Annotated in this window: 28 protein-coding genes and 2 pseudogenes (1 of these 30 only partly in view); 20 read left to right on the plus strand and 10 right to left on the minus strand. The window is 70.2% G+C overall.

The window, feature by feature from the left end; genetic code table 11:
* From H343_RS0114510 to H343_RS30660, 6 genes are all read left to right on the plus strand, one after another.
* Positions 1–245 carry the end of a ScbR family autoregulator-binding transcription factor gene (locus H343_RS0114510; RefSeq protein ID WP_028431748.1) on the plus strand. It extends 373 nt beyond the left edge of the window, so the window shows 245 of its 618 coding nt (coding positions 374–618); its start codon lies beyond the left edge, outside the window; its stop codon occupies positions 243–245.
* Positions 242–1,168, plus strand: coding sequence for an NAD-dependent epimerase/dehydratase family protein (locus H343_RS30645; protein WP_037903681.1), 927 nt, complete (start codon positions 242–244; stop codon positions 1,166–1,168). Before H343_RS0114510 ends, H343_RS30645 begins: the two co-directional genes overlap by 4 nt.
* A gap of 163 nt (positions 1,169–1,331) precedes the next feature.
* A complete protein-coding gene (locus H343_RS30650; RefSeq protein WP_051265219.1) occupies positions 1,332–1,991 on the plus strand; it encodes a TetR/AcrR family transcriptional regulator in 660 nt (219 codons plus the stop codon).
* Between the two features lie 345 nt (positions 1,992–2,336).
* Positions 2,337–3,161, plus strand: a complete 825-nt coding sequence (locus H343_RS30655) for an MmyB family transcriptional regulator (protein ID WP_051265220.1) — start codon at positions 2,337–2,339, stop codon at positions 3,159–3,161.
* A 90-nt stretch (positions 3,162–3,251) separates the two neighbouring features.
* Positions 3,252–4,316, plus strand: coding sequence for a beta-ketoacyl-[acyl-carrier-protein] synthase family protein (locus H343_RS0114530; protein ID WP_028431749.1), 1,065 nt, complete (start codon positions 3,252–3,254; stop codon positions 4,314–4,316).
* A gap of 117 nt (positions 4,317–4,433) precedes the next feature.
* On the plus strand, positions 4,434–4,895 hold the full coding sequence (locus H343_RS30660; protein WP_037903683.1) for a DoxX family protein: 462 nt from the start codon (positions 4,434–4,436) through the stop codon (positions 4,893–4,895).
* A gap of 8 nt (positions 4,896–4,903) precedes the next feature.
* On the opposite strand, the gene H343_RS0114540 is transcribed toward H343_RS30660, so the two are convergent.
* Positions 4,904–5,260 carry an ArsC/Spx/MgsR family protein gene (locus H343_RS0114540; protein WP_028431750.1) on the minus strand — a complete coding sequence of 119 codons (357 nt, stop codon included), beginning with the start codon at positions 5,258–5,260 and terminating at the stop codon, positions 4,904–4,906.
* A 127-nt stretch (positions 5,261–5,387) separates the two neighbouring features.
* Positions 5,388–6,446: a LacI family DNA-binding transcriptional regulator gene (locus H343_RS0114545; protein WP_028431751.1), complete on the minus strand. Its 1,059-nt coding sequence runs from the start codon at positions 6,444–6,446 to the stop codon at positions 5,388–5,390.
* Between the two features lie 112 nt (positions 6,447–6,558).
* On the opposite strand from H343_RS0114545, the gene H343_RS0114550 reads away from it, so the two are divergent.
* From H343_RS0114550 to H343_RS30670, 4 genes are read left to right on the plus strand one after another with little or no spacing between them, the layout of a single operon-like run.
* Entirely contained in the window at positions 6,559–9,408 is a 2,850-nt protein-coding gene (locus tag H343_RS0114550) for a glycoside hydrolase family 38 N-terminal domain-containing protein (RefSeq protein WP_158679563.1), read from the plus strand.
* Positions 9,409–9,411: 3 nt separating this feature from the next.
* Positions 9,412–10,719, plus strand: coding sequence for an extracellular solute-binding protein (locus H343_RS0114555; protein WP_028431753.1), 1,308 nt, complete (start codon positions 9,412–9,414; stop codon positions 10,717–10,719).
* Positions 10,720–10,742: 23 nt separating this feature from the next.
* Positions 10,743–11,705 carry a carbohydrate ABC transporter permease gene (locus tag H343_RS30665; protein ID WP_078505623.1) on the plus strand — a complete coding sequence of 321 codons (963 nt, stop codon included), beginning with the start codon at positions 10,743–10,745 and terminating at the stop codon, positions 11,703–11,705.
* Positions 11,702–12,580, plus strand: coding sequence for a carbohydrate ABC transporter permease (locus H343_RS30670; protein WP_051265225.1), 879 nt, complete (start codon positions 11,702–11,704; stop codon positions 12,578–12,580). The genes H343_RS30665 and H343_RS30670 overlap by 4 nt, the downstream gene beginning before the upstream one ends.
* A gap of 79 nt (positions 12,581–12,659) precedes the next feature.
* On the opposite strand, the gene H343_RS33595 is transcribed toward H343_RS30670, so the two are convergent.
* The 3 genes from H343_RS33595 to H343_RS0114580 form a co-directional block, all read right to left on the minus strand.
* The gene (locus H343_RS33595) at positions 12,660–13,505 is read right to left on the minus strand and encodes a helix-turn-helix domain-containing protein (protein WP_078505625.1); all 846 of its coding nucleotides are present in this window, start codon (positions 13,503–13,505) and stop codon (positions 12,660–12,662) included.
* A 623-nt stretch (positions 13,506–14,128) separates the two neighbouring features.
* Positions 14,129–14,806 carry a 4'-phosphopantetheinyl transferase superfamily protein gene (locus H343_RS0114575; RefSeq protein ID WP_028431754.1) on the minus strand — a complete coding sequence of 226 codons (678 nt, stop codon included), beginning with the start codon at positions 14,804–14,806 and terminating at the stop codon, positions 14,129–14,131.
* Positions 14,803–15,648, minus strand: coding sequence for a metallophosphoesterase family protein (locus H343_RS0114580; protein WP_028431755.1), 846 nt, complete (start codon positions 15,646–15,648; stop codon positions 14,803–14,805). The genes H343_RS0114575 and H343_RS0114580 overlap by 4 nt, the downstream gene beginning before the upstream one ends.
* 684 nt (positions 15,649–16,332) lie before the next feature.
* On the opposite strand from H343_RS0114580, the gene H343_RS30680 reads away from it, so the two are divergent.
* Genes H343_RS30680 through H343_RS0114595 form a run of 3 tightly spaced genes read left to right on the plus strand, consistent with a single transcriptional unit; the run spans position 16,333 to position 24,871 of the window.
* Complete coding sequence (locus H343_RS30680; protein WP_051265229.1) at positions 16,333–19,227, plus strand: LuxR family transcriptional regulator; 2,895 nt, start codon at positions 16,333–16,335, stop codon at positions 19,225–19,227.
* A 24-nt stretch (positions 19,228–19,251) separates the two neighbouring features.
* Positions 19,252–22,080 (plus strand): helix-turn-helix transcriptional regulator, encoded by a 2,829-nt coding sequence (locus H343_RS0114590; RefSeq protein WP_051265231.1) that lies wholly within the window; start codon positions 19,252–19,254, stop codon positions 22,078–22,080.
* Positions 22,070–24,871 carry a helix-turn-helix transcriptional regulator gene (locus H343_RS0114595; RefSeq protein ID WP_028431757.1) on the plus strand — a complete coding sequence of 934 codons (2,802 nt, stop codon included), beginning with the start codon at positions 22,070–22,072 and terminating at the stop codon, positions 24,869–24,871. The genes H343_RS0114590 and H343_RS0114595 overlap by 11 nt, the downstream gene beginning before the upstream one ends.
* Positions 24,872–25,141: 270 nt before the next feature.
* On the opposite strand, the gene H343_RS30685 is transcribed toward H343_RS0114595, so the two are convergent.
* Positions 25,142–25,711 carry a VOC family protein gene (locus H343_RS30685; protein ID WP_158679564.1) on the minus strand — a complete coding sequence of 190 codons (570 nt, stop codon included), beginning with the start codon at positions 25,709–25,711 and terminating at the stop codon, positions 25,142–25,144.
* An 80-nt stretch (positions 25,712–25,791) separates the two neighbouring features.
* Between H343_RS30685 and H343_RS0114605 the strand changes: the two genes are divergently transcribed.
* Positions 25,792–26,397: an ABATE domain-containing protein gene (locus tag H343_RS0114605; protein ID WP_028431758.1), complete on the plus strand. Its 606-nt coding sequence runs from the start codon at positions 25,792–25,794 to the stop codon at positions 26,395–26,397.
* A gap of 92 nt (positions 26,398–26,489) precedes the next feature.
* On the opposite strand, the gene H343_RS0114610 is transcribed toward H343_RS0114605, so the two are convergent.
* The 3 genes from H343_RS0114610 to H343_RS0114615 all read right to left on the minus strand — a co-directional run bounded on the left by H343_RS0114610 (position 26,490) and on the right by H343_RS0114615 (position 28,230).
* Positions 26,490–27,176 (minus strand): alpha/beta fold hydrolase, encoded by a 687-nt coding sequence (locus H343_RS0114610; protein ID WP_028431759.1) that lies wholly within the window; start codon positions 27,174–27,176, stop codon positions 26,490–26,492.
* A 258-nt stretch (positions 27,177–27,434) separates the two neighbouring features.
* Positions 27,435–27,512 (minus strand): 50S ribosomal protein bL37, encoded by a 78-nt coding sequence (locus H343_RS35915; RefSeq protein ID WP_484600488.1) that lies wholly within the window; start codon positions 27,510–27,512, stop codon positions 27,435–27,437.
* 160 nt (positions 27,513–27,672) lie between these two features.
* Positions 27,673–28,230 carry an AAA family ATPase gene (locus H343_RS0114615; protein WP_028431760.1) on the minus strand — a complete coding sequence of 186 codons (558 nt, stop codon included), beginning with the start codon at positions 28,228–28,230 and terminating at the stop codon, positions 27,673–27,675.
* 1,325 nt (positions 28,231–29,555) lie between these two features.
* On the opposite strand from H343_RS0114615, the gene H343_RS33600 reads away from it, so the two are divergent.
* From H343_RS33600 to H343_RS0114650, 6 genes and pseudogenes are all read left to right on the plus strand, one after another.
* Positions 29,556–30,104, plus strand: a complete 549-nt coding sequence (locus H343_RS33600) for an MFS transporter (protein WP_158679565.1) — start codon at positions 29,556–29,558, stop codon at positions 30,102–30,104.
* Between the two features lie 549 nt (positions 30,105–30,653).
* Positions 30,654–33,584, plus strand: coding sequence for a BTAD domain-containing putative transcriptional regulator (locus H343_RS0114625; RefSeq protein ID WP_028431762.1), 2,931 nt, complete (start codon positions 30,654–30,656; stop codon positions 33,582–33,584).
* 340 nt (positions 33,585–33,924) lie between these two features.
* Positions 33,925–34,908, plus strand: coding sequence for a helix-turn-helix domain-containing protein (locus tag H343_RS0114630; protein WP_028431763.1), 984 nt, complete (start codon positions 33,925–33,927; stop codon positions 34,906–34,908).
* A 166-nt stretch (positions 34,909–35,074) separates the two neighbouring features.
* Positions 35,075–35,707, plus strand: a complete 633-nt coding sequence (locus H343_RS0114635; protein ID WP_028431764.1) for a peptidoglycan DD-metalloendopeptidase family protein — start codon at positions 35,075–35,077, stop codon at positions 35,705–35,707.
* Between the two features lie 218 nt (positions 35,708–35,925).
* Positions 35,926–36,543, plus strand: a pseudogene (locus H343_RS30695) (N-acetylmuramoyl-L-alanine amidase).
* Positions 36,544–36,756: 213 nt separating this feature from the next.
* Positions 36,757–37,916 (plus strand): annotated as a pseudogene (locus H343_RS0114650) (IS3 family transposase).
* Between the two features lie 437 nt (positions 37,917–38,353).
* Here H343_RS0114650 and H343_RS0114655 read toward each other — a convergent pair.
* Positions 38,354–40,738 carry a DEAD/DEAH box helicase gene (locus H343_RS0114655; RefSeq protein ID WP_037903814.1) on the minus strand — a complete coding sequence of 795 codons (2,385 nt, stop codon included), beginning with the start codon at positions 40,736–40,738 and terminating at the stop codon, positions 38,354–38,356.
* Positions 40,739–41,310: the final 572 nt, after the last annotated feature.

Here is a 41,310-nt window from a genome sequence, read left to right on the forward strand (position 1 = left end):
GCCAGCTCTCGGCCGCGGCCTCACGGGGCGAGCTGCGCACCGGAGTGGACGTCGAGCGGCTCGCGATGCTCCTGGTGGGGTGCTACACCGGCGTGCAGCACTTCTCCAAGCTCTCCAGCCGGCGGGCCGACCTGCCGGAGAGGATCGCGGACCTGTGGCATTTCATGCTGTTGGGGATCGCCCCGCCGCAGGTCGTGGCGGAGATGGCCGTCAATCCCGGGAATCCCGTACAGGTTCCCGTATGACACTGCGGGTGGTGCTGACGGGTGCGAGCGGCTTCATCGGCTCCGCGGTCCTGCGCCGCCTCACCGGGCAGGACGTCACGGTGCGCGCGCTCACCCGGCGGGATCACCCGCTGCCGCCCGGCGTGGAGCAACTCCGTGCCGACCTCGCCCGGCCGGAGTCGCTGGCCGGCGTCTGCTCACGGGCGGACGTCCTCGTCCACGCCGCCTCCCATGTCGGTCCCGACGAGCAACAGAACGTCCAGATCAACGACTTGGGCACCGCCGCGCTGATGGAGGAGGCCGCGCGAGCCGGTGTGCGGCGGGTCCTGCAGCTGTCCACCACGGCCGTCTACGGGCGCGGCCCACACCGGGGAGAGTCCGTGGGGGAGCTGGAGCCGGCCCCCGGGTCCGCCACCAGCCGCACCCGGCTGGTGGGTGAGAAGCACGCACTTGACCGCGGAGCCCTGGTGCTGCGAGCGGGACTCGTCACCGGTGCCGGGGACCGATGGGTCGTGCCGGCCCTCGCCGAACTCGCCCGGCGCGCACCGGGATACTGGCGGGGAGGCCGGGCCAGGCTGTCCCTGATCGCGGTCGAGGACCTCGCACGGGCAGTGACCCGCGCCGCCCTGGCACCCACGGACGTGCGCGGGGTCCAGCACGCCGTGCACCCCGAGCCGGTGCGCCTCCGTGACCTGCTGGACTCACTGGCGTCCCTGGGTCTTGTGCCGCCGCTCAGCGGCGAGTTGACGTGGCAGCAGTGCCTGTCCAGGATGAGCGAACACCCCGGCCGGATCGGCGAACGGCAGCTCAGGCTGCTTGCGTTCGATCACTTCTACTGCGGCCGGAGCCTCTGGAGGCTGTGCGAACTCGACCCCGGGCCAGGCCCGTTGGCCAGGCTCGCCGATGCGGCCGAGTGGTATCGCGGCCGTCCGGAGCGCATGTGACCGGCAGTCCGGACACCGGGCACCTTCTTCTGACTCTGTCGTCCCTTCCGGCGCAAAAAAACAGAACACTTTGTATGTTTGTGGTTGCGGCAGCGCCCCGTAGCTGCTGCGCCTGACGGCCCGTCGCCCCCGCGGGCCGGTACGCACGAAGGGAACAAGCGGCATGAGACAAGAGCGCGCGGAACTCACCCGGTACGCACTGACGATGGCGGCCGCGAGATCGTTCGACCGCTCCGGCTACCAGCGCACCACGCTCTTCGAAGTGAGCCGTGCCGCCACGATGAGCAAGGGCGCCCTCTCCTTCCACTTCGGCAGCAAGGAGGAGTTGGCCGACACCGTGCGGCGGGAGGCGTGCACCCGTACCTACGAGGCGGCCGAAGCGCTCCGGGACAAGGACCAGCCCGCGCTGCAGACCCTCATCGACCTGACCCACCTCGTGGCCCACCAGCTCGCGCACGACCACATGGCCAGGGCCGCGGTGAAGCTCGCCCGCGAGTTGGAGACGCCGCCGGACCCGGAGGTCAACCCGCTCGCGTGCTGGCGCCAGGTCTTCACCGACGTGGCACGGGAAGCCGAGAAGGACGGCGCGCTGACGGGCGGGACCACCGCGGAGGCCGTGGCGGAGCTGGCGTTCTGCCTGGCCTCGGCAGCGCACCCGGAACAGACCGGCCAGGACTCCGACATCCACCAACGTCTGGCCGGACACTGGCAGTTGCTGCTCGACGGGCTGCTGCCCGGCCGGCCGGCGCACCTGTGGAGCGCCGGCACCGAGACCGAGTGGCTGCACGTCGCGGGCCGCGAGCCGGTGGCAGTGGGCGACTGAAGGCGCCGGCAACTGAACGCGCCGGCGTCATCCGGATGTCCGTCCCGTCCCATGCGGTGGTGGGCCATGCTCGCGGCACGGTGCCGCGCCCGCGCAGCCGTGCGGCCCCCCAAGCCCCCGAGGGGCGGAGCCGGGGCCCGTCCCGCAGTGCGCGCGGACGCCCCCTGACTCCCGTTCGCGCCGCACCTGACGTCTCGCGCCACGCTGTCCCCCGACGGCAGCGTGGTGCACACCCGATCATGGCCGTGGAGCTCTCACCTTTCCAGGCACGACTTTTTGAGTGTAAGAACGGGGTGTCCAATAAAACGCGCCCCCGTTTCGCAGCGGCTTGAGGAGAGCCACCGCATGCCCCGGCAACACGAACCGCAGCCGCGCCAGCGCCGGCGCGACCTTCAGAACTTCCTGCGTGAGGCCCGCGCGCGGGTCGACCCCGGCGATCACGGCCTCCAGCGCCCCAGCGACCGCCGCGGCAGGCAGGTCCCGGGCCTGACCCAGCCGCAGATGGACTGGCTCCTGCGCAGCCGGACCGGTACGTACGGCAGCTTCGAGCGCGGCGCCAAGACGAACCCGTCGACCGACTACCTCGACCGTCTCGCGCGGTATCTGAGGCTCAGCCCGCAGGAGTGGGAGTCGCTGTGGCGGCACGTCTACGGCCACAACCCGCCCTATCCGCTGGACCCGCTGGCCGGGCTGGAAGTGGCGGGGGTGTGGCGGCGCGCCGTCCACGAGATGTCCACGATGGCCTACATCAGCGACCTGTCGTGGAACCTGCTGGAGTACAACCCCGCGTTCGCGTCGATGTTCCCCGGCGGGCTGCCCCCGCACAACATCATGCGCTGGATGCTGCTGGACGACGCCGCACGTACCCGGGTACTGCTGGACTGGGAGAACTCCTGGGCGCCGATGGTCATTCCGCAGCTCGTTGCCGCGCGGCACGCCCACCCCGCGGACCCCACGCTCAGGCAGCTCGAGCACGAGGTCTTCAACGACCCCTTCACCGGCCCCATCCGGCGCGACGGGGCAGCGGCCTACTCCCACCCCGACGGCGACGAACGCCCCCTGCACCACGCCACGCTGGGACGCGGCAGGGTGCGGCTCGGCGCCGCGGAACCGCTCAGCAGCCCGGGAGCACGACTGATGGTGGTCGAGTTCGCCCCCGGCGACGCCTGAGGAGGTGATCGTCACATTCGTCGCCGCGGGCCAGGTCAGGTGACACCATGGTGAGAGGTACCACGCACCGTGAGGACCACAGGAGCCGCAGTGAACGTCGCGTATGTCGCCCGGCCCTCGACGGCGCTCCCGCCCCACAAGGTCCTGACCGAGGAGATCCTGGCCGACATGGCCGGCAAGCTCCGCGGCCATCCCCAGCTCCCGCGCTTCCAGCGGATCGTGGGCAACTGCGGGGTCGAGAGCCGGTACTTCACCCGCCCCCTCGGTGCGCACACCCTCTCGGACGCCGCCCCGGTCGCCGAGCGCAACACCGCCGCATACCAGGACTCGCTCTCTCTCGCTCTCTCAGCGGCCTCCGGCGCCCTGGACAACGCGGGCCTGGCGCCGTCGGACGTCGACGCGGTGGTCACCAGCCACACCACCTCCTGGGCAAGCCCCGGCATCGACACCGACCTCGTCCGTCACCTCGGTCTGCGCCCCGAGGTGGGCCGTACGGGCATGGGCAGCCTCGGCTGCGCGGGCGGGGCCCACACTCTGGCCAAGGGCGCCGCCGAGGCGCTCAATCCCTTCCTCGAGGGCAGCGGGAACGTCCTCGTCGTTGTCGCGGAGACTCTCTCCACGATCTACAACTTCCACGAACCCACCCTCCGCAGCACCCTCTACAACGCGCTCTTCGGTGACGGCGCCGCCGCGGCCGTCGTCTCCCGCAGCCGCCTCACCCCGGGGATGGCCGTCGAACGCACCTGGGAGTACCTGCTCCCCGACAGCCGGGACCGCTACTTCGGCCAACTCACCGACCACGGCCTCGTCTTCGAGAGCACTCCCCGGGCGCTGCGCGGCACCTCGGACGTCATGCCCGCCCTGCGGGCGTGGGCCGCGCGGGGCGGCGAGGAGCTCGCGCGTCCCTCGTGGAGCGCCGTGCACCCAGGGGGGCCGCGCATCCTCGACGACGTCGCCGCCGGACTCGGCCTGACCCGCCAGGACTTGGACCTGTCCTGGAGGAGCCTGCGTGAGTGCGGGAACCTGGGCGGCGTGGCGCTGCTGCACGTCCTCGGCCTTCTCCATGACGCTCCGCCGCAGACGGGGGAGGCAGGCGTGGGTCTCGCCTTCGGGCCGGGCTTCACCGTCACGGCGCTGCAGGGCCGGTGGACCTGACGCGCGCGGACGTGACGGAGGCAGATGTGACGAGGGCCGCGCGGAGGCGATGAGAAACGGCCGGCCGGTCGGTCTGCCCGGGGGAGTGCTCCACCCCGCACCGCGAAGGAGTCCGCCATGACGCAGCCGTCCCGAACACCCCTTCCCTCGCCGGTTCCCGCACCGGCCCTGCGCTCCGGGCGCCGAGGGGACCTCGCACTGCGCGTCCTGCAAGTGGTACTCGGGCTGTTCTTCGTGGCGGCCAGCGCCGTCCCGAAGCTTGTGGCCCACTCCTCGGCCACGGAGAGCTTCGAGGAGATCGGCCTCGGCCTGTGGCTCATGTACGCGGTCGGCCTGCTGGAACTCGCCGGCGGCATCGCTCTCGCCACACCGTGGCTGTCGAGCCTGGCCGCCCTGGGCCTGATCGCCCTGATGGCCGGCGCCCTCATCACTCAACTGACCGTCTTCGACGGCCGGTACGCCATCACGCCGGTGCTGCTGACCGTGCCGCTCGTCCTCATCGCCTGGGGCCGCAGGGACTCGCTGCGCCGGATTGCGGCACTGCTGCGCGGTGCGGACCGTGCACGCACGGCGCGGTGACCCCGCGGTCACTCCAGGAGCGACCGCACGGACTCCGCTGAGCGGCCCACCACCGCCCTCCCGTCGTCCGCTGTGAGGATCGGCCGCTGGATCAGCTCCGGGCGGGCCGAGAGCGCCTCGATCCAGCGGCGGCGGCTGCCCGGTTCGCGCGGCCAGTCCGCCGGCCCCGGACCGGCGGCTGCTTCCTCGCCGGTGCGGGTGATCTCCCAGGGCTCCAGCGACAGCCGCTCCAGCACCTCCTCCAGCTCCTCCGGGCTCGGAGGATCGTCCAGATAATGCCGGACGGTGTACGCGACCTGCTCCTCCTCCAGCAGGGAGAGTGCCGAAGCGCACTTGGAACAGGCCGGGTTGATCCAGATCTCCATCCCAGCAGCCTTTCACGGGTGCCTCGGGCCCGGCCCTCTCTCGCTGCCCCCGTACATCGGGGGCCCGCGGGTCGTGGTGCTGCTGCGGGCTGAGAGACGGTGGCCGGCGGACGACCCGCGGAAGGTGTCAGGAAGCCGGGGTCCGGCTGCCGGGCCCGGCGATCTCTCCCGAGCCGCGGGCGATCAGCCGGGTCGGCAGAGTGGTCCTGCCGGGGGCGGGGGAGCGGCCCGCCATCCTCTCGAACATCAAGCGGGCGGCCGTGCGTCCGATCTCCTCGACGTCGTGCGAGATCACGGACACCGGCGGGTCCATCAGATCGGCCGTCTCGAAGTCGTCGAAGCCGACCAGCGCCACGCTGCCTGCCGCGCGGAGGCTCCGCAGGGCCCGTGCGGCGCCGACGGTGCACTGGTTGTTCAGCGTGAACAGCGCGGTGGGCGGCTGAGGCGCCCGGAGCAGGTCGCGGCAGGCGTCCATCGCCTGCTGCGCCGACTCCGCGCCCAGGCGTACCAACTCCCCCTCGTACGGCACCTCCAGGGCCTCCAGCGCCGCCCGGTGCCCGCTCATGCGCTCGCCGACGCTGAAGATGCCCGCCTGGGCACCGACCACCCCGATCCTGCGGTGCCCCTGGCGGAGCAGGTGCTGCGTCGCCTCCCGCGCGCCGCCCGCGTGGTCGGTCAGCACGGCGTCGGCCGCTATGCCGTGCGGCGGGCGGTCGACGAAGACCATCGGCACGCCCGCCTGCTGCTCGGGCCGCAGGAAGGCGTGGTCCTCGCCCGCCGGGACGACGATCAGCCCGTCCACGCGCCGCGAGCACAGCGCCATCAGCGTCTCGCGCTCCCGTGCGGCGGTGCGGGAGGAGACGGTCAGGACCATGCTTCCGTGCTCGGTGGCGACCTCGTCGATGCCGTGGACCAGGCTGTCGTGGAAGCGGGTGCCGGCCTGGGGGAGTGCCAGGCCGATGGTGCGTGTCCGGTCGCTCTGCCGCAGGTCGCGTGCCAAGTCGTTGCGGCGGAAGCCCAGTTCGGACATGGCCTGCAGGATGCGCGCCGCCGTGGCGGGCGAGACGCCCTCCTCGCCGTTGAGGACGCGGGAGACGCTCTTGATGCTGGTGCCCACGTGTGCGGCGACGTCCTTCATCGTCGGCCGTCCGGCCGCCCGCCCGCTGCCCGCGCTGGAGTCAGCCACCTCTCACCGCACCTCTCACCGCTTCGCGGCCCGCTCCGGCTTTTTCTCCCGGCACACCTCTTGACGCCGGTACCCGGTCAAGTGTGCACTGCCTCTCGAGTTTACGTCAACGTTGTCGGTCAACGTTGACGCACCCGTCACCGTCAGCCGTATCTGGAGAGACGTGCACGTCCAGGCCATGCCGCCCCCTCAGGAGCAGGCGCAAGAACCCCTCGGAGTCGTCGTGCCGCACACGCACTGGGACCGCGAGTGGTACAGCCCTTTCGAGACGATGCGCTTCCAGCTCGTCCAGTTCATGGACGAGCTGATCGACGTGCTGGAGTCCGATCCCGGCCTGCCGGCCTTCCTCCTCGACGGCCAGGCCGTGATCCTCGACGACTACACCGAGATCCGGGGCGGTCAGCGCGAGCGGCTCGCCGCGCTGGTGAAGGCCGGACGGCTGCGGCCCGGCCCGTTCTACGTACAGCCCGACGAATTCCACGTCTCCGGCGAGGCTCTGGTGCGCAACCTGCTCATCGGCTGCCGGGTCAGCGGCGAGTACGGGCACGTGATGCGCGAGGGCTACCTGCCGGACACCTTCGGACACGTGCACCAACTCCCGCAGATCCTGCGGGGCTTCGGCATCGACACCTTCTATGCGATGCGCGGCTTCGGCGACGAGACGGACACCACCGGAAGCGAGTTCTTCTGGCGAGCCCCCGACGGCTCACGCGTCCGCGTCCACTGGCTCGCCGAGAGCTACTCCAACGCCGCCGTGCTGACCGGCGACCCGGAGACGCTCTCGCTGCACCACGGCATCCTCGTCGGCTACGACCGCCTGTCCGAACTGCTGGAACGCCTCACCGGCCGCTCCGGCACAGGTGTCGTGCTTCTGCTGAACGGAGGCGACCACCTGCGCGTCCAGCAGGGCGTGCCCGGCATGGTCCGCTCCCTGGACGCGGCGCAGGCCGAAGCGGGTGCCACCCGGCTTCGGCTGGGCGGCCTGGAGGAGTTCCGCAGGCTCACCGACGAACGGCGACCTCCACAGGCCGAGTTGAGCGGAGAGCTGCGCTACGGCCGCAACCACGACGTCTTCGACGGCATCGGCTCCACCCGCACACCGCTCAAGAGGCTCAACGAGTCCACCGAGGCCCGCCTGTCCGGGGCCGCCGAACGCCTCGACGCACTTGCCACCGTGCTCGACGGCCGTTCCCACCTCGACTCCCTCCGCCACGCGTGGCGGGAGCTGGTCAAGAACTACGCGCACGACTCCATCTGCGGCTGCTCCGCCGACGAGGTGCACGAGGAGATGAACGTACGTTTCGCGCGCGTGGGGCAGATCGCCGAGGCGGTCACGCAGGACGCGCTGGCCCGTATCGCCCACACCGCCGCCGCCGCCCGGGAGGGGCACGCCGAAGCCGCCGCGGGCGGAGCGATCCCCCTTGTCGTGGTCAACCCCAGCGCCTTCACCCGCTCCGGACGGGTCACCGCCGACGTCGTTCCCGACCCTGAAGCGCCCCTGGGCGAGCGGAGGTTCGGGTGGACGCAGTCCGCCACCGGCACGGACTGGACGCGCCACGCCCTCATCGGCCCCGACGGACGGCGCCTGCCCTTCACCGCCGCCCCGGCGCCCGCCGTAACGGTCGAGGACACCCTGGACCGCCGCAAGGAGATTCGCCGCGACCGGCTGACCTTCCACGCCGCCGATGTGCCCCCGCTCGCCCCGGCGCTCTACCGCCTCGTGCCCGAGGAGGCCGCCCCCGACGCCTCTCCTGCCCCCGCCGCACCGCCGTCCGCCGCACCGACCCTGCGGCAGGGACGCAGCCTGACCAACGGCTTCCTGCGCGTCGAGATCGAACCCGAGGGCACCCTCGCCCTCACCGAAGCCGCCACCGGCCGGCGCCGCACCGGACTGCTGGAGATCCTCGACGACGGCGACGCGGGCGACGAATACGGCTTCGGACCGCTGCCCGGGGACTCCCCGCTCTCCTCCCGCTCAGCGCACTGGCAGGTCTGCGACGGCCCCGCCGAGGACACCCTCGTCGCCCGTGCGCACCTCACCGTCCCCGCGTCCCTCGCCCCCGGCCGCGCCGCCCGCGACACCGCACGCACCGTGGCACTGCCGCTGCGGCTGTCCGTCCGGCTGCCGCAGGGCGCGGACCGCGTCGAGGCCGAGGTCGGCTTCGACAACCTCGCCGAGGACCACCGGCTGCGTCTGCGCGTACCGACCGGAGTGCACGTCGGGCACTCCGTCGCCGAGTCCGCCTACGGCGTCGTCCGCCGCTGCGCCACGCCCCCCGCCGGGGAGGGCTGGCGCGACCGCCCCACCGGTGCCTTCGCGATGCGCCGCTTCGCCGCGCTGGAGGACTCCCGCGACGGCTTGGCCGTCTTCACCGAGGGCCTCCACGAGTACACGCACACCGGCGGTGACGTGCTGGAGGTGACGCTCCTGCGTGGGGTGGGCTGGATGGCCCGGCAGGACCACCCGCTGCGTCCGCACAAGGTCGGTCCCGAACTGCCCACGCCCGCCGCACAGTGCCACGGCCCGCAGACCTTCCGGGTCGCGCTGCGCCCGTACGGCGGCAGCGCGCACACCGGCGATCTGTACCGCACCGCCGAGGAGTTCGCCCTGCCGCTCCTCACACACGCCGTGCAGAGCGACCGCCCCGGCCCCGCCCCGCTCGCACCGCCGCTCGGTCTGAGCGTGAGCCCCGCGCAGGCCGTCGTCTCCGCGGTGAAGAGCGCGGAGGACCGCGACGGGCTGCTGGTGCGCGTCTTCAACAGTTCCGACACACCCGTCGACGCCACGATCACCCCCCGATTCCCCGTCGCGGCCGCCTCCCTGTGCGACCTGGAGGAGAACCGGCAGCAGGAGCAGGCCGTTTCCCCGGACGGCACAGTCCGCCTCCGCCTCGACGCCGGACGGATCTCCACCCTGCGCCTGCACCCGGCAGCGGCAGCAACGACCACCAGGAGGCGATGAACGATGCGACACCCACCGTCCGCCGGAGGCCCAAGCCGCCGGAGCCTGCTGCGCACCACCGCAGGCGCCGCCGCGGCGCTCGCCCTCGCACCGGGGTGCGCCTCCTCGGGCAGCGGCCCCGGGACCACCGCCTGGCAGGCGATCCCGCCCTACTCCCTGCAGGCACCGGACCCCGAGCGGGCCGGCTATCTCAAGCGCCGGCTCGCCGCCCACCGCAAGCGCTCCTCCTACGGCATAGAGCCGCTGGTCAGCAGCAACGACACCTCCGCGGCCATGGCCAAACTCCTTCTGCAGGCCTCCCAGGACCGGGCGCCGGACATAGCCCAGGTCGACTCCTACATATTCGGCCGCGTCGCCCCCTACGCCCGTCCGATCGGAGGGCACCTCGAGCGCCTGGGGCTGGAACTGGAGGACTGGTTCCCCGCCATGCGCCGCGAGATGGAGCCGCGCCGCGGGGACGTGCGCGGCCTGCAGTTCACCGCGGACCTGCGCGTGCTGTACTACCGCCGGGACCTGGTACCACAACCTCCCGGCGACTGGGACGAGATGACCTCCATGGCCCGACCGCTGGCGCGGCGCGGCTATTCGGTCCTCTTCCCCGCCGGCCGCAGCGAGGGCGCGGTCACCACGACACTGTGGCCCGCCTACTGGAGCCAGGGCGCCGAACTCTTCGACAGCTCGGGGGAGCCCGCCTTCGCCTCCGGCAAGGGCTACGCGGCCATGCGCTCCTGTCTGCGGGCGGTGCAGCGCTGCGTCGAGCGGGGCGTCGTCCCGCGCAGGGTCGCGGGCTACGACCAGGAGGACGACGAGAACCCCGACATCGTCGCCGGCCGGGTCGCGATGTTCCTCGGCGGAAGCTGGCAGGCCGCCGCCCTGGACGGGCTGATGAAGGACGAGAACTTCTTCCGCCGCTGGGGCGTCGCGCCCATGCCCACCATCGGCTCTGACCGCCACGTCAGCGCCACCGGCGGATGGATGTGGGCCGCCTTCACCGACGACGAGAAGAAACTCGCCGCGGGGCTCGACTGGATCACCTCCGCCTACACCGGCGACAGCGGCATGGCCGCATGGTGCTCCCTGGGCGGCTACCTGCCGCCCCGGCAGAGCATCCACGAGCACGAGCGCTACCGGCAGGACCCGTTCACGCCCGTCTTCCGCGACCACATCATCCGCTACGGCCGTGCCCGTCCCGCCGACCGCAAGTACCAGGACGTCTCCCACACCCTGCAGATCGCCCTGTCCAGCGTCGCTTCCGGCACCGCCGGTGCCACAGAGGCTCTCGACCAGGCCCTCGACCGGCTCGTGGCATGAGCCGCACAAGGGAGGAAGAAGCGATGGCCACCACCGACACCCGGCCCGGGCCGCGGGCTCTCCCACACCGCACGGGCGCGCGCCGTCCCGGCAGCACCCGCGGGGCGGTGAGCGGAGCACCGTGGCTGTGGCTGCTGCCGCTGGGCACCGTGCTGCTGCTGGTGCTCGTCTACCCCGTCATCGAGATCGTCCGGCTCAGCTTCACCGACGCCAGCCTCGTCAGCGGGGAGCCCCACAGCGTCACCGCCGGCACGTACGCGTCGCTGCTGAAGGGCACCGACTTCCGTCACACCCTCGAGATCACCTTCCTGTTCGTCCTCGCGAGCGTGGTCTTCCAGCTCCTTCTCGGGCTGGCCATCGCACTGCTCATCCACGGCGCCGAGAAGCGCGGCCTGCGCGGAGTGGTCGCCACACGTGCGGTGGTTCTGACGGCGTGGGCGATCCCCGGCGTGATCATCGGCGTGATCTGGAGCCTGCTCTACCAGGAGACCGACTCCGGGGTGCTCAACCACGGACTGTCGCTGCTGGGGTTCTCCGGGAGCACCCCGTTCCTCTCCGATCCCGACAACGCCCTGGCCTCCGTCATCGTCGCCAACATCTGGCGCGGCACGGCCCTTTCGATGATCCTGTGCTACGCCGGGATCAAGACCGTCCCCGATCACGTCCACGAGGCCGCCCGCATCGACGGGGCCTCGCCGCTGCAGAAGCTTTTCCGCGTCACGCTCCCGATGATGCTGCCCATCCTCACCATGAACCTCGTCCTGGCGACCGTGGAGACCTTCAACAGCTTCGACATGGTGCTCTCCCTCACCGGCGGCGGCCCCGGCACCGCCACGCAGGTCCTCGCCCTCGACGTCTACGACCAGATCTTCCGCCAGCTGAACCTGGGCCGAGGCGCGGCGATGGCGGTCGTCCTCATGGTCGTCAACATTGCCGTGATCGGTCTGTACGTACGGCTGGCCGAGCGTCAGGAGAAGCAGATATGACAGCGCGTACCCCTGCCCGGCCGGCGGGACCGGGCTCCCGCCGGCGCCGCCGTACCGACGCCGCCTACTACGCGGCGATGCTGGTGCTGCTCGTTCTCTTCGCGTTCCCGCTGCTGTGGGTCGCCTCCCTGTCACTGAAGACCGGGCCGGAGGTGCTGCAGGCGCCGCCGTCGCTGCTGCCGGACGATCCCCAGTGGGGCAACTACGCGCACGTGCTGGAGACCACGCCCATCGGCCGCTACCTCCTCAACTCCGTGGTCCTGGTGACCGCGAGCGTCAGCGGGGCCCTGCTGCTGAGCATCCCCGCGGCCTACGCCCTCTCCCGCTTCCGGGGGCGCTCCCGCGGACGGCGCACCTTCTCCCGTGCCGTGCTCGCCGCGCAGCTGCTCTCCCCGCTGATCATCGCCGTCCCCCTCTACCGGGTCTTCGTCACCCTCGGCCTGATCAACGACTACGTGGGTCTCGTGCTCGTCCACATCGCGATCTGCGCACCGTTTCTGACGTGGTTCCTGAAGAACTATCTGGACACCGTGCCCACGGAGCTTGACGAGGCCGGACGCGTCGACGGCTGCTCGCGACCGCGGGCACTGGTGCTGCTGGTGCTGCCCGCGGCGAAGCCGGGCATCGTCTCGGCGGCGATCCTGTCCGGGGTGACCACCTGGTCGCAGTTCGTCCTTCCCTTCATCCTGGTGGACGCGCCGGACCTGGCTCCTGTCTCGGTGGGCGTGGTCAACCTCCAGTCCACCAGCGGTGAGATCACCACCCAGTACCTTGCGGCGGGCAGCATGCTCGCCGTCGCACCCGTGGTGGTGCTCTTCGCGTTCCTGCAGCGGCACATCGTCGGGGCGCTCACCTCGGGGGCGGTCAAGTCCTGAGCGCGGCGGGGCGGTCGGGCCCGGTGCGCCGGGAGTGCGTACGGGCGCGTCGCCGGGCGGCACGCACGTTGCCCGCGGCTCAGTGTCCTCCGGCCTGGACTGCCCGCGCGACCGTCGCGGCGGCGGCCCGCACGTGCCGCACCGTTGCCGACTGCCTGGTGCCGTGCGCCGGTCCGACCACGGTGAGCGCCGCCAGAGGGGCTCCCCCCGCATCTGCCACGGGGGCGCACACCCCCAGCAGTTGTCTGCTGCTGAGGACGACCGGCTCGTCCGGGCGGGTGCCGGCGGTATCCGCCGGGGCGCCCCCCGGCCCGGTCCGGGCGCGCTGCCCGTCCGTGCCGGGGTGGTCCAGGGCCGGTGGGGCCGCGAAGAGGGGGCCCGCGGACGCGGCCGCGCCGGCGGCAGCCGAATCCGTCCGCGGCAGCAGCACCTTGGTGACGGCGGCGGTGCAGACGGCCTGACGCTCCCCGGCCACGGACGCGTTGGCAGCACGGCCGGGAGTGTGGACGCTGTCCACGTGCACCACGTCGCAGCCGTCCAGGACGGAGAGGAAGGCAGCGGCCCCGGTGGCGGCCACAAGATCCTCCAGGGCGGGCCGTGCGACGCCGCGCAGCAGCCCGGGGCCGGAAGCCCGCAGGCCCATGACGAACAGGTGCCTGCCAAGCCGGACCCCCTGCTGACCGCGCTCCAGGTAGCCCCGCTCCACGAGTTCGCCCACCAGGCTGCGTGCGGCGGGTTTGGCCAGGGAGGCGCGGCGGGAGATCTCCGACAGCGGAAGCCAGTCCTCGCCCGGCCGGAAGGAGTCGAGCAGGGCCAGGCCGTCTTCCAGCCGGCCGCCGCCGTCCTGTCCGTCCTGTCCGTCATGTGGGGACCGGATGCGGCTGTGCGGGCTGAAGGTCACCGCCGTCGATGGCGACTGCTCCATCAGAAACCTCGCAACTCAAAAGGGGAGAACATTCGGCGAATATGCCGTGAATACCGGGACGCGTGAAAGGCGAATGGCGTTCACGGGGCCCAATAAACAGCACGTCTGTCCGGGTGTCAATCGACGGATGTGCTCTGCGAGTGCGGTTTCCTCCGACGTTCGAGGGAGTCGTCTTCGCAGTTCACAAGGCACTTCGTTCTTTCACGAAATCGTTCTCCCGGGCTGTGCCGGACGACTTCGGCGCTTCAGCCGATTTCCCGCGTGCCGTGGCACGGAACGGCCGGTGTTACGCGTATTGCATTCCTTTTCGGATGCCGTGCTCGGCTTGACGCAGAGGGAAATCCGGGCGCCGCGCGGGCGGAGAATTACTCCTCGCAGAGGTGAATTCGCCGTGTCCTCCTCCCGCGGTCCCGGCAGGAGCAGCGAAGACATCCCGCGGAGCCTGGGAGTACCCGGGCACGAACCCACAGCGGCCGTGTCCCGGCGGGCACCTCACCGCGTTCCTGCATGCCGTACGCTCCGCCCGCTGACTCCGCCGCGTGCGCGGAGCGTACGGCGCAGCCGTTCCGCGCCGGCTTCCACGGCGCTCGCGGCACCGCGCTGCCGGAGACCGGCCCGCGCCGTCAGCCCTCCGGCCGGGGGAGGAAGACCGCGGTGACGATCAGGCCCCGCCGCGCCGCCCACCTCCCGGTGAAGCCGCGCAGCGGCTCACCTCCGAGGAAGGGGCCCTCGGTCAGCAGCCGCGCGGAGAACGTTCCCGCCGCGGCGTCGACGGTGATGAGCGCCTCGGAGAAGTCCAGTTCACGTGCGGTCAGCGGATACCAGGTCTTGAAGACGCTCTCCTTGGCGCTGAAGAGGAGGCGGTCCCAGTACACCTCCGGCTGCCGCTGTGCGTACTCCCGCAGCCACTCCCGCTCCTGCGGCAGGGAGACCAGGGGCAGTACACCCTCCGGCAGCGGCCCCTCCGGCTCCGCGTCGATACCGATACCGGCCGCGTCCCCGGCCCGAGCGACGGCGGCGGCCCGGTAGCCCGCACAGTGCGTCATGCTGCCCACGACGCCGGACGGCCACCGCGGTGCCCCGCGGTGGCCGGGAACCAGCGGAGCGGGAGCGATCCCCAGCCGCCCCAGCGCGCCCCGCGCGCACGCCCGTACGCCCGCGAACTCCCGCTGCCGCTTGGGCACCGCCCGCGCCACCACGGCCGCCTCCTCGGGGAAGAGAAAGCCGGGCGCCGGGCCGCCGCACGCGTCCTCGAACGTCTCCTCGGCGCACGCCGCACGAGGCAGCAGCTCCCCGATCACGCGGACACTCCCCAGGGCGGGACGGGCAGGATCTGCCGCAGCGTCCTGCGGGGCGGCCGGGGGCGCCACTCCCGCGGACAGCCCACCGGGGCCTCCTCGAACCGCACGCCGTCGTACCAGGTCACACGGGGAATGTGCAGATGGCCGTAGACCGCCGTCACGGCTTTGAACCTCTTGTGCCAGTCCGCCGTCAGCTCGGTGCCGCACCACTGCGCGAAGTCGGGGTGGAGCAGCACATCCGTCGGGGCGCGCACCAGCGGATAGTGGTTGACCAGGACAGTGCGCTCGTGCGGGCCGAGAGCACCGAGCCGCTCCTCGGTCAGGGCGGCACGGGCTCTGCACCACTCCTCCCGCCCCGCGTAGGGATCGGGGTGCAGGAAGTACTCGTCCGTGCAGACCACTCCCGCCTCGTGCGCCCGGCGCAGCGACTCCTCCATGGCCGAAGCGCCCGGGACGCGGAAGGAGTAGTCGTAGAGGACGAAGAGCGGCGCGACCGTCACCGGGCCGCCCTCTCCCCGCCACACCGGGTAGGGGTCCTCCGGGGTCGCGACACCCAGGCTGCGGCAGAGCTCGACCAGGTGCAGGTAGCACTCCTCGCCGCGCAGGCCGCACGGGTCGCGGGGATGGGTCCACAGTTCGTGGTTGCCGGGCGTCCACACGACCTTGGCGAACCGCTCGCTGAGCAGGCCCAGCGCCCACTCGATGTCCGGGAAGCGCTCCGCCACGTCGCCGGCGACGATCAGCCAGTCCGCCTCGGAGTCCGGCCGCAGCGCTTCGGAGACCTCCCGGTTCTCCTTGTAGGCGACGTGCAGGTCACTGACCGCGAACAGCATTCCCGGCATCAACGGCTCTTCTTCCTGTGCTGGTTGCTCTGCGCGTGCGCTCCGGTGCGGCAACGTACTCCAGCGGCCTGAGCCGTGTCTGCGCCGCGGCGGCCGTCCACCGCGGCGCCGCGTGCGTCCTCGCCCCGGGACGTCCCGGAGGATCCCGGCCGTAGGGGCGGTCCGCCGCGGACACGGTGCCCGGCCACCGCAGGACGAAGGGGGATTCGTCCCGGTCCGCGGCGTTCCCGGCCGGCGTGTCAGCAGGCTCACACGGGACGGCGTGGACCGCACGGACGGGCGGGACAGGAGCGCGCGTATGATTCATGACGCGGTTCCGGGCGGTCACCCCGCCTGTGGACCCGCAGCCGCGGGAGGGAACCTCACCAGGGCCCCGTCACCGCGCGTCACCGGCGACGGCGCCCCTGCCCGCCCGGACGGACCGCACGGGCGGCACGTCCCACGGCAGCCCGGCCCCGGGCCGGCCGCCGCCCCCTCTGCGGGCGGCGGATCTCCCCGAACCCGTCCGCGACAGCGAAGCCGCGGGAACGAGAGACCATTCGGCCGGTTCCCGGCCATCGGACAGCTTGAACGACCGCGAGTCACCGACGGGCGGGCAACGCCTTCGGACGCGTGCTGCGAAGCCCGGAGAGCTGACAAGCCTCACGCCCGTCCTGTCGTGTCTCCCAGGTGCGAGGAGCGGCATTGGCCCAGGACCCGTCATCCCTCACCGGTTCCCCCGACCTGGTAGGCCGCACCGCGGAGTTGGACACGCTGCGGCGCGCGGCGGAGGCCGCCCGCGCCGGGAAGGCGGGGCTTGTCACGCTGCAGGGCCCGCCCGGCATCGGCAAGACGAGCCTGCTGCGCTCCTTCACCCGCGGGGACGCCTGCCGCGGCATGACGGTGCTGCACGGAGTCTGCCGCGAGATCGACGCGGGAGCCGGATACGGCGGAGTGCGGGCCCTGTTCGGGCCGTTGGAGCTGTGCGCGGACGAAGCGGACGCCTCTGCGCTGCTCAGCGGGGAAGCCGGGCGAGCCCTGCCCGCGCTGACCAGGAGCCCGCTGGACGAGGAGCCCTCCGCCGCCTACGCGGTGATGCACGGGCTGTACTGGCTCGCGGTGAACCTGATGGCACAGCGCCCGCTCGTCCTCGTGCTCGACGACGTGCAGTGGTGCGACGAAAGTTCCCTGCGCTGGATCGACTTCCTCCTCAGGCGCTCGGACGGCCTGCCCCTGCTGGCCGTGCTCGCACAGCGCAGCGAGACCGAACCGCTCGCTCCCGGAGTACTGACCGACATCGCCTCGCGGCGATGGTCCTCCATGATCCCGCTCGCGCCGCTCACCCGGCAGGAGGTGACGGAACTGGTCCACCGCACCCATCCGGGCCCGGTCTCCCCCTCGTTCGCCCGGAGCGTCGCGGACCTGCCCGGCGGCAACCCCATGCTGATCAGCCGTCTGCTGCTGCGGCTGAAGTCCGCGGGAGTGCCGCCCGACGACGAAGGTGCCCTGCGTGTCGCGGAGGTCGCGGGCGGCGTCGTCACCGATTCCGTGCGGGACCTGCTGGACGGAGTGCCGCCGTGGGTACGGGAGTTGGCGCGGGCGGTCGCCGTCCTGGGCGAGACACCCGCCGCAAGGGCGGGCGCCCTGGCCGGACTTCCTCCCGCCCTGGTGCAGGAGGGCCTGCAAACACTGCGCAACGCCGAGGTCCTCGCCCCGGACCGCGTGGAGATGGTCCACGACCTGGTGCGCACCGCCGTACTCGACGAAGCCGGCCCCGACGAGCTGGCCCTGCTGAGGACGCAGGCCGCGCAGCTCCTCAGCGACGAGGGACTGCCGTCGGAGGAGGTCGCCAGCCACCTTCTGCTGCTGCCGGAGGTGACCCTCCCCTGGATGTCGGAGGTGCTGAGCGACGCGGCGGTGCGCGCAGAGGGCCGCGCCGCGCCCGAGGCCGCCGCCCGGTATCTGCGCAAGGCGCTGACCGCCGAACCGGACAGTCTGCCGCTGCGTCTCCAACTGGCCAAGTGCGTCTCGGAGTCCGACCCCGAGGAGGCGCTGAGGCTGCTGAAGGAGATCCTCGCCCTGCCGCTGGACGTCCGCACCAGAGCAGGCGTCGCGCTGCAGTTCGGCGCGGTCTGCCTGGCGAACCAGCAGGCTCCTGCAGCTGTGGACGTACTCGACGGCGTCGCGGGGGAGCTGGGTGCCGAGCTGGGCCCGGAGCCCGCCCCCGCGGACCGCGAACTGCTCACCGCCGTACAGGCCGTGCTGCTCCTGGCGGGAGCCGACGAGAAGGTCACCGTCCGCGCCGCCAGGGAACGCGCCGCCGCGATGACCCCACCGCCGGGGGACACCCCCGCCCAGCGGCAGCTGCTGTCGATGAAGACGGTGCTCAAGGCCATGGAAGGCGGTCCGCCGGAGCAGACGACCGAGTGGGCCCGCCGTGCCCTGCTCTCCCCCGACGCCTCCCGGGAGAGCTGGTCGCTCCTGGCTTCGTCCTTCACGCTCAGCCTGGCCGACGAGGTCCAGGAGTCGCTGGACGCCCTGAGACGGATGCTGCGGGAGAGCCAGCAGAAGGCGGCGGTGTGGAGCTACGCCCTCGCGCTGTCCAGCCGTGCCTTCGTGCTGCACGGCATGGGCGCGTACACGGACGCCCTGACCGACGCGCAGACCTCCGTCGACATCATCGGCCAGGAGCGATGGGGCCACACATCGACCATGCCGCAGACCGCACTGGCGACGGTGCTCGTCGAACGCGGCGAACCCGCCCGTGCCCAGGAGCTGCTGGAGAGCATCACGCGTCCCCGCATGGACCGGTTCGTCATGGAGTACCACTGGTACCTGATGGCCCGTGCCCGTACCCGCTGGGCGCTCGGCGACGCGGAGGGGGCGCTCGCCCAGTTCCTCGAGTGCGGCAGGTCCCTGGACGAGGCCGGCGTCAACAACCCCGTCTTCCTGCCCTGGTGGGTGGAGGCCGTCGCCGTCCTCGACGACCTCGAGCGGACTCACGAGGCGCACGCCGTCGTCGAGCACGCCGACTCGCTTGCGCGGCGCTGGCCCACCCTGCGCGGCCGTGCGCTGGCGGCCCTCGCCCGCGGAATGATCACCCCGGGCGAGGACGGCATAGAACACTTCAGCCGATCGGTGGAACTCTTCGCCGCCTCGCCCGCCCGCGCCGAACACGCCCGAGCCGAATTCCTCCTCGGGCGGGCCCTGATGCGCAGAGGCAGCCCCCGCGCAGCCCGAGACCATCTGCGTACGGCGGCGGACCTGGCGCAGCGCTGCGGAGCACTGGTACTCGCAGACACCGCCCGGAAACTGCTGGTCACCGCCGGCGGGCGGATGCGCCGGATGAGCGCCGCACCGCTGGACCTGCTGACGGGCACGGAGCGCAAGGTCGCCGACCTCGCCGCTGCCGGGACGAGCAACCGCTCCATCGCCGAGTCGCTGTTCGTGACCGTGCGCACGGTCGAGACTCATCTGACCAGCGTGTACCGGAAGTTGGGCGTGAGGAGGCGCTCCGAGCTCGAACCGCTGCTGCGTTCACTCGAAGCCTCCGAGGGCGAGCTGCCCGGCAGGCCGCCGTACACACGTGTGCAATCCTGAAACGCACCAACATAGGTGGCGCATGTGACCGGTGAGAGCAACGACCGCCTGGAACCGGAGCACACGCGGCCGGTGCCCGAATGCGGCATGCCATACCGTGAACTCCCCCTGCTGGAACGCGCCCAGGACCAGGAACGCCTGGCCGCCACACTCGCGCAGGTCGGTGCACGCTGTCCCGCCCTCGTCGCACTCGAAGGCAGGCCCGGCGAAGGGCAGAACGCACTGCTGCGGTGGACCGCACGCCGCGCCTGCGCACAGGGACTTCGTGTGCTGTACGCACGGGCGACCCCTGTGGAGAGCGAACTGCGCCACGGAGTCCTCCACCAGCTCCTCGCCGGGGCCGGCGGAAGCGCCCGCACCTCCTCGCGGGAGGAGACCGCGGAGCAGCAGCCCGCAGCACTGCCCGGACTCGCAGGCCTGCTGCGCTCCGCCTCCGCCCAGCCGGTGCTCGTCTGCGTCGAGGACGTGCAGTGGGCCGACGCCGCCTCCAGGGAGTGGCTCCAGGCACTGGTGCGCCGCCTGCACATGGGCGTCCCGGTGGCGCTGGCCGTCAGCAGCAGCCTCTCCGCACGTGGCTGGAGCTGGCTGACGGCTCCCTCGCCCGCCGCCGTACGCGTCACCAACGTCGTCATGCGGCCCCTGAGCCCCGGCGGGGTCGACGCGGTGACCGAGCTCGTGTACGGAAAGCCCTGCAGCGTGCCGTTCAACACCGCCGCAGGCCAGGCCACCGGAGGCAGCCCCGCCCTACTGCACGAGGCGCTGCGGCGCTTCCGTCTCCGCGGCCACCGGCCGGTCCCCGAGCGGGTGCCCGAACTGCGCGCCGTCACCGACGAGGCCGTCAGCGATGCCGCGACCAGCGTCCTGGACGGTCTCCCCGCCGAAGCGACCGCCGCCATGCGGGCCCTGGCTGTCTGCGGCGACATGCTGGACTTCGCCCTGGTACGCACGCTGACCAGCCCGCGCGCCCTGCCCGAGTCGGAGCTGCTGTCCATGCTCGACGCCGCCGGCCTGATCGTCACCGAGGGCAGCGTGGTACGCGTCCGGCACCCCGCCGTCAAGAACCGGGTTCTGGAGCGGATGCCGCCCGCGGAGCGGGCCGAACTCCACGTGGGCGCCGCCGCCCTGGCTCACCGCGCAGCCGCGGACGACGAGGACATCGCCTCGATCCTCTTCCGTGCCCCGGCCGTCGGCGCGCCCTGGGTCCTCGAGACGCTCCAGCGCAGCTCCGCCGCCGCGCTCTCCCGCGGCGACCACCGGCACGCGCGGGCCTGTCTGACCCGCGCGCTGCTGGAACCCCTCCAGCCCGCCGACCGCGCACGGCTCACCCTCGAACTCGCCGAGGCCGAGATTGTGGTGGCACCGGAGGCGGGGGAGCGCAGACTCGGCAACCTCGTACGGTCCGAGGCCAGTTGGCGGGACGGGACGCCGCTGCGCGCGATCGACGCCGGCCTGGCACGGGGAAACGAGGGGTGGAGCTGCGCAACGGCCGCCGAAGCTCTCCCCGCCGCCCGCGGCGAGATGTACCACGACCTGATCGCGCTGCACTGGCTCGCGCACCGCGACCACCACGACGAGACCGGACTCGTGCTCCGCGCCGTCCCCCCGCTCCCCGTCGAACCCGTCACGCCCGCCCAGGCAGGCGTACGGGCCTGGCAACTCGCCACGCACGCCGAGGACATGGAGACCTCGCGGGCCCTCGCCCGCGCATGCCTGGACCATCAGGACCCCGGCGAGGCGGCCATGCCCCGACTGGCCGCTTGCAAGGCGCTCTTCGCCGCCGCCGAGACCGAGGAAGCACACGCCGGCCTCGGCGCGCTCCTCGACGGGGCGCGGCGCAGCCACTCCTGGGCAGCCGCCTCCCGCGTGCTGACGGCCCGCGCCGAGATCAACCTTCGCGGAGGCCGGCTCGACGCCGCCGAACGCGACATCGAAGCGGCCGAATTCTCCCTTCCGCTGACCAGCTGGCACCCGGCCGCAGCACCCAACCTCATGGCGGTCAGCATCTCCGTCGCCCTCGAGAGCGGCCGCTACGACCTGGCCCGCCGGCTCGCCCGCACACCCGCACCCGAGGGCGCAGCGTCGGGCACCGCCTGGTGCCAACTGCTCTTCGCCCGCGCCCAGGTGGCCTGCCAGGACGAGCGCTGGCCGGAGATGCTGCGCCTGTCCCGGGAGTGCGGAAGGCTTCTGCTGCTGCGCAGACGGCTCAACCCTGCTCTGCTGCCCTGGCGTTCCATGGCGGCGCACGCCCTGTGCATGCTCGGAGAACGGGAGGAGGCGGAGCGGCTGGCCGCCGAGGAACTCCTCTGGGCCCGCCACTGGGGCACGCGGGCGGCGGTCGGCCTGGTGACCTTGATCACCGCCCCCGTGGCCGGCGACGGAGGCACGCGAGGGCTCGAAGAGGCAGCGCGCGCCTTCGAGGGCGCGGCGGACGGACTCCTGCACGCCTGGAGTCTGGTCCAACTCGCCGGGTCAGAGCTGAGCGCCGGCAACCACCGGGCCGCCGCGCGGGCCGCGGCGGGCCTGACCCGGTTCACCACCACCTATCCGTCCAGCCGGCTGGCCGAGACGGTCCGCCGCCTCACCGAGGAGCTGGGACGGCCGGCGAACCCGGCATACCCCGCCGACACCCGCTCGCCACTGGATTCGGACGCCCTGTCCGAGGCCGAACGCGAAACGGCCCGGCTGGCGGGGCGGGGACACGGCAACCGCGAGATCGCGGATCTGCTGTCCGTCAGCACACGCGCCGTGGAACTGCGGCTGAGCAGCGTCTACAAGAAACTCAACCTCACCGGGCGCAAGGAACTGCGTTCCATGGTGCACACGAGCGAAGGACGGCCGACGGGTGCTGCTTGAGCGGGAGAAGGAAACAGCTCAGGTACGCGACGCGCTGCGCGCCGCCCGGGAGGGCCACTCGTCCCTGCTGCTGCTGACCGGACCTCTCGGCATCGGAAGATCCGCACTGCTGCAGCAGCTCCCCCGCCTCGGCACCGACGGCGTACGCGTCCTGAGCGCCCACGCCGCCGTGATGGAGCACGACTTCGCGTTCGGCGTCGTACGGCAGCTCTTCGACAGCCTCCACACCGGCGCGGGCGGCGAGAGCACCGGCCGGCCGGGACAGGAGCCGGGCGCCCTGGCCTCGCTCGTCCTGTCCGGGGACGGGAGAGCCGCAGACCCCGAGCCCGGCACCGTCACCTCCGAGGCGGTCCTGCACGGGCTGCGGTCGCTGCTGGAGGGGCTCGGCGACGAGACCCCGCTGCTCCTCCTCGTCGACGACCTGCAGTGGGTGGATGTCCCCTCGCTGCGGTGGCTGGTGTATCTGTCCAAGCGGCTGCGCGGTCTGCGGGTGGTGCTCGTGTGCACCCTGCGGGAGGGGGACCCCTGGGCACGAGGGCCTCTGGTGCGCGAGGTGACCGGCTCCGCGCACCGCACGCTCGCCCTCACCGCCCTCTCCCCGGACGCCGCGCAGATCATCGTCCGCGAACAGTTCGGCGAGCCGGGGGACGGGGCGTTCGTACGGGCCTGTCACGAAGTCTCCGCCGGCAACCCGCTGTTCCTGCGGTCGGTGACGGCGGGTATGCAGGTCGCCGGACACCGGCCCACGCACGACCAGGCAGCAACGGCACGTTCCTTGCGCCCCTGCGAACTGCGCGAGCGGCTCGCGGGCTGCCTGCGCACCCAGAGCGAGTCCGTCAAGGACCTGGCTGCCGCCATCGCCGTCTTCGGCGACCACGGCGACGCCTCGCTCACCGCGCAGCTCGCCGGCCTCGACGACATCGGGCTGCGCTGCGCCCTGCGTGTTCTGCACCAACTCGGGCTGGTCGCCGACGAGCACGTCCCGCGCTTCACGCACCGCGTCGTCCAGGACGCGGTCGAGGTCTCGCTCACCGCTGCTCAGCGCGAGGAACTGCACAGCTCCGCGGCGGCACTTCTGTACGAGGGCGGCCGTCCCGCCGAGCAGGTCGCCACCCAGCTGATGGCCGTCACCGGGGCGGGGCCGCCCTGGTCCACCGCGGTGCTGCGGTCCGCCGCCGCCACCGCCCTGCGCAGGGGAGCGCCGCAGACCGCGGTGCGCTACCTGCGCGGCGCCCTTCTCGAGCGCAGCGCCCAGGACGAGGACAGGGCGCGTCTGCTGATCGATCTGGCCACCGCCGAGCGCGGGTTCGACCCGGGCGCCTGCGAACGCCACATCGCCCAGGCCGTGCCGATGCTTCCGCACGTCAAGGACAGGGCGGCAGCAGTGCAGTTGACGCCCTTCGCCCTGTTCGCCCGCCCCTCGGACGCGACGTGGGCACTCGTGCGCCGGACGGCCGGAGAACTCCGGGAGACCGCCGAGCCCGACGCCACCACCCGCAGGATGGCCCTGCGCATGGAGGCCAGGCTGCGGCATTACACCCACGAGGATCCCGCGGAGGTGGCCTCGGCCGTCGAGCGGCTGCGCGGTATGGGCAGCGACCCGCCCCTGGACTCCGGCGCCGAACGGGAACTCGCCGCCGTGCTGTTGTGCTCGGCGACCTTCGCAGGACGGCTGTCGGCGAGCGTGGCCGCCCGCAAGGCCGAGCGCATTCTGGAGCGCGAGCCCAGGAACAGGACACGCGCACACACCACGGTGCCGCTGCTGACTATCACGCTGCTCTCCGCGGACTCGGCACACAGCATCAGCACATGGCTCTCGCCGGACGAGGAGGCCGGGCCTCCCGCCGGTGCCGCCGGGGATCCTCTGCTCCTCGCCCAGCGAGCCATGACGCACGTCTCGCTGGGCCGCCCGGTATGGGCACGCGAACAGGCCCAACTCGCACTGCGGTTGATGGACCCGCACTGGCGAGAGGCACCCAGCCTCGCCCTCGCGGCAGTGGCGACGGAGCTTGGCGACACGGCACTGAGCGAGCAGATCCTCAAGGGCGCTGCGGCGGACGCGCCCACCGGCCTGGCGCTCACCTCCGCGCTGCAGATCCTCCAGGCCTGCGTCGACGCTCAACGCGGTCTGCGTGCACGGGCGTTGAAGATACTGCTGGCGTGCGGCCGGCAGCTGGACGCCTGCGGCTGGCACAACTCGGCCGTCTTCCCCTGGCGTCCGCGGGCCATCGGCCTCTACGAACGCCTCGGCGACCCCCTCCCGGCGCTGGTGCTGGCGGACGAGGAGCACGCGTGGGCCGCCGCGTGGGGCGCACCCGTCGTGCTGGGCCGCGCGCTGCGCCTGAAGGGACGGCTGCACGGCGCCCGCGGCATCCCCATGCTGCGGGAGGCCGCCGAGGTCCTGCGCGAGTCCAACAACGAACTCGAACTCGCCCGTACCCTCGTGCTGTTGGGCAGCCGCCTGGGCAGCGGCTCCGACGCGCAGACGGCCCTGCGTGAGGGCGGTGAACTGGCGGTGGCGTGCGGCGCGCCCTGGCTCGTCGAGCGTGCCGAGACCGAACTGGGTGCGGTACCCGCCCGGCAGCGCCCGGCGCTCACGAAAAGCGAGCGCAAGGTGATTTCACTTCTCGGCCGCGGACTCACCAACCAGGAGATCGCCACGGAGTTGGGAGTGAGTCTTCGAGCGGTTGAGAAACACCTCACGAACTCCTACCGGAAAATCGGGGTGTCCGGCCGCCAGGAACTCGGGGAAGTGCTGCTCACTCCCGAATTCTCACACCTTCGCCCCTGACGGCGAAGCTGCCCTGTACGTGTGGTCCGGCGCAGCCCTCCCAAGGCCGGGGGCGGCAGCGTGCGCCCCGCACAAGAAGCTGAGGGCCGGCGCCGGACACCGGAGCGGATCGCCGCGAACCGGTCCACCATCCACCAGGCATCGACGCCCCACGTGAGCAGGCAGGGCGTCGATGCCACGTCACGGGCCTGTGCCGGCAGCGTCCGGGACGCAACCCGCGCCGCCCTTGTCCCGTCACCTCCCGGCCGCCGAAGGAGGACGACGGCGTCGTCAAGTGACGCCGTTCGGCCGCGTGTTGCCCCGGCGCGGCCCCGGCATGCTCACAGGAGCAGAGCCGAGGCCCGTGCCCCGCCCCTCCGGATACGGCCGCACCGCGCCCGGCGGCCCCGTGCCTACTGGACGTCGAACTCGTCCCTCGGGGTCGGCCATCGTGACGTGGCTGCTGCCGTGCGCCTCGACCCGGTGCAGCACCGCGGCGCCGAGCTCCGTGAGCCGGCGCACCTCGGCCTCGCGCTGCTCCGCGCCGACGTGGAGATCGATGTGCATACGGTTCTTGACCCGCTTGGACTCCGGAACGGCCTGGAAGAGCAGCCGTCTGCCCAGCCCCGTTCCGCTGGCCTCCTCGACCGGGTCCTCGGGATGGCGGACGGCGGCCATGATCCGCCACGCCTTGTGCCCGTCGACGAGGGTGTAGTCGTCCTCACCGACCGCGCCGAGACCGGCCAGACGGTCGATGAGCAGGCTGTTGTCCTCCACCTCGTAGCCCAGGGCACGGGCCCAGAACCTGGCGAGCTGGAGCGGGTCGGTGCAGTCGACGACGAGTTTCCACTCCACAGCCATCTGGCCCTCCGGGGTTCGGTGCGTGCGAATGCGGACGGCGGCTGTGTCACAGCGTCGCCGAAACCACTTATACTGGTTACATGAACGCCGCGGCAACCGGCCTCGTCCTGCGCTCCCCGGAAGGCATCCGCTACGTCTTCGACCCGGGCACCCTGTGCCTGGAGCTCCTCACGACAGGTGGTCCGGGCGACCTCTCCTGCCACGAGACACTGCACCGCCCGGACGACCTGGCCGGCTGGCTGGCCCTCTCCCGGCTCCGCCTCGACCCCGCCGGCACGCGTGTCAGCGGCGGTGAACTGGACGGGGCGCACCGGCTGAGAGCGGCGCTGTGGGAGGTGACCCGTTCCTTCGCGCACGGGCGCCCCCCGCGCACGGCCTTCCTGGAGGAGATCAACGCAGCTGCGTCCGGCCCGCCGCCCGTCCCGCGCATCACCGACGACGGTACGCGCGGCTGGTGCCGTCCGGTCACCGGCAGCCAGGCCCTCTCGGCTATCGCCCGGGACGCCGTCGAAGTCCTCACCGGCCCGCTCGCCACCCGCATACGCGAGTGCGGCGCAAACGACTGCCACCTGCTCTTCGTGGACACCTCCCGACCCGGAAGACGCCGGTGGTGCGCCATGGAACGCTGCGGAAACCGCCACAAGATCCGCGCCCTGCGTGCCCGGCGCGAAGACGAGAACCGATGACACCTCCTGCAGAACTCACAAGAGAGACGGGACGGCAGCCGACCGCCGTCCCCGGAACGCTGCCGCAACCCCCGAAGCGGTGCGGGACTCCCTCACCCGCCCCCTGAGGCGCCCCGGCCCTCCGGCCCGTCGCTCGGCGGCGCCTCCTGGAGCCACTCGCGCGCCGCGGCGGTCACCTCGTCCAGGGCGCCCGGCTCCTCGAAGAGATGCGTCGCACCGGGGACGACCTGCACCCGGTGCGTGACCGGCAGTTGCCGCGCTGCCCACCGGTTCATTTCCAGCACCTCCTCGTCCCGTCCGCCCACCAGCAGCAGCACCGGCACCCGCGTCGCCTCCAGCGCCTCACCGGCCAGGTCCGGCCGCCCGCCGCGCGAGATGAGGGACGTCACACGCCCAGGGCGCTGCGCTGCCCCCGCCAGCGCCGCCGCCGCGCCCGTACTCGCACCGAAAAGATGAACGGGCAGGGCCCGGGTCGCCGGATGCTTGCCGAGCCAGTCGACAGCCGCTGCCGTCCGTTCGCTGAGCAGAGTGATGTCGAAGCGGTGCCGTCCGCTCGCCGCGTCCGCGCGCTCCTCGTTGCCGGTGAGCAGGTCCAGCAGCAGCGTGCCCCAGCCGTCCTGCCACAGGGCCTCGGCGACGGCCCGGTTGCGGGGGCTGTGCCGTGAGCTGCCGCTGCCGTGCACGAACAGCACCACCCCGCGCGGGGCGGCGGGCACCTCCAGATCGCCGGTGAGTTCCACGCTGCCCGGCACGGGTACGTCCGCGGTCTCCGAGATCATCAAAAGCTCCCCTTCTGCAGCCGTGATCCGGTGGGCGTACCGGGTGGCCGTAAAGGGGGTGTGCCATGCGCGGGAGGGCGCCGGACAGGGCCGTACGGGGGCGCCCGCCGCATCCGGGGCGTGGAGTGCTCCCGCACCTCCGGGCAGCGGCACCGGCCCCCGGCGGCGGGCAGACAGCCGCCCCGCCGCACCGGCAAGGTGCGGCGGGGCGGCTGCAGGCAATGGCCCCTCAGAGGCGGTCCGGCCGGAGCCGACCGCTCAAGTCTGGGGCTTGCGGCCGTGGTTGGCCGCGTTCTTACGACGTGCCTTCTTCTTGCGGCGCCGCTTCGAGGACATGCCCGCTCCTTTCTGTGCTGCTTTCGGTACTGCGTGCCGCGGGGGCCACCCGCCGGTCTCCGGCGCGCTTACCCCGTCGCCACTCCGTCATCCTCCCTGATCCCCGGCCATGCACCACGGGCGGGTACTGCCGCGGTGTGCCGGGGGTGGGGTGGTGCGGTCATGCCGGGGGGTCGGGACTCAGCAGTAGTTCTCCGTGTCTCAGGCGGTGGAGGAGGGTCTTGGTGGTGGCGTTGGGGGTTTGGTGGGTGGAGTTGAGGACGTGGTGTTCGTATGCGCCGAGGTCGGTGAACTGCTGGTGGAGTGAGCTGATCGGTTCGGGGTCGGTGAGGGCGTGGTTGTCGCGGCTGGTTGCGCGTTTGATTGTGGTGGTGTGGTCGGGGCGTAGTACCGCGTAGTGGAGGGGGACGCCGTAGTGGGCGCTCTGTGTGCGGAAGTCGTCGAGGAACCACGGGCCCACGACGCCGTCGAGGACGACGTCGTATCCGCCTTCGGCGTAGGCGGCAGCGGTGCGGGCGAGTGCCGTCATCACGGTGGTGTTCTGCTGGTGTGCCTCGGGGAGGTACGGGGCGATCCTGCCGGTCTTGATGGCGTTCCAGTAGTCGTCGCTGTGGAGGTGGACGCCGTGGGGGAAGGAGCGGGTGACGAGGTCTGCCACGGTCGTTTTCCCGGCTCCGGGTGGTCCGCTGATGATCATCAGCTGGCCGGTGTTGTTCATCGACGGGTCTCTCTTGTGTCCGAGGGATGCGTTTTGGGTGTCCTGGTTGGTTTTCGGGTCCGGGAAGGGCGGGGCACTTTCTTGGGTGGTGCTGCGATGCTCACTCGGTGATCTGTGGCTGAGGTTGCGGGAATGCCTGAACGGCTGAATGCGCTGGCAGATGCCTCGATTCGATGACGGGGGAACGACGGTTTCCGGGGTCGGTTGGTGGTCACCCGGCTCGTTGAGTGTCGATGAGAGATGACGGCACTGCCGGTCTTCTGTCCCGGTCGATCTGAGGCATCACGATCCGCTGATCCCGTCTCAGTCCGCCCGGGGGATCGCGGTCATGTCCGCAGGTGCGGATTGCGCTGTTCGTCGCGGCGTGTGGCGGACGTGTGTGAGGGCGGAGTCGTCGTTTTCCCGCGCGGGCAGGTGATGATCTGACGGGTCTGACCGACTCCCTTCAGGTCGGTCTGTATGCCGTAAGCGCCTGGCCCAGGCCGCAGCTTGCTAGGCTTTCCGGGTGTTCATCGTGATGTTCGTCTGACGGTCCTGGGTCTCTCCCGCCCAGGTTCTGATCCGTTGAGGGTGCGGTCTGCCATGCCCTCCGGACCTTGACAACCGTCAGGCTTCGCGACCCGCGCGTACGGCGCCGGTCGCACATCATCGGAGTTTCTTCGTGCTCGCAGTGCTTCTGCTTCCTGGCGCGCTTCGCGCCTTCCTTCCTGCCCTGATCGCTCGGTCCGCTCTGGCGATGGGCAGTCTTGCTCTCCTCCTCGCCGTCCAGGACAGCACGGGTTCATACACGCAAGCCGGTCTCGCAACAGGGGCGTTCGGAACAGCCAACGTCATCGCAGCCCCCTGGCGTGCCCGGGCCGTCGATCGATTCGGTCAACGAATCGTGCTCACCACCCTGGCGTCGGGCCAAGCCTCAGGGTTCGTCGCCCTCGCGCTCATCGCCGAAGTGGAGGGAGTCGGAGATATCTGGTTCTCCATTCTCAGCACGCTGGTCGGCCTGACAACGCCACCGCTGGGTGCGGCGATGCGAATGATCTGGGCGTCGCTCACGACGGCCGGTGATCAGCGAACCAAAGCATTCAGCATCGACGCAGTGTGCGAAGAGCTCCTTTTCGTCGGTGGTCCCGTCATCATCACCGCGGTCATCGTGGCCACTTCTCCCAGTGTCGGGCTCTGGGTGACCGCGGCAACGGTTTCCCTCGGTACTGCAGCGATGGCGTCCAGCGCGTCGTCGGGGGTGCTTCGCGGTACAGGAGGTGGCGTCACGCGGGGTGATCGCCCCCTGCGACAGCCAGGTTTCGCAAGGGTATTGATCGTCCTCCTGGGTGTCGGTGGCGTACTGGGCGTCGTGGAGATCGCAGCGCCGGCGATCGCTGAGCAACATGATGCCGTCGCGGCTTCGGGGTGGCTCCTGGCGGTCTTTCGCGGGCGGAAGTGCTCTTGGAGGGCTTCTCTACGGACAGCTGAACCTCAAGTCCGGCATCGGCAACAGGCTGTTCATCCTGTGCGTCAGCATGGGCCTCGCCGCGGTACTCGTGTCCCAGCTGGACGCCCTCGGACTCTTCGCTGCGGGCATTGCACTCGTCGGCCTGTTCCTCGCTCCCTCTCTCATCACCGGGTACCTCATCGCCGACACCGTCGTTCCGGAGGCCCGCCGGACGGAGGCGTCGACATGGATCACCACCTCGGTAAACCTTGGCGCTTCGCTGACGCCGGCAGCAGCTGGATTCGTCATCGACACCTCCGGTGCCGGGCTGGCCCTTCTGCTCGTGGGAGTGATCGCTCTCGCGTTTGCCTCGGCTGTGCCCTTCACAGTGCTGCGCAACATCGGGCTGTCTGGGGTCCATGCTTCCGATCGTTGCGGGCACAGCTGAAGAGAAGGAAGGGCCGGTCGGCGGCAATGCGGTCGATGGGCAGCGGTGTGCCGTCGTGGATCACGAATGCCTTGGTGGAGGCGGCCTTCACCGTTTCGGCGAGACCGGGTGCGAGGGCGGCCAGGACCTCGATGCCTTCGCATGATGTACCGGTAGGCGCCATCGGTGTCCCGCTGAAGCGGGCTGTGAGTTGGGTGTAGGTGTGGCCGCACCGCGGATACGCGGCGGTGCCTGTCGTCCGGCGGGAAGCCGGCGCGAGCGTGTTGTCAGTTCCTGTCGGCGGGGTCCGAAGGTGGGCGGTGAGGTAGTGCAGGGTCGAGGTGGGCAGATCGACGTGGGCTGGGTGGACAAGCAGGCGGAAGGTCCTGGTGGGCAGTTGATCTAGGCAGTCACCCCGTCTACCAGGAGTTTCTTCACGTCCGCACGTCGACCGCGCCGTCAACTGCCCTGCTCAGCCAGCAGGTTGGGAACGTTTTACTGACGGAACTTTGACAGGGTCCCTACGCGAGGCCGGCAGACGGAATTCGCGGACCTCAGTACTCTGCCGAAGTGGAAATAGGCCCTGACCAAGCCCCTGACCGCGTTCATGATTGTCCGAATCGGTTTCACTTCGCCGTGCTGGGACCTGTGCGGGCCTGGCACGGCGAGACGCAAGTTTCGGTGGGAACCCCGCAACAGCGCGCGCTGTTGACCGTGCTGTTGCTGCGCAGAGGGCGTACAGCGACTGCACCCGAGTTGATCGACGCCGTGTGGGGCGAAGACCCCCCAGACACCGTCGTCTCCGCCCTCCGCAACTACGCCTCCAGATTGCGCAAGTCCTTAGGCCCGCGGACTGCGTCGATGCTGGTGACCGAGTCCGGAGGGTACGCGATGCGCCTGGAGGACGGCGCCTTGGACCTGGAGATTGCCGAGCACTACGCGAGTAGGGCGGAAGAAGTCCGCGAGAGCGATCTGGAGGCCGCGCGGCGTCTGCTCAACTCAGCTCTTGGTCTGTGGCACGGTGAGACGCTCGCCGGTGTGCCGGGACCGTACGCGCAAACACAACGAACAGCGATTGAGGACTGGCGGCTAAGTCTCCTTGAGTCTCGCTTGAAGATGGATCTGGAAGCCGGTCAACACGCAGAGGCGGTCTCGGAACTCACGGCCCTCACCGCGACCCACCCCTTGCGAGAAGATCTTCGCGGTCTGTTGATGCTGGCCCTGTACCGCAGTGGCCGGCAGGCGGAAGCGCTCGCTGTGTATACGGACACGCGCAAGCTTCTCGTGGAGGAGCTGGGAGTCGACCCCGGCCAGCGGCTCGAGGAGCTGCATCAACACATCCTCGAGGCTGACACCGCTCTCCTGGCGCCCACCCAGACAGGGGCGAGGGAATCCGTGGCCTTGCCCCGCCCCGCACAACTACCGCTTCCAATAGCGGACTTGACCGGACGTAGGGAAGTCACCCGAGAACTGTGCGACCGGCTCGTCGCCGCCGGAGGAGGAATCACCGCAGTCATCGGAACCGGGGGAGTAGGAAAGACAACGCTCACGGTGCACGCGGCGCATGCCGCGCGCGCTCACTTCCCCGACGGTCAGCTCTACACCGACCTGCGAGGCGTCAACCGGGAGGCACTAAAGCCGGCTGCCGTGCTCAGCTCATTTCTGCGAGCACTGGGCACCCCGGAATCCGCGATACCCGATTCCACCCGCGAGCGGGAAGCTCTCTACCGCTCAGCACTCTACGGACGCCGAGTCCTGATCCTCCTCGACAACGCCAGCGACGCAGCTCAGGTGCGCCCGCTTCTTCCCGGCAGCCCGAGCTGCGCAGCATTGATTAACAGCCGCAACCGCATCGTGGACCTGGAGGGCGCTCAGCTGATCGACCTGAACGTGATGGACCCCGAGGAGGCGCTCGATCTCTTCGCTGCGATCGCCGGCGAGACGCGGGTCGCGGCCGAGCGGGGATCGGCCCTGAAGGTCGTGGAGGCCTGCGGCTTCCTCCCCTTGGCGATACGCATCGCCGCCTGTCGACTGGCGTCCCGCCCCACCTGGCCAGTCCTCCTCCTCGCGCGGAAACTCACCGACAAGCGGCGGCTGCTGAGCGAACTCAAGACCCGTGAACTCGCAGTGGAATCCAGCTTCGCGCTCGGCTACGCCCAGCTGGACCCTCAACAAAGCCGCGCCTTCAGGCTCTTGGGACTCGTGGAAGGCCCGGGCATCTCCCTCCGTGCGGCAGCAGCCCTGCTGAACTTCGATCCTTACGAGACGGAAGAACTTCTGGAGTCCCTGGTCGACGTCTCCCTCCTTGAGACGGCCACACCGGGACGCTACCGCTTCCACGACCTAATCCGGCTCTACGCACTCTCCTGTGCCGAACGTGAAGAGACACCGGAAGGACGTAGCACCGCGTTTTCCCGGTTATTGGATTTCTACCTGGCAACGACCGCGCAGGTCTACGCGCTGGAACGACCCGGCAACAGCCTGCTGCACCACTTGGAGCCCACCAGACACCAAGGCATGACCTTCGGCGACGGCGCCGAAGCGCTGAAATGGCTCGCAGCCGAGGGAAGCTCCCTGCTCGCCTGCATCCGCTCTTCTACGCAAGCGACGCTCCTTCGCAAAGCGGCCGACCTGCTCCGGCTCCTGTCCGACCTGACCCAAGACGGCGCGGACTCCCAGCTGTTCGAGCAGACGAGTCTCAGCGTGCTTTCCGCCGCCGGCGCCGCTGGGGACCGACGCGCCCAAGGCCGTGCGGCAACGGCACTCGTGTTTGCCGCAATCGTTCAGGGTCACTTCGAGAAGGCGGGTGAATGGGCACGCGCCGCCGAAGCGCACGGAACTCTGGCCTCGGACTTGTCCACGGTGGCGACAGCGCACAACGACCAGGGCATCGTCGCCTTGCAGCAAGGGCGATACGAGGACGCCGAGAGGCATCTCGACAGGGCAATCACTGCGTTTCGCACGATCAAGAATAAGCCTGCCGAAGCGAGCGCAGTGTGCAATCTATCCGCGGTTCACCTGGCCACAGGAAGAGTGGATTCAGCCATCCTCTTGGCTCGACGAGGCGTCACGATCTACCACCGGACTGGGGCCAGGATGCGGTTGGCTAACGCCATGTATGCCCTAGGTCGAGCCCTGACTCAGTCCGGGAGCCACAAGACCGGCGAACAGATGCTCAATAATTCACTCAAGATCTTCCAAAACAATCGCAACCAATTCTGGTCAGCGATGACGCGCTGCCGCCTCGCCGAGCTGCATTTGGCGGCAGCCCGCCCCGACATGGCCGCCCACCAGGCGGAGCAGGCTCTCGCCCTGAGAAGCACATACGGCGAGTGGTGGCGCGCCAAGATCCTCACTGTTCTCGGCCTGTCTCTTGTTGGCATCAACCACCCTTGGCGCGCACGTGTGTGCTGGCAAGAAGCCTTCACCATCTACGACCGGCACGACACGGCAGAAGCGGAAAACGTCAGAAACCTCCTTACCAGTCTTAAAGCGACATAACTACCCCTGGTGCCCGCTACAGGGCCCACTGACTAGAGAGGCTCGGGTCGGGTCGGCCGATTGCGGGGCTTGGGGGCCTGAGCGGACCTCGCTGTGAGGACAAGGCATGTACCGGTACATAACGGGGCCCAGTCGGTTTCTAGGTCGATAAAGAAACAGTGGTGAGTTCCGTACAAGGTGGTGGATGTGCGCCGGAGGCACCATGCCACGCAACGGGCGGGCGCCAAGGGCGGGCGAGGCAGGACTGCCTGGGTGTTTATGGAGCGGTTATCCGCAGCGGATGCACTGCCACCCTGCCGCGTGAAGGCGGGCACCGCGATTGACTGACCGAGGGGGAAGAGTGATCGAGACAGTGTTCCGGACAGAGGACTTACCGGCAGGCGACCGGTTCGACTTCTGGCGTGAGCTGATGAGCAGCACCCACGCGCCCATGGACCTGAGCAGCGACTTCGCGGCGGACTACCAGGCCCGGCAGAGAGTCATCGGACTCGGGGAGGTCCAAGTATGGCCGGCGACCTTCCAGCCCGTGGTCTTCCGCAGGACACCGAAACTGATCAAGCAGTCCGACCCCGAGGTCTACCACCTCTCACTCCTCCTGCGTGGCAGGGGAGGGGTCACCTGGGGCAGCCAAGAAGCCGCCTTCGACCGTCCCTACGACTTCCACACCAACGACTCGTCACGGCCGTACGACATCTGGACCGGCCCGGACCCGATCACCTTGGTGGGACTGGAGGTTCCCAAACCACTTCTGCTGATTCCACGAGAAAAAGCCGATCAGGCGATCGGCCGACCGCTCTCCGGCAGGCAAGGAGTGGGGGCCCTGCTCGCGCAGTTCCTGACTCAAATCATCACAGACACCAACTCCTACCGCCCCTCCGACCAATTCCGTTTGGGAACGGTCGCGATCGACTTGCTCTCCGCGCTGTTCGCCCACACCCTCGACGCCGACGACTCACTGCAACCGGAATCTTGCCGTCGCTCTCTGTCGTTGCGTGTGAGGGCCTTCATTCACCAGAACTTGGGTGATCCAGAGCTGTGTCCGGCTTGTGTCGCTGCGGCGCATCACATCTCCCTGCGCTCGCTGCACCGTCTCTTCCAGAGCGAGGGCACCTCGGTGGCCGCCTTCATCCGCCACCACAGGCTGGAACGGATCCGCCGCGATCTGGCAGACCCGGCGCTGAACGAACGGCCCATCCACGCCATTGCCGCACGCTGGGGCTTCCCCCGCGCCGCTGACTTCACCCGCGCCTTTCGCAACACCTACGGCATGCCGCCCAGCGAGTACCGAAACACCCACGCCGACCCAGCTGGCCCACTTTCCTAACGGACTGGCACTCGCTGCTAACGCCACCGGCGCCCGCTGCGAGGAAAACTAAGCGGCGTTTGAGAAACACACATGCCGACTCCACAAGCGGCGGTGTGGTCTGGCAATCCAGGTCCCCGCGCTCCCGGTGTTCGGCTGCGCTCAAATTGACCTGACAGGGGGAGAAATGGCTTCAATAGAGTTCAACCACGTGACATACGGCTCCACCGATCCGTGCATCAAGGAATTCCAGAAGGCACTCATCAAGGCCGGGCACAAGATTCCGTCCGGCCCGACAGGACTGTACGGTAAGGAGACCAAGGCCGCCTGCTCCGCCTTCCAGCGGAAGCAGGGCTGGGAAGGCAGCGGGGCCGACGGCCTCCCGGGACCGAAGACGTTCGCCGAGCTGAAGCTCAAGGACGGCGGCCACAAGGGCAAGGGCGTCGCCTCACCCGTCCCGGGCCACAAGGTCGGCCTTCCCTACGGAGTGAAGGGCAGCTGGGCCGCCGGGTTTCACACCGGCCAGGACTACCCAGCGCCCACCGGGACCTCCGTGGTGGCGGTACGGGCCGGCACCATCGCCTGGTCCAACAGCGACGGCGGCGACTACGGAAACTGGATCGGTCTGAACGCCGACAACGAACGCCTCTACCTCTACTGCCACCTCTCCCGCCGCAGCGTGAAGAAGGGGGAGAAGGTCAAGGCGGGCGAGAAGCTCGGTGAGGTCGGCGCGACCGGCAACACCACCGGCCCCCACCTGCACTTCGAGGACCGTCCGCCTGGCGGGGGCTACGGCGAAGTACGCGACCCGCGCTGGTAGGCCCCAACGGCCATCGCAAGACGGCTCGTTCGACAGATACGCACCCCGGATGAGCACCCGAGCCACCTCCGTCACGCGCGGAGGACCCGACATGGCGCGTGATCGGCCAGGACCCAAGTGCCGTCCACCTGCACGCACCAGTCACCACGAACACACCCGAACAAGACAAGCCCTCGCCTGGGAAGACAGCCGAGGCACACCTCAACCTGGAGAAGAACATGGCAACACCACTGTCCGCATCAGCCTTCCTGAAGGCACTCCGTGCCGAGGGAGTTAACGTCGTCGAGGTCGGCGAATGGGAGACCCACAACCGCAACCACAAGGGCGACTGGGGACCGCTCAACGGCGTGATGATCCACCACACCGCCTCCTCCGGCACCCGCGACTCGGTCGCGACCTGCCGTACCGGCCACGGCGCCCTCCCCGGTCCGCTGTGCCACGGAGTCATCGCCAAGGACGGCACCGTCCACCTCGTCGGCTGGGGCAGGGCCAACCACGCCTGAGGAGGAGACCCCCAGGTCCTCAAGCACGTCATAGCCGAGGACTACGACGAACGCCCTCCGCACCCCACCCTGGGAAACTCCGACGGCACCGACGGCAACGCCCACTTCTACGGCTTCGAGTGCATCAACCTCGGCAATGGCGAAGACCCGTGGCCTGATGCACAGCTCGAGGCGATCGAACGCGTCTCGGCCGCCATCTGCCGGGCCCACAAGTGGAACGACAAGTCCGTCATCGCTCACCTGGAGTGGTCGGAGGACAAGATCGACCCCAAGGGCTTCGGCATGCCCGGCATGCGCAAACGCATCGCCACGCGGCTGAAGAACAAGAGCTGATCCCAAACCCAGGGATGCGCCACTTCCCGACTAACGGGCCGCCACCGTCACGGTGGCGGCCCGCCCACTTGCCCTTACAGGCCTGGGACTGTTGCACGGGGTGGGTGCCACTCTGACCTGCCCCGACCTCTCAGGTTCCAGCTTGACCTGCCCCACCTCTCAGGTTCCAGTTCTGCTGGCTAACTGACAGCCCTTCACGAAAGGCTGCCGGACATGCCCCGTGCCTATCCCGCTGAGTTCCGCGCCCGCGCCATCGCGTTGGTGCGGGCAGGAAAAGAACAGAAGCAGACCGCCGTTGACCTCGGCATCCATCCGGTCACCTTGCCGAAGTCGTTGCGCCAGGACGACATCGACGACGGCCGGCGCCCTGGCAGGGCCTCGGAGGAGTCCGCAGAGCTGCACGCAGCGCGGCGACGCATCCGCGAGCTGGAAACCGAGCTCGAGATCGTCCGCAAGGCCGCCAAGTTCCTCGGCGAGGACAAGCCGGCCCCCAAAGGCTCTACCCGGTGATCGACCGTCTCGTCGATACCGGGGCACCGGTCGACCGATACTGCCGGATCCTCGGGGTCGCCCGGCAGAACTACTACAAACACAAGCGCACCCCGACCACACCCCGGCAGCTGCGACGAGAGTGGCTGACCGGGCTCATCCGGGAGGTCCACGTCGCCTCACGCGGCACCTACGGCTACCGCCGCGTCCACGCCGAGCTCACCCTGGGCATGGGCATCCAGGTGTGCTCGAGAACCGTGTCGGTGCTGATGACACAGGCGGGGATCCACGGACTGCCCGGACCGGTGCGGATCAAGCGCCTGCGGGGTGTCGTCACCGCCGATGACCTGGTCAACCGGAAGTTCCATCGGCTGCGTCCCAACGAGCTGTGGGTCACCGACATCACGCAACACCGCACCAGAGAAGGGTGGGTGTACTGCGCGGCGGTCCTGGACGCCTTCAGCCGCAAGATCGTGGGCTGGTCGATCGACTCCAGACAGGACTCCACCCTCGTGGTCAACGCGTTGGACATGGCCCTCCGCAACCGGCGCCCCGAACCAGGCGGGATCGTGCACGCCGATCACGGCGCCCAGTTCACCTCCTGGGTCTTCGGGGAAAGAATCCGCTCCGCCGGACTCCTGCCATCGTTCGGCACGGTCGGAGACGGCCTGGACAACGCGATGATGGAGAGCTTCTGGGCCTCGATGCAGATCGAGCTGTTGAACCGCAAACGATGGAAGACCCGGGTCGAGTTGGCGAACGCGATCTTCGAGTACATCGAGGTCTTCCACAACCGACAGCGGCGCCGCTCAGCACTCGGCTACCGCACCCCCATCGAGTACGAACTACTCTCCGAACAACACACCATCCCGGCCGTCAGTTAGTCACCGAGACTGGAGCCCAAACGGTGGGGCAGGTCAGACTGTCACCTATACGTGCAGCAGTCCCCAACGAGACCGGGAGAGCGAGGCTGCCCGCACATGTTTGATCGCGGGGGAGTGCTCGGGCACCATCACCACTCGCCAGCGGGAACTACTCCTGCTCGACCCCTATGAAGAGGCACGGCGCCCAGATCAGCAGCTACTCCCGTGCCTCGAGCACCCTCGGACAGCGCTGGATGCCTTCGTGACGGCCGCTTCCAGCGAGCTGAACGACACCGCCCTCCCACAAGGCACCGGCCCCTGAGCCAGTCGGCAGGCGCGAACCTGCTTGAGAACGCGCTCATCCCGCCCCGCCTCACCCTCCCGGACCACTGTCAACACGTCCAGGATCGGCGGCAGTTGCTGTCCGGCACTAGCCGCGGATGGTCACAATTCAGGATTTATGCGGTCCAGTTGTGGCCGAGTTGGGTGAGTTGTTCGCGCTGCTCGTCGTTGAGTTTGGTGCGGCGGGTTTTGGTGTTGGTGAGCCATACGCCGAGTTTGACCACGGTGCCGTCTTCGAGGGTCTCCTCGTGGGCCCGGGGGACGGTGAGGGTGCCGGTGCGGGCTTTGTATTGGCGTAGGGCCGTGATGCCTCGTTCGAAGGCGCCTGAGCTGCCGCTGTGCCCTTTCGCGGGTGTTTTCTCCGGTGCGGGAGCCGGTTCGACGCCGCAGCTGTCCAGGAGGTCACGCTGCTCGGGTATCAGCCTGTGCCAGAGGGCGGGTTGGCGTTGCCGGGTCAGCCATTTGCCGATGTCCATGCCGTGGACGGTGACGCCGGGCAGCACCTGAGACAGCGTCGCGCCGTCCTTGATGAGTGCCTGGAGCGCGGCGTAGTGGCGTTGCCAGGCTGCGGGCCAGTCCGGGTTCCAGTGTTCGTCGATGGCGGCCAGCGCCTCAGCACGTTCCGGGTGTCCGGCCAGTGCTCCGGGGCGGCGCAGGTTGGACAGCCACTGTCCGATGGGCTTGTCCAGGGCGGTCGCGGTCCGCGGTGCGCACAGGGTCTGGTGCTGTTGGTAGTAGACCCGTGCGGCGGCGAGGTTTTCCTCGAAGCCGGCGTCCGCGGCGTCCCAGACCATGCCGAGTTGCTCCAGCCGCTGCGCCCGAGCACCGCTCAATTGCCCGGCCCCGTAGGCGCGCCGCTGCTCGGCGACCCATTGCCCGAGCGGATAAGGGCCCTCCTTGTGGTCGTAGGGGACGCGGGCGTGGTGCTCGCGGTCGGTGAACCGCTTCAATGCGCTCCAGCCGCGTGCCCAGTCCTGCCGTTCGGTGTTGATGACGTTGAAGGACACCCACTGGGCGACCATCGCGGGATCCCTCGGGGCGGCGAACCGCAGCAGCAGGCGGGATTCGTCCTCGCCTTCTTCCGGGGGCGTGCCGATGTGCACGGACGGCTGCGCGGCGTTCTTCTGCGGCTCCTGCGGGATCGCGAGCAGTTCCACGGCCTCCTCGTCGTGCGCCCGCAGCCCCTGAAGGACCTTCACCAGCGGCCGGTAGGAGCTGGAGGTGAACATGTCCTCCGGCTCTTCACCGGGCTTGAGGAAGACCGGCACGATCAGCGAGGCGAGCTTGCCCTGCCCGGGCTTTTGCCGCAGCGCGCGGCCGATGGCCTGGACGATGTCGTGCGGGGCGCCCTTGGGGTCCAGCAGGGCCACGGAGTCGACCGCACGGATGTCCACGCCTTCGCCCAGGACCCGGCAGTTGGAGAGCACCGCCCGCCGGCCGGTGCTCGCGAAGCTGCCCAGGACGTCCCACCGGCGCTCGGGGGTGTGCTCGCCGCACAGCCAGTCCGCCCAGATCCGGGCCGGGTAGTGCTCCGGGTCATCGGCGTGCAGCTTCCCCGCGACCCGCTCCAGCCCTTCGGCGTAGGCCTGGGCCTCGATGGTGCGGTGGTGGAAGGTGATCGTCGTCTGCAGCTGGTGGTCCGCCATCGTCCGCAGCAGACCGGCCTGCAGAGCGCCGAGCCGCTGCCCGCGCACCTCCTCCTCCCGGCCTTCCTCACCGCGCAGCCGCTCCGGCGTGACGAGCGGGTCGGCAAGCTCCATCACGATGATCTGGTAGCGCGCCAACAGCCCACGCGAGACGGCCGCCGCCAGGCTCAGCTTGTACAGCACGGGACCGAACAGTGCCTCGTCGTCCATCGAGGCAGCCATCTCATCGGGCAGCGCATCCCGCACCCCCGCGGCGACCTCCCCGTCCGGCCGCTCCTGCCAGATCCGCGGCGTCGCCGTCATGTACAGCCGTCGCGCCGCCGGGATCACCTCCTGCTTGTGGATGTCCGCCCACGCCTTGCCCATCGACCCGGACGTGCGGTGGGCCTCGTCCACGACCGCGAGGTCCACCGGCGCCAGCCGCTGCCCGTACGCGCCCTCGAATGCCTCGGCGAGCACGCCCAGCGACGCGTACGTCGCGAACAGCGTCACCGGGCCCCGCCCGTGCCACAGAGAAAGCTGCACCGGATTCGTCGTCGCCCGCACCTGCAGGCTCCACAGCTGCGGATCCTCCTGCAGCGAGCACACCGCGGCCGCCGGCCCCCTGTGCCCGACTGCACGCCAGGTCTTCACGGTCTGTGTGAGCAGATCCAGGGTCGGCACCAGGACCAGCACGCGCCCCTTGGGCGCGATCCGCCGCGCGGCCGCGGCAGCCATGATGGTCTTCCCCGTCCCGCACGCGGCGTGGACCTGACCGCGCAGCCCACCGGCGGGGACACCTCCCGGCGGGACATCCAAACCACGCACGATCGCGTCCACGGCCTCGATCTGATGCTCACGCAGCTTCACGGTCACCATTCTCCGTCCCCGATTCCCGGCTATGGGAAGTCGATCCGAGCGGTGTTCCCCATCGGGACTCCACGGAGGATCGGCCCTCAGTAGGTGGTGCGCCATGACTCCAGAGTCTACACAGCAAGACAAGATGATGCATTCTATTGCGTGCGATGCACTGCAAGGCGCGGGCACTTGGAATTACGGGCCTCCATGTGACGTGTTGGGTGTGCACTCTGACGGGGTGCTCGCAGGATTGGGCACAGGTCAGGGTGTTGAGAGTAGGGCACACGTGGAAATCCGTTCGACGCACCGGCAGCGTGCTCGCAACAGCCGCTCCCAGAGTCGCCATCTAGGCGGTAGGGGTTGAAAGTTCCAGGGTTTACACGGGGAGGCGGCGCGATGCACCGTCTCCCCGTAGCCCGCTTCGACTCCCCGCTTGCGGGGAGTCCCACAATTCGCGCTTGCGCGAATTGTGTTCGCTTCAGCATTCCGCTTGCGGAATGCGAATTCCCGCGCTTGCGCGGGAATTGACGTAGCGTCAGCGGAGTCATTCACTATGCAGCGCGTCAGCGCTGCATTACCCGCTCCGCGGG

The organism is Streptomyces sp. TAA204 (assembly GCF_000424965.1).

Bases quoted from the DNA above. Each gene is read 5' to 3' on its own strand.
- H343_RS30645 (WP_037903681.1), top strand. From the start codon at position 242: ATGACACTGCGGGTGGTGCTGACGGGTGCGAGCGGCTTCATCGGCTCC.
- H343_RS30650 (WP_051265219.1), top strand. From the start codon at position 1,332: ATGAGACAAGAGCGCGCGGAACTCACCCGGTACGCACTGACGATGGCG.
- H343_RS30655 (WP_051265220.1), top strand. From the start codon at position 2,337: ATGCCCCGGCAACACGAACCGCAGCCGCGCCAGCGCCGGCGCGACCTT.
- H343_RS30660 (WP_037903683.1), top strand. From the start codon at position 4,434: ATGACGCAGCCGTCCCGAACACCCCTTCCCTCGCCGGTTCCCGCACCG.
- H343_RS0114540 (WP_028431750.1), bottom strand. From the start codon at position 5,260: ATGGAGATCTGGATCAACCCGGCCTGTTCCAAGTGCGCTTCGGCACTC.
- H343_RS0114555 (WP_028431753.1), top strand. From the start codon at position 9,412: ATGCGACACCCACCGTCCGCCGGAGGCCCAAGCCGCCGGAGCCTGCTG.
- H343_RS30665 (WP_078505623.1), top strand. From the start codon at position 10,743: ATGGCCACCACCGACACCCGGCCCGGGCCGCGGGCTCTCCCACACCGC.
- H343_RS30670 (WP_051265225.1), top strand. From the start codon at position 11,702: ATGACAGCGCGTACCCCTGCCCGGCCGGCGGGACCGGGCTCCCGCCGG.
- H343_RS33595 (WP_078505625.1), bottom strand. From the start codon at position 13,505: ATGGAGCAGTCGCCATCGACGGCGGTGACCTTCAGCCCGCACAGCCGC.
- H343_RS0114580 (WP_028431755.1), bottom strand. From the start codon at position 15,648: ATGCCGGGAATGCTGTTCGCGGTCAGTGACCTGCACGTCGCCTACAAG.
- H343_RS30685 (WP_158679564.1), bottom strand. From the start codon at position 25,711: ATGGCTGTGGAGTGGAAACTCGTCGTCGACTGCACCGACCCGCTCCAG.
- H343_RS0114605 (WP_028431758.1), top strand. From the start codon at position 25,792: ATGAACGCCGCGGCAACCGGCCTCGTCCTGCGCTCCCCGGAAGGCATC.
- H343_RS0114610 (WP_028431759.1), bottom strand. From the start codon at position 27,176: ATGATCTCGGAGACCGCGGACGTACCCGTGCCGGGCAGCGTGGAACTC.
- H343_RS35915 (WP_484600488.1), bottom strand. From the start codon at position 27,512: ATGTCCTCGAAGCGGCGCCGCAAGAAGAAGGCACGTCGTAAGAACGCG.
- H343_RS0114615 (WP_028431760.1), bottom strand. From the start codon at position 28,230: ATGAACAACACCGGCCAGCTGATGATCATCAGCGGACCACCCGGAGCC.
- H343_RS0114635 (WP_028431764.1), top strand. From the start codon at position 35,075: ATGGCTTCAATAGAGTTCAACCACGTGACATACGGCTCCACCGATCCG.